Raw genomic sequence first — 53,387 nt, 5'->3', positions numbered from 1 at the left:
AGACGGCCCGCGCCACCGAGGCCGCCATCCTGTTCGTACCCCACGTGATCCGGTCCAACGGATTCACCCCCTTCGCGATCTCGATCGCCCGCTGATCCGCACACGGCGCACCACCCGACGTAGCCCATGGCCCTCGTCCGCGCCCTCCCCGCCGGTCTGGCAGCCGGCGGGGCTCCTCCCCTTGGATTCCCCAGACCCCGCGATTCCGCAAGGCCCCGGGTGCCCTTTCGACCGCCGTCAGCACACCCCCACGGCGACAAGAGCGCTGAGGCCTACAAAGCAGCCGTCGCACTCGCTCCACTCCTGATGTGGGCGTGACAGCGCCACCCTGGAAGGGCGGCTCCAGGGAGTACCCGTCCTCGCGGCGAGGGGCGGATCCGGTCTCGGCTTCCTCGGCCCGGCCGCGATCCCGGAGGGCGCCCGCGTACACGGAGATCCGTGCACGATCATCCACATTCACGGTCGGAAGCGTGGGAGCAGCCACCGACATGCCTCCGAGAGGTGGTCGATTGCTCGGCTCGACTCAAGTCGAGGCAACGACCTCCGTCCCCAGGCCCCGGGCCGACACATGACATGTGACGAGAACTCCCAGTGCCGCGTCGGGCCTCGTACGCCCGTCCCGGGGGAGCCAAATGTCGTGCAGAGGTGCGTAGTTGCCGCGTAACCTGCGTGGCTGTGGACACGGAACGCGCGGATCGACAACTCCGTCTGATCGCTGAGACCGTGCAGGTCGCCGGAGCTCACCAGATCGAAGTGTGGCTTCGCGGCGGATGGGCCATGGACTTCTTCCTCGGCGAGATCACGCGAGACCATGAGGACATCGACTGGTTCGCCTGGACGGACGACGCCGGGGCCCTGGCGGAAGGCTTGCTGCCGCGCGGCTATCAGCCGGTCCCAGGACCGCCCCCCGACCTGCAGCTCGATTTCGCCAAGGACGGGCTGGACAGCAGCTTTACGCTCCTGGACCGGGATACGGGCGGCCGTGTGGTGGTCGCCGGGGGCCCATGGGCCGGTGCCCCCTGGCCCGAGGGAATGCTCGATGCCGGTCCGGGCCGGTTGGGTGGGGTGCGCTGTGCGATCGTCAGCCCGCGGGCCCAGATCGAGATCAAACGGATGATGCCGATCTGGGATCCTTCCAGGCGTCGACGGACCAAGGACGCCGAGGACATCGCCCGGCTGGAGGCCGCCCTCCAGACACGGGGCAACCGGTCCGAGTGAGGGGCGCGGGCGACTGGCCGCGGAAGGGATCGTCGTCTGTCAGGTCGGCGAGGGTTCGCGGCAGGTCACGCCGCCGGATCTCCATAGCAACTCTGTGCTGCTACAAGCCCGGCAAGAAGAGCCGGCTGATCTACCGGCCCCGCTTTCACCTGCCGTTCAAAGGGGCCCGAAAGAGCTTCGCCTGGACCGACTACCGTGATCTGCTGGTCCGGGCCCACATCCAGCTCGGCGGCCCCATCGTGGTCGTCTGGGACAACCTGAACACCCACCGCACTGCCGGCATGAAGCGGTACGCGGCCGAACACGACTGGCTCACCGTGTTCCAGCTGCCGCCGTATCCGCCCGGACCTCAACCCCGTCGAGAGCGTGTGGTCACTCCTGCGGCACGGCCCGACAGCGAACGTCGCCTTCGAGGATCCCGACCACCTCACCAGCGCCCTCCGGCGAAGCCTGCGATACATCCAACTCCGGCCCGACCTCATCGACGGATGTCTCGCTGGCACGGGCCTGACCCTCGACCGGCCGGTCCGCCGCTGAAACTCTCAGCAGCTTCACCCCGGCCGACATATCGTCGAGCCAGGTTGTGACTCTATGAGAGGACGATGTGCAGTTCGAAGAGGCCAACTGGGCGTGGAACCGGAACATTCCGCTCAGGTATCTGCTGGTCAGCGAGGAATGGGACGGCGAGCAGACGCTTTGGGCGCAGTGCTCCAACGCCGACGGGCTGTTCGTGGACCCCGTGACCAGGCGGGAATCGCTGACCCTCGTCGCCTGTGCACCGACCGGTCGGCTGCTGAAGGCCGTCGAGCGGTCGGCGCGTGAGCCGGTCGATCTCGGTGATCTGTTCGTCACGGTCGAGTTCCCGGACAACCACAAGGATTCGTGGGACGGGTACTGGGTGCACTACTGGGACTTGGAGAACGTCCTCGTTGTGGGCAGCCGTCCCTCCTTGAGTGATCCGCTGCTGCTCGATGTGTTCATCGAGGCCGAGGTGGCCGGTCCGAGTCAGCCCTCCTACCGTCCGGGCCCTGTCCGCGAGCCCGAGGACGCAGAGGTACAGATCAACAACGGGACGGGCAGCCGGATCGGCCAGTGCCGCCGAGTCGAGGGCCTGTACGCTGACCGGCCTGCCCCGAAGGTGGCGCCGATGCGACTCATTGGCTGCGAGCCGACCGGGCAACTGCTCGAACGGCTCGTCCGGCCGAGGGCGGACGGCGACCCGGTGGAACTCCGGGCGGTGGACCGTACCGGCCGGGTGATCCGCACCGAGGAACGCCTCACACTCCACATCGCCGACTCCCGCCCGTCTGTGCTCGGGGGCGCCCTCATCGACATGTCCCTGCGCGAAGGACTGAAACACCCGCCAGGACTCGCGGCACGCCCGGTCTGGGATGCGTGGTACGAGGGTGCTCCGGGCGAACGGAACACGTGGGCCCGCTTCTCACCTGGCGGGCGGGAGGAGTGGCTGCGCTTCACCTCGGCCAGTCCCGGCGCGGACGCGGGCAGCACATGTCATCTGGACGGCCGGTTCGTCACGGACGTCGCCGGCCTCAAGTGCGCGCTCGGCGAAGCAGTCGCAGGCCCCGGCTGGCACCTCAACCTGTGCTGGGGGATGCTCAAGGGCTGCCCCTGCGGCGGGGACAACCTGCCGGGGCCATTCACCCTTGTCTGGCACGACTCGGAGATCGCCCGGCAGGCCCTGGCCTCGGTGAGCGTGGACGCCGCAGGCGAGCTCACCTATTTCGAGAGCACCGTGCGATACCTCGAACAACTCGGCACCACCGTCGCCCTCCGCTGACCGGACGGCCCTTTTGAGTCTTCGTATCGGCCTCAAGCTGGATCCGCCCCACGGGCATCTCGGCGTCGGGAACAGTCATACGGTGGCCACCAGATTCAGCCGCATACCGAAAGATCACTACCCTCCGGACACCCGACAACAAGACGAAAAGCTCAGTAGTTAGGGTCGAAGGCATGACGACCCATACCAGCAGTGCCTTCGACTCGCTCCGTCTCGACGCCGTGCCTGACCAGGAGGCGCTGCGCCGGGTCTACGCATCCCCCAGCGGCGCGGCCGTGCGGAAGCAGATGACGGAACTCACGGATCAGACGAGGCGGTTGATCGGCTGCTCACCGCTGGTTCTGGTCGCCAGCGCGGACGCCGAGGGCAACTGTGATGTCTCCCCGCGCGGCGGCCCCGCGGGGTTCGTCGCCGTCCTGGACGCACGGACGGTGGCGATGCCGGACGCGACCGGCAACAAGCGTCTGGACACCCTGCAGAACGTCATTGCCACCGGACGGGCCGGGCTGCTGTTCGTCATCCCGGGACGCACCACGACGCTCAGGGTGAACGGCCGTGCCTGCGTCTCCACCCGCCCGGAGCTGCTGTCGCAGCTGACCGCCGTGGGCAAGCCACCGGCCAGTGCGTTGGTGCTGGGGATCGAGGAGGTCTACCCGCACTGCCCCAAGTCGTTGCTGCGCAGCGGGGCCTGGAAGCCGGAGGAGTGGCTGTCGGCGGACGCCCAACCGGCATCGGCCGAGGTGACGCTGGCCCAGTTGCGGATGCCGGAGTTGACGATCGCCGACATCGAGCAGGCGGAGGCGGATTCGCTGAAGTATCGGTACGAGTAACCGCCCGACCACCACCCGCGGGATCCGCGGCCCGAACGCGTCGGGCCGCTTCACCGTCACGGCCTCGGGCCGCGGCCGGGGCCGGCCCCGCGTGTCCGACAGCCGTCATGCCACGGGGCGGACCGTCGGCATGTCCGTGGGTGCGGTGGCGGTTGTCGTTGTGCCGCTCCCAGACGACGGTCTCGATGCCGGTGTGGTCGGCGACACGGCGCGCCGCGAACGCCGGGGCGATCATCCGTCGCAGCCGCCGGTGGTCGGAGCCGTACGCGGTGAACATGTTGTCGACGGCCACCCACAGGGCGAGCGGCCAGGTTCGTATGACCTCCTGGAAGTCGGGCCAGTGGGTGCGGGCGTCCTTGGAGACGCGCATGAGCGCGGTGCTGGAGGAGCACGCCTTGCCGGTGCCGTCCTCACGTGAGTGGGCCTGGTTCCTCACCGGCAGGGGTGGCCTCGGGGTTCACCGCTGTCCGATTCCGCTGCGGGAGACCGGCCTGCCCGTCGCCGACGCGGTGGGAGGCACCCGGTCAGGGCCCGCCCGTGAACCGGCCCCTTCTCCTCATGAAGGCGTTCATCAGGGCGAGGCCGCCCCGGGCAATGACGGTGTCCGGGTGCCCGGGGCCCAGCACCCGCTCCCGGTCGGCCACCACCCGTGCGAGGAGCACGATGGCCTCGGTGACGCGGCCGGCCCGTTGGTAGGAGGCCGCGAGGTTGGCCCGGGCGGCGAGGGTGTCGGGGTGCTCGGGGCCCAACAGTCGCTCCCGGGCCGCCGCCACCTGCTCCTCGATGGCGATGGCCTCGTTGATCCGGTCCGCCTTGCGGTAGGAGGCGGCGAGGTTGGCCCGGCTGAGGAGGGTGTGGGGGTGTTCGTCGCCGAGCAGCCGTTCACTGTCGGCCGCCACCTGCTCTTCGAGGGCGACCGCCTCGTCGATCCGGCCCGCCCCCCAGTACGATGCCGCGAGATTGCCGCGTGCGATCAGGGTGTGGGGGTGTTCGGGACCCAGCAACCGCTCGTGGTCCGCCACCCCTTGTGTTTCGAGGGCGATGGCGTCGTCGATGCGGTCCGCCTGTCCGTACGAGCCCGCGAGGTTGCCCCGCGCGGTGAGGGTGTCGGGGTGTTCGGGGCCCAGCACCCGCTCGGAGTCTGCTGTCACCTGCTCCAGCAGGGCGATGGCCTCGTCGATCCGGCCTGCCTTGCGCAGGAAGGCGGCGAGGTACCCCTGTGCGGTGAGGGTGTTGGGGTGTTCGGGGCCCAACAGCCTTTTGCTGTCGGCAGCGAGGCGTTGCCCGTCTGTGATGCCGGCCGTGTAGAGGCCGCTGTCGTAGAGGCTGTGCGCGGCCTGGTACAGGACCGGGTACCTGTCCAGAACCCACAGGAGGTCCCCGGCGTGGGTCCGCAGGGCGTCGGTGTTGGCCCGCAGGACGCCGCCGAGGTCGCGGTCGGTGTGGTCGGCCCGGGGCCACAGGGCCAGGAGGGCGTCCGCGGCTGCCCGGACGAGGGCGGGGAGCTGCCCGTCGGGGATGATCTCCATGGCGGCGCGGGCGGTCAGGGCGTGGATGCGTACGGCGTGGTGGCCGCCGCGGGAGTCGTCGGTGATCAGGCCGTACCGGTGCAGCAGTCGCCGTGCGGCTCGGGCACGTTCCCCGCCCGCCTCCGAAGGCCCGGAAGGAGAGGCCAGGGACTGATGGGCGCCGAGGTAGCGCGTGACGGCTGCGTCCGCCCACAGGTCCTGGGGGTGGCCCGCGGGGTCCAGGATCGCCGCCAGGCGCAGTGCCGGGACCGCCAGCCCGACCGGGTCGCTCATCTGGGCCGCGTCCAGGGAGAGCAGCAGAGCCGCGTCCACCTGCCGGCCGTAGCCCTCAGCATCCGCCGCGCGGGGGAGGAGCGCGGCCAGGCGGTTGGCACTGTCGCTGAAGAGACCGAGGTAGCGGGAGCAGGGTTCGTCCTGAGCGATCATGTAGGCCGCGGCGTGGGCCAGGGCCAGGGGCAGCAGACCCAGAGCCGAGGCCAGTGGGGTGGCTTGGCCGTCGAGCAGGTGGGACCTTCCCGCGGCGGTCAGGCGGTCGTGCAGGTAGGTGTGGGCCTCGTCTTGTGTGTAGGTGTCGATGGCGACCTCGGCCCGGCCGCCGCCGGACAGCCACGGCTCGTGGGTGCGGCGGGTGGTGGCCACCACCCGGCCGCTGCCGAAGGGGGAGGCCTGCGGCCACCACTCCTGCGAGCCGTCGAGGTCGGTGAGGTCGTCGAGAACCACCAGCCACGAGCGGGACGTCGTCCTCAGCCAGGAGAGGAACGCCCGCGCGTCGGCCTCGGAGTCCCGGCCCTCGGCGCCGGGCGCCCCGACGCGGTGGGCGGTCCGGGCGTACTGGGTGATGACGTGGTCCGTGTCGGTGGCGTCGACCCACACCACCAGGTCGGTGCCCGCCGCCAGGGCCTCATGGGCGTAGGCGGCGGCCAGTTGGGTCTTGCCCACCCCACCACCGCCGGACAGCACCTGGGTCAGCACCACCCCGGCGCGGCCGGTCCGGGCACCGTCGATGCGCTCGCGCACGCCGGTGCGGGCCTGGAAGGCCGAGGCCAGAGTCGGCACGGTGCCCATCGTCACGGGCCAGGCACCTGCCTCGCTGCCCCCGCCCGGTTCGCGAGCCGTCACCTTCTCCAGTACGGGCAGGCGCCCGTGCCCGCCGTGACGAGCCAGGATGCTCTCGGCCGTCTCGTTTCCGAAGAGGTGCCCGACGGCATGGGCGTGCAGGCGGCTCAGCCCCATCTCGGGGCGCTGACCGACGACGACGCCGACCAGCCTCCCGAGGCTGAAGACCGCCCCTCCCGAGGCGCCCGACCACGGCGTCCCCTGCCCCGGGCCGGGCATCGCGGGGCGGACCCGCGCGTCCAGGACCCATCCGTACGGGGCCGTACTCAGCACGGGCAGCCGGCCGCGCAGGTGCTCGACGTGCGCCTCGTCGTCGGTTTCGGCGAACAGGGGATAGCCCAATCCCTCGTACGGCACGGGGACGGTACCGGCAGGTTCACCCCAGCGCACCGCTTCCCCCGCCGTCTCGACGGGACGGTCCAGCCAGAGCAGGGCGAGGTCGAGCCTCTCCGAGGTGTGCACGCCCAGCGGGTAGGGCCAGCACACCCGGGCCCGCCGCTCCGTCCGGGGCACGCGGGTGAGACTGAAGGCACCGTGCCGGTCGACACGAGGGTGCCCGACGAGGACGGACAGTTCCCCGGCCTGCCGCAGCTCTTCGCTCACCAGCCTTCCCGCGCGGTCCCGTACCTGCCGCGTGACCACGTGCAGAGCGGTGAGGACCAGTTGCGGGCCGATCAGATAGCCCGACCCCTCCGTCCGCCCCGCCACTCGTACGAGAGCCAGACGCCCGGGCTGCACGGATCAACGCTCCCACGGCGGCACGCCGTCCACGTCGTCCAGCTCCACCCCGGCCACCCCGGCCACCCCGTCCTCCTGATCGGCCTCGGCCTCGGCGTCGGAAGCGGCCCCTGCACGTCCGGCTCCGCGGCCCGCCTTCCACGACTGGCCGCCGGTCGCCTCGTCCTGGACCTTCAACGAGAGGGTCAGACGCTGCCGGCTCACCGATCCCCGCGAGTGGCCACCCTCCCCCTCCGCCTTCGCTCCCCACGCGCCGACCGTGACCTTCACCTTCCCTTGGCCCTCACGCCGGAACTCGACCTCGAGCTCCAGCTCGGCCCGCTCCACCTCGAACCGCAACTGCTGGCCGGCCCCGCCGTCCGCCGCCCGGTACAGCTCCTTGCGCAGCTCGTCCAGAGCCTCCGACAACCCAACCGGTTCCATGTGCTCCCACCCCTTGCCCCGAGCCGATGACGCCTGAGAACCATCTACTACACCCGCGGGGATCCGGGAAGCAGAACGGCCGTTCGCGCCGGCGCCGGCCGGCTCCTGTCCGTCGTCGCAGATGGCTTGCCCGACGGCGCGGCGCGCGATGACATCGGCGGACGGGCGGACGGGCGGACGGGCGGACGGGCGGACGGGCGGACGGGCGGACGGGCGGAAAGGCGGAAGGGCAGGGGGGCGGGCGGTCCGCGGCTCCGGCACGGCTGATCGCACAGGCGCGGTACACCGTCCGGGGCCGGATAGGTCGAGGCGACCGGACCGTGGTGCTGTCCCTGCAGGAACCAGGAGCAAACCTGAGGCATCACACCGGCATGAATCCACGCTCACTTCACGCGCGGGCCACCCTGGCGGCCCTGCTCGGCGCTTTCGCGCTCGGCGGCTGCGGGCAGGCCGAGCGAGCCGGAATCCCCGAGTCGGGCCGCTCCTCGACCTCTCAGCCCATCACGAGACCGACCGTCATCAGTGCGGACAGCCGGACCCTCACGACGGATGTCCCCATCGGGGGGTGTCAAGAGGGCCGGCTCTCCGGGACCGAGACCGACACCATGGTTTCCCTGACGCTGACGCTGACCACACACGAGAAGGAGGGGGAAGCCTGCGCGGCGAACATCGGACTGGAACCGGTGAGCTTCACGCTCCGGAAACCGCTGGACGAGCGCGAAGTCGTTGATCAAGCGACAGGGAACCCTCTGACCATCACAGAGCCGTAGGGGTTCGATCCTTCAGGGACCGGTGGGCGTACCACTTCCGGAAGCCGGATCAGCTGTGGGCGCCGCGGCCCGAGTCCGGCGGGGATTCCGGCTGCGGGTGCGGCCCGGGTCCCTCCTGGTGTCCGTAGCCGGACTCGCGTTCGGCGCGCGCCTCTTCCTGGTGGCTGTGGGTGGTGGAGCCGAAGTTGCCGTATCCCTGCATCTCGTGCGGGCGCAGGCCTTCCGAGGGGAACCCCACGTACTCCCGTTCCTCGCGGATCTCGTGGACCGCCCCGCCGTCGGGCAGGTGCGGTTGGCTCTCGGCGGTGGGCGGGGCGGGTTCCTTGTTGCGGATCCTCTTGCCCAGTACGAAACCGCCGAGCAGGAAACCCACCACGGCAAGCCCGACCACCAGGAACCAGGCGATGTCGGAGATCGCCGTGTTCAAGCTCAATGTCGTCTCCATGGCCAGAATTTTCGCGCACTTCGGCCTGTCGTGCGGTGCCACGGCGGGTGGTCCACCGAGGGCGGGGGGAGGGGGCAGGCACCCGCTCCGGCGCTCAAGGCCCGGCTACCAAGTCCCCGCACCCCCTGCCGTCGGCGGCCGTGTTTCGCGGCGCACAGGGGGCCATTCGGGTCAGGGCGCTTCGCCCAGACGTCGCAGCCGCCGGGAAGACAGCTCATCAACCGACTGGTCGGCGTCGTGCCGCGGCCGGACCTCCTCACACGCACAGATCGCGGGGACCGTGACATAGTGGGGCATTCCTGAATGTGATGTTCGTAGTGTCGGTGTCGGTGTCGGTGTCGCCGAGGAGTGCTGTTGTGGCGTCTGACGCGAGGTTTCGGCCGGGCGGCCTCGGCAGGAACAGGGAGACGGCGACTCTCGCGCTGTTGTCGTTCGCCATGTTCACCGTCTCCCTCGACCAGTACATCGTCGTCGTGGCGCTGCCCGACATCGCCCACGACCTCGGATACTCCAGCCGTACCCTCCAGTCCGTGATCAGCGCCTACGCCGTGGCCTCCGCGGGCTTCCTGCTGTTCGGCGGACGCACGGCGGACCTCCTCGGTCGCCGTAGGGTACTGGCCACGGGGCTCGCCCTCTACGCGGGAGCGGCCCTTGTCGGCGGACTGGCGACCGGGCCCCCGATGCTCCTCGCCGCCCGCGCGGTCCAGGGCCTCGGCGGCGCGCTGGTCTTCCCCACCACACTGGCCCTCATCAACGTCACGTTCGCCGAAGGCGGCCCGCGCAACCGCGCGTTGGGAGTCTGGGGCGGAGCGGGCGCGGCCGGACTGGTGATCGGCGTTCTCCTCGGCGGAGTGTTGACCCACGTCTTCGGCTGGGAAGCGGTGTTCCTGGTCAACGTCGCGCTGGCGGTGCCCGCCCTGCTGCTCGCGTTCGTCCTCATCCCGAAGGACGGGCCGCGCGACAGGAAGCGCGGCTTCGATCTGCCCGGCGCGCTCAGCGTCACCTTCGGCGTCACGCTGATCGTGTTCGCGCTGGTCCAGGGACCGGATCTGGGCTGGCGCTCGCCGGGCATCCTGGGAAGCGCCGCGGCGGGACTTCTCCTGCTGGGTGTGTTCGCGTTGGTGGAGGGCCGCAGCGACGATCCGCTCGTTCCGCCCCGGCTGCTCGCCAACAGCAGCCTCGTCACGAGCCTTGTCGTCGCCTTCCTGTTCATGGCGACGTTCGGCTCCGTGCTGTACTTCCTCTCGCTCTACTTTCAGGAGGTCCTCGGCTACGACGCCCTCCGGACCGGAGCGGGATTCATCGTCCCGACGGCGGTCGTCGTCGCCGGGTCGATGACGGCCGGCCGGATGGTGACCCGGTTCGGGCTCCGCGACACGCTGCTCGGCGCCCTCGCCGTCGGCACGCTCGGAGCCGTCCTGCTCGGCCATGCGATCACCCCGAACGGTTCCTACGGTTCCCTCGTCCCGGGGCTCGTCGCGCTCAGCGTCGGTGACGGCGTCGTGTTCACCGGCATGTTCATCGCCGCCGGAACCGGTGTGGCCGACGGCGACCAGGGCACCGCGTCCGGGATCGCCTCCACCGGTTCGGGAATGGGCGCCGCCGTGGGCCTCGCCGTTCTGGTGCTCGTGGCGACGACCGGCCTGCACGGCTCTGGCGGGGAGGAGCTGCGGAACCGGACGGCCCAGGGCATCAGCACCACCCTCTACGTGATCGCGGCGGGGATCGCCCTGACCTTCCTCGTCGTTCTCTTCCGGCGCGAGGGGACGGCGGCGGAGACGGCTCCGTCGCCCGGCCGGGGACGCCGCTGCTGACGGCCGTCAGGCACCGCGGTGCTCCTGACCGGCAGAGGACCGCCGGATGTGGCCGTTCGCCGGCCGGGAGGTGCTCGACCCCGGGAAGCGCCGCGCTATCCTGAACTCTTTTGCTGGGAGGCATGGGGCAGATGGAGTTCCGGTTGCTCGGAGCGGTGTCGGTCGTCACCGAGGCCGGCGGTCTGCCGCTCGGTCCCGTCAAACGGCGCAGCCTGCTCGCCGCGTTGCTGTTGCGCCCCAATTGCCCCGTGCTGGTCGATCACCTGACGACCGCTCTGTGGGAACACGAACCTCCGGCGCGCGCCCGCAGCGTCATCCAGGGCCATGTGTCGCGGTTACGAGCCTCGCTGACGAGCGCCGACGCCGGGGCGCACGGCGTCGAGTTGGTCACCCAGGGCCCGGCGTACGTCCTGCGCATGCCGAAGTCCCTGCTGGACGTGCACCGCTTCGAAGGCCTGGTGGCTCTGGCCCGTGAGCAGCCTGGGCCGGCCGAGGCCGTGGCGACGTACCGAGAGGCGTTGTCGCTGTGGCAAGGCCCGGCGCTGGCCGACGTGTGCCCGAGCCCACCGCTGCAGGCCGCCGCACAGGCGTTGGAGGAGCTGCGGCTGGCCGCGGTGGAGCAACTTGCCTCGGGGTGCGCGCGGTTGGGGGACCATGCCGGGGCCGCCGCTGTCCTGCGCGCCGAGGCAGTGGCCCACCCGCTGCGCGAATCGCTGTCCGTCGCGCTCATGGAGGCGCTCCGGAGAGCGGGGCGCCGTTCGGAGGCGCTGGACTGGTTCCATCGCACCCGGCGGTTGCTCGCCGACGAACTGGGCGTGGACCCGGGGCCGGAACTGGCGAACGCCTACGCCTCGGCCTTGCGCGGCGGTGAATCAGACGTGGCGCAGGCCACCGGAGGAGACGTGACGCCGGCCATCACAGGGGGCACGGCGAAAGCAGACGCCGCGGTTCCGGTTGCTTCCCCGGTCACCCCGACGGCCGTCCCGCTCCCTGCCGCCGTACCGGACGTCGCTCGGCACGGTGCTCCCGAGCTGCTCCCGCGCGCACCGCGCGGATTCCACGGGCGGGCGGCGGAGCTCCTCGCCCTGTCCCGGGCCGCCACGGGAGAGGCGCCCGTCTGTCTGATCACCGGGCCCGCCGGGGTCGGCAAGACGGCCCTGGTGCTGCATTGGGCACACCACGGCCGTGACGGTTTCCCCGACGGGCGGCTCTACGCCGACCTGCGCGGCTTCGGCGACACGGGCGTGCCGGCCCTGAGGGAAGTGCTGCGCGAGTTCCTGGCGGCGCTCGGTGTCGCGCAGCGCCGGATACCGGAGTCGACGAACGGCGCGGCCGCGCTGTTCCGGTCGCTGACGGCCGACCTCCGGCTCCTCGTGGTGCTCGACAACGCGCGTGACTCCGAGCAGGTCAGGCCGCTCCTGCCAGGCGGTCGCCACTGCGTCACCGTCGTCACCAGCAGGCACCGGCTGTCGGGGCTGATCGTCACCGACATGGCCCGGCCCGTGGCCGTGGACGTGCTCGGGCCGGAGGACGGCACGATGCTCCTCGCCGGGGTACTCGGCACGGAACGGGTGCTCGCGGAGCCGGTGGCCGCGCGGCGGCTGGCCGAGCTGTGCGGCGGGCTGCCGCTCGCACTGCGGGTGGCAGCCGCCAGGCTGGCGCAGCGGCCCGGCTGGTCGCTGGGAGAGATGACCGCCGAGCTGTCCGACGAGACGCGCCGGCTGAGCCTGCTGGACGTGGAGGACACCGGCGTACGGGCGGCGCTGCACCTGACGCTGCGGCAGCTCCCCCCGCAGGTTTCCCGCCAGTTCGCCCAGCTCGGCCGTCACCCCGGCACGCACGTCGACCGGTATGCGGCGGCGGCCCTGGCGGACACTGATCCGGCAGCCGCCGAGATGTCCCTGGAGCGGCTGACCGCGGCGCACCTCGTCACGGAGTCGGCGCCCGGTCGCTGGACGCTGCACGATCTCGTACGGCTCTACGCGCGGAGCCTGGACGCCGGGCCGGATGCGCTCAAGCGCGTGCTCGACCACTACGTCGCCACGGCACTCGCGGCCGTGGCGGCGGCCGAGCCCGGCAACGAGGACTGCTTTCCGCTGCCGGCGGACCACCTGCCGCCCGCCGCCGTGAGGGAGTTCGCCGACCGGTCCGCCGCGGTGGCGTGGTACGCGGCCGAGAGGGACGACCTCACCCTGGCGGTGGCCGCGGCACAGACCGCCGGACTGCACGGCAGGACCTGGCGGATCGTTCTGCTGCTGTGGCCGTTGATCGTGTGGCGGGTGCGGGACGGCTGGGTTCCGCTCCTGGAGACCGCGCTGGAGGCGGCGCGGGCCGACGCCGATCAGCACGGCGAGTCGCGCGTGTTGAACGTGCTCGGCTGGGTTCTGATCGAGGAGGGGCGCATCGCGGAGGCGCTGACTCGTCTGGGGGCCGCCTCCGCGCTCGCCGCCCGGTCCGGTGACGCGGTCGCCGAGGCGAACGCGCTGATCGTCCTGGCCGTGGCGCAAGCGGCACTCGGTGGCCCGGACGAGGCCGCGCGGGGATGCGAACGGGCGCTGGAGCTGGCGCGCAAGGCCGGAAACCGGACCATCGAGAGACTGGCCATGCAGCACCTCGCCCGGCATCGGGTCGACGCCGGGAAATGGCGCCAGGCTCTCGACACGGCGACCGAAGCCCTCGCCTTCGACGATCGCTCGGACACGGCCGACGTGCCCCGGGTACTGCTTCTCATGGCGAGGGGAGAGGCGCTGCTGGGGCTCGGGGACGAGGCCGGGGGCATCCGGCAGCTCGACCAGGCCGCCCGGGAGGCGGAGTCTTCCGGCTACGAGGACGGCGCGGTACGGGCACTCGGCGCGCTGCTGCGGGTATCGGCGGATACGGGGCTTCAGGCGCGATACGACGCGGCGGTCGCGCGACTCACGACGCGAACGTGACTCGGGTGACCTTCCCCTCCCACGAGGAGGGGAAGGGGCCCGGGAAGTCGGGGGAGTCGGAGTGAACAGGCCGTCCCTCCGGGAAGGAGGGACGGCCCCCGGGCGTGCCGGGGGATGGCGAGCGTGTCATGGGTGCCGGGGACGGACATGTTCGAGAGCGCGGTGTCGCTCGCGATGCCCCACGTCCACTCGGCCCGGTCCGCCTGCCCGAGGTTGTGGTGGGCGTCGCCGGCGGTCGACCCGGCCGCCCCGGCAGCGGTGGGCGTCAGCCGTTCCGGGGGGTGCCGGACAAGGCGCTCCTGGCCTTCCACTGATCCCACGACAGGTTCCACTCGCCGTAGCCGTTGCCGATGTCCGCGTTGCCCTTGGAGCCCTCGCCGACCACCTCGAAGGCGTCGCCGATCTGGGACTGTCCGAAGAACTCCCCGGCGTCGGCGTCGCTCATCCCCACGCAGCCGGAACTGCTGTTGACGCGGCCGAAGGCGCCCTCGTTCCACGGGGCGGCGTGCGCGTACATGCCGGACCAGGTGAGGCGCATCGAGTAGTCGACCATCTTGTCGTAGGCGTTCTCCAGGCCCACCGTCCGGGAGTCCATCCGGATGGTGCCCTCCTTCGACATGATCACCATCTTCCCGGACCAGGAGGCCTTCTTGCCGCCCGGGGTGCCGGCCGAGATCGGGACCGTTGCGAGCTGTCGGCCGTCCTGGGTCACCGACATCCTCTTGGTGTCGAGGCTGACCCGGATCCGACGATCCTTGCCGATCTTGAACTCGGTGTCGTAGTCCCGGGTGAACATGCCTCCGCCCTTCCCGGAGTCCACGCCGTTCAGGTGCATCTCGACCTTCACGTCCGTGCCGGACCTCCAGTACTCCTTGGGCCGCCAGTCGACGCGGTCGTTGCCGGAATAGTCCTTGATCCAGCCCCAGGTGCCCTCGGTGTTGTTCGAGGTGGTGACCTTGAGTTGTTTCTCGACCTCCGCCTTGTTCGTCACCGGGTTGTCGAAGACGAGCGACACCGGCATCGCCACGCCCACCGAGCTGCCTTTGGAGATGTTGATCGAGACCTTGTTCACCTTGTCGGCGGCGCTGGTCCTGAACCGGGTGGTGGCGCTCTGACTGTCGCCGTTCTGCGCCTCGACCCTGTACTCCGCGCCGGGAGCGGCGTTGCGCTCCGACGTCCAGGTCCTTCCGTCGTCGGATATCTTCCCCGGCAGTTCCGCGCCCTTGGCGTCGGTCACCTTCACTTGGGCCAGTTTGCCGTCGGCGACCGTCACGGTCACCGGACGGCCCGCCGTGACCTGGCCGCCCGTCTGGCCGACCGAGACCGCCATGGGCGCCTTCGGCTTCAGCTCGGTCTTGTCCTTGTCGTCACCGCCACCGTCACTCCCGCCCGAACAGGCGGTCAAAGAGGCGGCCAGAAGTGCGGTGCCCGCCATGGCGGTGCGGCGTATACGGCTCAACGAAGGGCCCTTTCCAGGAGCGGTGGTGGTGAACGTTCGCAAAAGAGGATGCGAGCGGCTCGACTCCAGGTTCCCGGATCGCGGGAAAAGGTCGTCCATTTCCCTGTGACGCCGACCGCAGCCAAACGGTCATCATCCGGTCACAAATGCTGCGCGCTCCGGTCACGGTCGGCTGTGAAAGTCCTGTTGAGTGCCCGTCAGGGAGACCAGGAAGAACAGGGAGGCCGACAGCCGTGTGCGCACTGCTCGTGAACCCCGCTCGGCAGGACCACGACCACGACCAGGACCGGGAGCTCCGCGTGCGCACCCTGTCGGTCGCCGAATATCAGACGTTCCTTTCCCGGCACGGCGGGGCGAGCTTTCTCCAATACCCTTCCTGGGCCCGTGTAAAGGACCTCTGGCGCTCGGAGAGTTTCGGATGGCATTATCCGGACGGCGAGATTCAGGGTGCCGGACTCGTTCTCTATCGACAGTTTCCCGGAACCCGCAAATACTTCGCCTACATACCCGAGGGTCCCGTCGCCGACTGGTCCGATCCGTACATCGACCGCTGGCTCACCCCGCTCCTGCGCCACCTGCGTGCCCAGGGCGCCTTCGCCGTCCGCATGGGCCCCACCCCCGCCTACCGCCGTTGGGACGCGACCGCCGTCAAGTCCGGCGCCGGGCCCGGCCGGCAGATGTCCGATGTCCTCGCCACCGAGGTCGACCCGGTGGGCGCCGCCCTCGCCGACCGGCTGCGCACCCGCGGTTGGAGGCGGTGCGGCGGCGAGGACGACGGCGACGCCCAGCCCCGCCACGTCTTCCGAGTGCCGCTGGCCGGCCGCTCCCTCGACGACGTGTGGGCGGGCCTCAACCAGGAATGGCGGCGCAACGTGCGCAAGGCCGAGAAGGCCGGTGTACAGACGTTCATCGGCACCTTCGCGGACCTGCCCGAGTTCTACCGCCTGCTGCGCGTCACCGAGGAGCGCGACGGGTTCCGGCTCGGCCGCTCACTCGCCTACTACGAGCAGCAGTACCGGGTGCTCAACGAGGAGGCGCCGGGCCGCATGCGCCTCTACCTGGCCGTCCACCAGGGGGAGATCCTCGCGGCCCACACGATGATCGTCGCCGGCGGACGCGTCTGGTACCAGACCGGCGCCTCCGCCGACCACCGGCGCGAGGTACGGCCGAGCAACGCCCTGCAGTGGCGCATGATGTCCGACGCCCACGCCCTCGGCGCACAGGAGTACGACATGCGCGGGGTGTCCTCCACCCTCGACCCGACGGCGCGTTCGTACGGTCTGCTGCGCTGGAAGCTCGGCACCGGAGGACAGGTCGTCGAAACGCTCGGAGAGTGGGAGACACCGATGGACGGAGTCGCCAACGCGGCGCTCCACAAGGCGTTCCAGGCCTACCTGGCCCGCCGGTGACGGCCACCGACACCGGGTCCGGAAGCAGGGCGGCCACCCCTGGTGGCACCCGCGGCGCGGCGCCGGCGAAGACCTCGGTGCTGCGCAGCGGCGTGCTCATGGCAGCAGGCTCGATCGTCTCCCGCGCAACCGGCTTCATCCGCTCCGCCGTGGTCGTCGCGGCGCTGGGCACCGGCCTCCTCGGCGACGGCTACGCCGTCGCCAACACCATCCCCAACATCCTGTACATCCTGCTCATCGGCGGCGCGCTCAACGCCGTCTTCCTGCCCGAGCTGGTCCGGGCCGCCAAGGAGCACGCGGACGGCGGAGCCGCCTACACCGATCGGCTGCTCACCGCCTGCACCGCGGCCCTCGTGGCACTCACCGCCGCCGCGGTCCTCGCCGCCCCGCTGATCGTCTCGGCGTACACCGGCTACAGCGGCGACCAGGCGAGTACCACCGTGGCCCTCGCCCGGTACTGCCTGCCGCAGATCCTCTTCTACGGGCTCTTCACCCTGCTCGGCCAAGTACTCAACGCCCGCGGCCGGTTCGGCGCCATGATGTGGACCCCGGTCCTCAACAACCTCGTGATCATCGGCGTCTTCGGGCTCTTCCTCCACGTGTCCCACGACGCGGCGGGCGGCCTCACCGCCGCCGAGACCCGGCTCCTGGGCCTCGGCACCACCGCCGGCATCGTCCTCCAGGCCCTCGCCCTCGTTCCCTCGTTGCGCGCCGCCCGCTTCCGTTGGCGTCCCCGCTTCGACTGGCGCGGAAGCGGTCTCGCCCGCCCGCTGCGCAACGCCGGCTGGTTGGTGATGCTGGTCCTCACCAACCAGATCGCCTATTGGGTCGTCACCCGGCTCTCCACCACCGCGGGCCGGCACGCCGCCCAGGCGGGTCTCGCCGGCGGCGCCGGCTACACCGCCTACAGCAACGCCTATCAGCTGTGGATCGTCCCGCAGGGCATCATCACCGTCTCCCTCGTCACCGCCCTGATGCCCCGGATGAGCTCGGCCGCCGCAGAGGGGGACCTCGCCGCCCTGCGTCGCGACGTCTCCTACGCCCTGCGCTCCAGCGCCGCCTTCGTGGTGCCGGCCGCCGCGCTGTTCGCCGCCCTCGCCCCCTGGGTGATGGGCAGCGTCTTCGAGTACGGCCGCACCGGCGGAGCCGACATCGAGGTGATGGCGGGCATGCTCATCGCCTTCGCACCCGGCCTGATCGCCTTCTCCGCTCAGTACGTCCTCTCGCGCGGCTTCTACGCCCTCTCCGACACCCGAACGCCCTTCTTCCTGAACCTGGTCATCGCCGGACTCAACGCCGCGCTGTCCGCGGGCGCCTACTTCCTGCTGTCCCCGCGCTGGGCGGTCACCGGCATGGCCGCGGCCTCCTCCGTCGCCTTCCTCGCGGGCGCCGCCGTCACCGCGTACACCCTCGCGCGCAGGCTCGGCCCGCGCGCGGGAACCCGTACCGAACGCCGTGCGAGTGCCGTACGGACCCACCTCCGGCTGCTGGCCGCCTGCGCACCGGCGGCCGTCGCCGGGTACGCGGCCGCCCGCGCCGCCGACACCTTCGGCGACTTCACCGCGGTCGGGGCGGGAACCGCCGCCCTCTCGCTTGTCGTCGTACTCCTCGCCCGGCCACTGCGCCTGACGGAGATCACCGAGCTGTTGGACTCCCTGCGCGGCAAGTTCGGTCGGTAGGGGGAGGCAAGGCCAACGCACAACCCAGGGATACTGACCGGATGCCACGTGTACTGCTGATCGAGGACGACCCTTCCATCCGGGAGGGCGTGGGCCTCGGCCTGCGCCGCCGCGGCCACGAGGTGAGTTCCGCCGAGACGGGTGAGGAGGGGCTCGCCCTGATGGACGGCTTCCGTCCGGAGCTCGTCCTCCTCGACCTGATGCTGCCGGGGATCAACGGCGTCCAGGTCTGCCGCCGCATACGCGAGACCAGCCAGGTGCCGATCATCATGCTCACCGCACGCGGCGACGACTTCGACATCGTCGTCGGCCTCGAGGCCGGGGCCGACGACTACATCGTCAAACCCGCCCGCACCGAGGTCATCGAGGCCCGTGTCAAAGCCGTACTGCGCCGCCTGATCGAGCCGGCGGGCACCCGCCCCGGCATCGAACACCACGGCGAGGTGACCATCGACCGCGCCGGGCTGAGCGTCGCCAAGAACGGCGAACGCGTGCCCCTCGCACCCAGCGAGATCAAGCTCCTGCTGCACCTGTCGGCCTCGCCCGAGCAGGTCTTCTCCCGCCGGCAGCTCCTGGAGTACGTCTGGGACCACAGCTACCACGCCGACGCCCGGCTCGTGGACGCCTGCGTCCGACGCCTGCGCCACAAGATCGAGGACCCGGATGCCGCCCCCCGCTACATACAGACCGTGCGTGGCTTCGGCTACCGCTTCGGTCCCCTGTAGGCCCCGGTGCGACGCATAGCTCCGCTGGGCCTGCGGACCCGGCTGATCGCCGCCTTCCTGCTGGTCGCCGCGATCAGCGCGGTGAGCACCGCCGCCCTCACCTACCAGCAGGCGCGCACCGCGATCCTCAAGCAGACCCAGGACACCGCCGTCAGCACGCTGCGGGACCAGGTCGAACAGTTGGAGATGCGCCTCCCGCTGGACGAGGCCGAGCTCCAACGGGCCGTCATCGAACTCGGCAAGCGCGGCAAACCGCACCCGTGGATCGTCTTCGGTGAGTACGGCGGTCTGCGCGTCTCCACCAACCCCGACACACCGACCTCCGGTGTGATCACGGACGACCTGCGGGAGAGGGTCCGCCGCCACGACTACACCGCCTTCCAGCGAGTCGAGGACGAGCGCGGCAAGCCGTGGCTCACGGTGGGCGTCCCCGCCGTCTTCCAGCACAACGGATTCATGGAATCCACCGGAGCCGTCTTCTTCGCCAGCGTTCCGCTCTCCACCGAGCGGCAGACCGTCGAGGCCATGGTCGACGCCGCCAAACAAGGCGCCGTCCCCGGCCTCGCCATCGCGATCGTGCCGGCCCTGCTGGCCGCGCGCAGCGTACTGCGCCCCGTACGCCGACTGCGCACCGCGGCCCAGCGGATGGGTCGGGGGCAGTTGGACACCCGGATCGAGGTCAGGGGAGCGGACGAGCTCGCCGGACTCGCCCGGACCTTCAACGAGACGGCCGGCGCGCTGGAACGCTCCGTGGAGGAACTGCGGCAGGCCGAGGTCCGCGCCCGCCGGTTCGCCTCCGACGTCTCCCACGAACTGCGCACCCCCCTCGCCGGGATGCTCGCCGTCACCGAGGTCCTGGACGAGGACGCCGAGAGCCTCGACGCCGACACGGCCAAGGCTCTGCGGCTGATCAGCGCCGAGACCGGCAAACTCGCCGTGCTCGTCGAGGACCTCATGGAGATCTCCCGGTTCGACGCCCGGGCCGCCGAACTCAACCTCGACGACGTGGACATCGCCGAAGCCGTTCGCAAGACCCTGGAACGCCGCCACTGGGTCGACGACCGCGTCGTCACCGAACTGCCGGACGAAGTGCGCGCGCGTCTCGACCCGCGCCGCTTCGACGTGATCCTCGCCAACCTCGTCGGCAACGCCCTGCGGCACGGCGGCGCGCCCGTACGCGTCACCGTACGGACCACGCCGGGCCAGGGAGGCAAGGACGGCCAGGACGGCGACCGCCTGGTGATCGATGTCGCCGACAGCGGACCCGGCATCGCACCCGAGGTGCTGCCGCACATCTTCGACCGGTTCTTCAAGGCCGACGCGGCCCGGACCCGGTCCGCCGGCAGCGGCCTCGGACTCGCCATCACCCTGGAGAACGTCCGCCTGCACGGGGGCACGCTCCTCGCGTGCAACGGGCCTTCCGGGGGAGCCGTCTTCACCATCGACATGCCAGTGGAGGCCCGCACATGACACGCCGGAGGACGAGCATTCGAGCCACCACGGCCACGGCGGCGCTGACGGGCTGCGCCCTGCTGCTCACCGGATGCGGGATCAAGCGCACCGGGGTGATCGAGAGCGGCCACGCCGCGACCGTCAAGGTCTCCGGGTCCGGCAAGAGCACTGTCCTCTACTTCGTCTCGAAGGAGGGCGGCCGGCTCGTTCCTGCCCCGTTCACCCTGTTCGACGGCTACACCCTCGCGCCCGCGGCACTCGTCCGCCTGCTGCTGGGCGGCCCCGTGGGCCGGGCCCGGGAGGCCGGACTCACCACGGAGCTGCCCCGGCTGCCCGCCGGGAAGGCGGACGCGGTGACGGTGAGTCCGTACGTGCAGGAGCGGGGGATGACGGTCCGTGTGCCGTTCCCCGTCGGGAACCTGTCGGCCCTGGCCCGCATGCAACTCGTGTGCACCGTCGGCCTCTCCGCCGTCGCGGACACCCGCAGCTCCGTCACCCTCCAGGGCACCGACACCGCCCTCCCCGCCGACGAGTGCGACCTGGAGCGCTGATCGGCGCCCGTCGCCGAGGAGGACCGCAGGCCGTCGGCCACCAGCCAGGACCCCGAGGACGCTCGGCTCCGTTCCCCCGGTCCGGACGGCACACGGCTCGACCCGCGCCGGGGGACGTCTTCGCGTACAGGGCCATCTGCCGGGCCGTCGCCGACCACGGCCGCCGGTGGTCGGGTTGCTGTTGCTCCGATCCCGACGCTTGACTTTCCCACTGGGAAAGTGGGACGCTCACTTTCCTACTGGGAAAGTGAGGAGTCGCCATGACCGACATCACTCCGGAGCAGGCCGGCACGGCCCTGGAAGCAGTCGAGCGCGCCCGCCATCAGGTCGCCGAGGAGGTGGGCCTGCCCCGTGGTTACTGGTGGTCGATGGCCGCCGGTTGGCTTCTGCTGGGGGTGCTCGGCAGCCTGGCGTCGCCCTGGCCGGCCGGGGTCGCGACCGTGGCCTTCGGCATGGGGCACGCGATGCTCGCGTCACGGCTGCTCGACGGTCGCCGGCGCACTGGCCAGGTACGGATCAGCAGGACGGTCGCGGGTCGCCGCGTCCCCTTCGTCGTGATCGGCATGCTGGTCGGGTTCGTCGTGGTCACCGTCGCGGCGGCGCTCGCGCTCGACGCCGACGGCGCCGACCACGCCGGCATCTGGGCGGCCGCGCTGGTCGCGCCCGTGATCGGATTCGGCGGGCCGGAAATGCTGCGGGTGCTGCGCGGGTGGGTGCGGGCGTGACGGACGCGCGTTTCGATGAACTGATCCATCCCAGCACCCGCCTGTCGCTGGTGGCGACACTGGCAGCGGTCGACTGGGCGGAATTCGCCTTCCTCAAGGACCGGGTCCAGTTGTCCGACTCGGCGCTGTCGAAACAGCTCACGACACTCGAAGAAGCCGGCTACGTCGCCACGGAACGCCGCCTCAGCGGCAGCCGCCACAAGCGCTACGCGCGGCTCACCGGCGACGGGCGAGAAGCCTTCAACGGCCATGTCGCGGCACTGCGGGCGATCCTGGCCGGCGCCACGACCCCGGCTGAGGGCCCGAGGTCGTAAGCCTCGTCGGCGTGTCGCTCGGCGGCGGCGCGGGAGGAGGGAGGCGCGAGGACGACGTTCACCGTCCTTCCGGGCTCCGGGCGTCGTACGCGCCGCCCGGCACACCGAGGCACCACGTGGCCCCTGATGTCGGAGCCGCCGACGCCGGCCGCCGGGCGCGGGTTGTCACTCTGGTGGGCCCGGCCGCTTCGGAGCGCGGATGCCCCGTGACCTCGGCGAACCGACGTCACGGGGCATCCGCGGGCCCGTCATGCGGACGGCTGTCGGCCTCTGGCTACCGGCTGAGCGACTTGAGCGCCGCCGCGTCGTACGGCTTCAGCTCGTCGAAGCGGTTGCCGAGGACCTTCGCCGCCCACTGCGGGTCCTGGAGCAGGGCCCGACCGACGGCGACCATGTCGAACTCGTCGCGTTCCATGCGGTCCAGGAGGTTGTCGATGTCACCGAGCGCCGCACCCTCGCCCGCGAAGGCGCGGATGAAGTCGCCGTCGAGGCCGACCGAGCCGACGGTGATGGTCGGCAGGCCGGTGAGCTTCTTGGTCCAGCCCGCCAGGTTCAGGTCCGAGCCCTCGAACTCGGGCAGCCAGTAGCGCCGGGTGGAGGCGTGGAACGCGTCGACGCCCGCCGCCGCCAGCGGGGCCAGGATCGCCTCCAGCTCCTCCGGGGTCTGCGCGAGCCGGGCGTCGTAGGCCTCCTGCTTCCACTGGGAGTAGCGGAAGATCACCGGGAAGTCGGCCGGGACGCGCTCGCGGACCGCGGCCACGATCTCCGCGGCGAACTTCGTACGGGCCACCGCGTCGCCGCCGTAGGCGTCGGTGCGGCGGTTGGTCCGCTCCCACAGGAACTGGTCGAGCAGGTAGCCGTGAGCGCCGTGCAGTTCGACGCCGTCGAATCCGATCCGCTCGGCCTCCTCGGCGGCGTCGGCGAAAGCGCCGATGACGTCGTCGAGGTCGGCGCGGGTCATCGCCTTGCCGGTCCCCTCGGTGCCGTCGACGCGGATGCCGGAGGGGCCGACGGCGGGGGCGTCGGCATACGGCTCCTCGCCCTGCTTGCGCACCATGCCTATGTGCCACAGCTGAGGCACGATCGTGCCGCCCGCCTCGTGCACGGCCGCGGCGACCTTCGCCCACCCCGCCAACTGGTCCTCGCCGTGGAACCGCGGCACCCGGTCGCTCTGTCCGGCGGAATCGTGGCCGACGTAGGTGCCCTCGGTGACGATCAAGCCCACACCCGCGGCGGCCCGGCCGGCGTAGTAGGCCTGGACGTCCTCGCCGGGCACGCCGCCGGGGGAGAACATCCGGGTCATCGGCGCCATCACGATGCGGTTGGGGACGGTCAGGCCGTTCAGCTTGACGGGCCGGGACAGGATCTCGGCCGCGCGGGAGGCGGTGGACGTGGTGACGGTCATGAGGGTCCTCCGGGTTGAGGCTGTGGCTCGTCGGACGACAACGAGAAGTGCATAGTACACATCCTGTGTATCATGCATATTGCGGGCCCGGTCGTCGCGCGGCGCCGCCCACGGATCGAGCCCGGTACAGGGGTCCGCCGGTTTCCGGGATCACGGTCCGCGATAATGGGGCGCCGGAAGGAACGGGAGGCGCAGTGCTGGAGAAACTGGAACGGGAGCTGATGCTGCTCTCGCGGCACCAGGTGCTTGCCCGGCGCGAGCGCGACCCCGAACGCCTGGAGCGTTCGGCGTACCTGCTGCTCAGTCGAATCGACACGGAAGGCCCCATGTCCATCGGGCAGTTGGCGGAGGCCTTCGGACTCGACACCTCGACCGTGAACCGCCAGACGGCCGCGCTGCTGCGCTGTGGTCTGGCCGAGCGCGTCGCGGACCCGGAAGGCGGCATGGCCCGCAAGCTGTGCATCACGGTTGAAGGCGGGCGCCGGCTCGCCGAGGACCGCGAGGTCAACCGGTCCTGCCTGGCCCGGGTGGTCGCCGACTGGTCCCCTGAGGCGGTACGGGAGCTGGAGGACGTCCTGGTCCGGCTCAACCGCAGCGCCGAGGCCCTCGAAGGGCGGTACTGGCCGCGCGCGGAGGAAGACGACACCCGCGTCGCCTGCCACCCGCAGGTCCCGCACGAATCCCGGACAGCCGCTCCGTCGGCATCCGCGACTCCCGCGCCGTAGGGACGCCCGCGGCCCGCCCCGCGGAAACGGCCCCACATCGGGCGGCGCCCACCCCGGGGGAGCGGTCGGGCCGCGGTCGACTGTCGGCCGTGTTCTGTGACGGCACTGTGACCAGGTGTGTGTCCTCGATCACTGTCGGCCCCGTGGGTACCTGATCTGCTGGGCCCATGCGCCCTGTTGCCCCGATCACCCTGTCCGCCGTCCTCGCCGGCACCGTGCTGCTCGCCGGTTGCGGAACACAGCACGGCCTCTCCGGCGGCGCGCGAACGTCAGGTTCGCCGTCGTGCAGACCCTCCCCGCCCGCCGCCGCCACCGGAACCGAGCGGGACGACGTGACCCTCCTCGACCCGGGTTGCGGATCCCCCTCGGCCACCGAGTTCCAGGTCGCCAACAACGGTACGGAGAAGCTCACTTACAGCATCGGCTTCGACGTCCTGAACGACTCCGGCCAGGTGATGGGCAACACCCGACAGACCGTGGCGGCCGTGGGCCCCGGCCAGACCGTCAAGGCCACCGTCGACCCGGGTGCGTCGGCGCCCGGCGGTGGCGCCGTGTCGCGCATTCGGATCAACCAGGTGCGGGCCGTGCCCGCGGCCGAGGCGCCGTCCACCGCAGGGGCGTGCCCGCCCTCCGGCATCCACCTCTCGGCGGACGAGGGCAATGCCGCGATGGGGCTACGGGTGGTGGGGCTGCGCCTGACCAACTGCGGGACCGGACCTTACCGCCTCAGCGGCCATCCCGGGCTACAGCTCCTCGACGAGAAGAGGGCGCCGGTGACCGGCGTCCGCATTCTCCAGGGCACCGAGGAGATCTCCACCGGGCTCGAACCGGGCTCGGCACCCCAGGCCGTGACCCTGCAGCCGGGCGAATCCGCACACAGTTCACTGGCGTGGCGCAACACCACGGGTTCGGGCGATGCGGTGAACGTGCCCTACGTCAGGGTGACCGCCAAGCCCGGAGCGCCGGCCGTGACCGTGACACCCGAACTCGACCTCGGGACCACGGGCCGACTCGGCGTCGGCGCGTGGCGCAAGACGACGTCCTGAGGGCTCACGTACCCGAAGCGGCACCCGCGCGGCCCCGGCAGGCCCACGAGCCACCGGCGCGTGTACTCGACCGCCGCGTCCCTTGCCACCCCGGCGTCAAAGGCACGTGAAGGCCGCAGTGGCGGCCATATGGATCTCGCCAAGAGCACTGGAGATCCGGCCATGACATTCCGACGCTGTCCTCACCTTGTCCAACGGAGGAACAGCGAAGATGGCCGTACACATGGGAAAGCCGAGCACGGCAGGGCAGGAACCGAGCGTGGAGGAGCCTCCTGATCCCGGCGCGCGGACCGCCTCGGCAGGGGACCGGCATCGACTGACCGCCTTGCAGGGCCTTGCCGCGTTGTCGCTCGACGCGATGGCCTCCGTGGCGTACGGGCCCGAGTCGATCGTTCTCGTCCTGGCCGCGGCCGGTGCGTACGGCATGGGCTTCACACTCCCGGTCACGCTCGCGATCACCGCGCTGCTCGCGGTACTCGTCGCCTCGTACCGGCAGGTGATCGCCGAGTTCCCCGACGGCGGCGGCTCCTACGCCGTCGCGAGGAAGCACCTCGGCCGGCGTACGAGTCTGGTCGCCGCGGCCTCGCTGATCCTCGACTACGTGTTGAACGTCGCGGTGTCCGTCACCGCCGGCGTGGCCGCCCTGACCTCAGCCTTCCCGGAACTGTACGGGCAGCGGGTCTGGATCTGCGTGGGCATCCTGGGCCTGGTGACCGCGGTGAATCTGCGCGGGGTCGTGGACTCCGCCAAGGCGTTCCTCGTCCCGACCGCCGTCTTCGTCTGCTCGATCATGGCGATGGTCGTCGTAGGGCTCTTCCGTGACGGCCCGGTCAGTACCGCCTCGGCCGCCGGGCATGCCTCGGTGCTCGGCGAAGGTGCCACCACCGTCGGCGCGCTCCTGCTGCTCAAGGCCTTCGCCGCCGGCTGTTCGGCACTGACCGGTGTGGAGGCCGTGGCGAACGCCGTGCCGTCCTTCCGGGCCCCGGCGGCCCGCCGCGCCCAGCGCACCGAGGTCGCACTCGGCGTGCTCCTGGGCGTGATGTTGACAGGTCTGTCGATCCTCATCGGCCGCTTCCACCTCCAGCCGGCCGAGGGCGTGACGGTCCTCGCCCAGCTCGCGGACGCCTCCTTCGGTCACAACGCGGCCTTCTACGTGGTCCAGTTCGCCACCATGGTGTTGCTGGCGCTCGCCGCGAACACCTCCTTCGGCGGGTTGCCCGTCCTGATGAGCCTGCTGGCTCGTGACAACCACCTGCCGCACTTCTTCGCGCTGAAGGCGGACCGCCAAGTGCACCGTCACGGCGTCCTCGCGCTGGCAGCGCTGTCCGCCGTCCTGCTGGTCTTCTCCGGCGGTGACACCCGTACCCTCGTCCCGCTCTTCGCCATCGGCGTCTTCGTCGGCTTCACCATCTGCCAGGTCGGTATGGTCCGGCACTGGCACCGCGAACGCCCGCGCGGCCGGCGGAGGAAAGCCGCGCTCAACGGCTTCGGCGCCCTGCTGACCGGCGTCTCGGCCGTCGTCGTCACCGCCACGAAGTTCACCGATGGCGCCTGGCTGATCGTCGTCGCGCTGCCACTGACCGTCCTCGGCTTCGAGAGGATCAACCGGGCGTACGCCGAGATCGGCGAACGCCTGGAGCTCGGCCGCATCCCGCAGGCTCCCCGGCGCCCCCGCTCCCTGGTCGTCGTTCCCGTATCCGGTCTCTCGCGCCTGACCTGCCAGGCCCTCACCACCGCCCGCTCCCTCGGCGACGAGGTCCTCGCCGTGACCGTCACCCACCCGGTCCCCGAGGACCAACGGGCAGCCGAAGCCCTCAGGCGGGACTGGGAGTTGTGGAATCCGGGAGTCGAGCTGATCGAGCTCCCCTCGGCCACCCGTTCGCTCGGCCGGCCGCTTTCCGGTTACGTCCGCGAGCTGACGCGGACCCACCCGGACGCCCAGGTGACCGTTCTGATCCCGGAGACCGAACCCGCCCACCTGTGGCAACGGATTCTTCACAACCAGCGCGGATCCGTCGTGGCCCACGCCGTCCGCCGCGACACGGACGCGGTGATCTGCCGACTGCGGTTCCGCGTCATGGCCGACAGGCGTTGATCCACACTTCGCCGGTTCCCCGCGGGGGCGGCCTCCGTCCGGGCCGCACCCGCCCCTGCGTCTTCCCGTGGTCGGGATGACTCGTACCACGACACAGGCACCTCCATCTGCGTTAAGGACACGTCAGGATTGGTCCCATCGCGGGCATAAGTGATCAGACTGCGTACTCTTGCTCAGCCGTCGACGTCGATGGCTGAATCTTTGCCGTACGACAGGAGCCCCCCACGATGGCCACCCCTGCCCGCACGTCGCGCCTGCGCGCGTGGCTGCTGGAAGGCTTGACCGCGCAGGACAGTTCACCCGCCGCCAAGGAGGCGGCGGCCCAGCCCCACGGCCGGCCGTGGTGGCGGGTCATGTGCCTGACGGGTCTCGACTACTTCTCCACCCTCGGCTACCAGCCCGGCATCGCCGCCCTGGCCGCCGGGCTGCTGTCGCCCCTGGCGACCATCGTGCTGGTCCTGCTCACCCTCTTCGGCGCGCTGCCCGTCTACCGGCGGGTGGCCGAGGAGAGCCCCCACGGCGAAGGCTCCATCGCCATGCTGGAGCGGCTCCTGACGTTCTGGAAGGGCAAGCTCTTCGTCCTGACCCTGCTGGGGTTCGCGGCGACCGACTTCCTCATCACCATCACCCTTTCGGCCGCGGACGCCACCGCGCACCTGGTGGAGAACCCGCACCTCACCAGCACCCTTCACGGGCACGAGGTGCTGATCACCCTGATCATGATCGCGCTACTCGGCGCGGTCTTCCTCAAGGGGTTCAGCGAGGCCATCGGCGTCGCCGTCGTCCTGGTCGCCACCTACCTCGGCTTGAACGTCGTCGTGGTGGCCGTCGGTCTGTGGAACGTGATCACCCAACCGCAGGTCATCACCGACTGGACGACCGCGCTGACCACCGAACACGGCAACCCCTTCATGATGATCGCCATCGCGCTCATCGTGTTCCCGAAGCTCGCGCTCGGCCTCTCCGGCTTCGAAACGGGTGTCGCGGTCATGCCCCACGTCAAGGGCGATCCCCAGGACACGGAGCAAAAGCCGGCCGGGCGGATCCGAGGCGCCAAAAAGCTCCTGACGACCGCCGCGATCATCATGAGCGTCTTCCTGATCTGCTCCAGCTTCATCACCACCCTGCTCATCCCACCCGCCCAGTTCCAGCCAGGCGGCGAGGCCAACGGCCGCGCCCTGGCCTACCTGGCCCACGAGTACCTGGGCTCGGCCTTCGGCACGGTCTACGACATCTCCACGATCCTGATCCTGTGGTTCGCCGGCTCCTCCGCCATGGCGGGCCTGCTCAACCTGATGCCGCGCTACCTGCCCCGCTACGGCATGGCCCCGCAGTGGGCCCGCGCACTGCGTCCCATGGTCATCGTGTTCACGCTGGTCGCGTTCCTGGTGACCTGGATCTTCGACGCCGACGTGGACGCCCAGGGAGGCGCGTACGCCACAGGCGTGCTCGTCCTGATCACCTCGGCGGCGGTCGCCGTGACCATCGCCGCCCGGCGCGCGGGGGAGCGCGGCTGGACGATCGGCTTCGGGATCATCTCGGCCGTCTTCATCTACACGACCGCCGTGAACGTCGTCGAACGCCCCGACGGTGTGAAGATCGGCGCCTGCTTCATCGGCGGCATCATGGCGCTCTCCCTGCTGTCGCGGCTCGCCCGCGTCTTCGAGCTGCGCGTCACGCACGTGGAACTCGACGACATGGCGGAGCGGTTCGTCCGAGACACCGCCAACCGCACCATCCGCTTCATCGCCAACGAGCCGGACAACCGGGACAGGACCGAGTACCGCGAGAAGGTCGAGCAGATCCGCGCGGACAACGACATCCCGTCAGGTGACGACGTGATGTTCGTCGAGGTCACCGTCCTGGACGCGTCCGAGTTCGAGTCCGGCATGCGGGTGCGCGGAGAGGTGCTCCACGACCGCTACCGCGTCCTGACCCTGGAGAGCTCCAGCATCCCCAACGCTCTGGCCGCGCTGCTCCTGTGGGTGCGGGACGAGACCGGGCAGCGCCCGCACATCTACTTCGAGTGGACCGAGGGCAACCCGATGGCCAACTTCTTCCGCTTCTTCCTCTTCGGCCAGGGCGAGGTCGCCCCCGTCACCCGCGAGGTCATCCGGGAAGCCGAACCGGACCGGGCCCGCCGCCCCCACGTCCACGCCGGCTGACCTCCGAGGCCCGACGTCAAGATGCCGAGGGGAATCCCGCCAGGCCCTCGCGATGGCGAGGTGTCGGCGCCGTTGCCGCCCTGACCCTGGAAGCCACTCGGTGGTCGATCCGACACCGGTGCCATCAGGCAACCAGCTCGTAGACGCTCCGCGCCATCAGCCACAGGCCGACGGTCAAGGAGAGCGTGACGATCAGCTGCTCCTGGTGCCGCTCGGTCCAGGTCCGCACGCCGTTCAACCTGGCGTTCGCCGCCGCCGGTGCCCAGACCATGTACATCTCCATGGCGACGAGGCTGAGCGTGGCCAGCAGGCAGTAGCCGGTCAGCGCGAGCCAGTCCGTGACGGAGGAGAGGTCCGCGGCGACGACCGTCGCGGCACCCGCCCCGACCAACGCCCAAGGCTGTAGCAGCCAGGCCAGCCCCGCGGCCGTGGCCGCCGAGGCGCCGTCAACCTTGGCCATCCAGCGCGGCGGGCCGTGCGGGCGGGGCGGCCGACGCCGTCGGTGCGCACCATAGAGCACCAGCCCCGAACCGATGGCGAGCTTCGCACACACAACCGCGGTCGACGGCGCGGTGTGACGGGACGGGGGCTCCCCACCGGTCAGCAGCAACACACATGCGATCACCACGACCAGGTTGGCGAGCCACGACAAAAGGAACGCCAGGCCCTTGCGAACTCCACGCCGCGAGGAGAGCAGCAGGATGAACGCGCTGTTGTGCAAAGGCCCCAAAGTGATGGCCGTACCGATCACGACCAGATCGAGAACCATCAGTGCGGTCACTCCCGGAATGTCAGGGCATCCGCCGCCTTTGGACGGGCGGACCGGTGCTCGGGGTCGGGCAGCGTCCTCACGGCGCCGCATCCCGACTCTGCTGGCCACGGCCCGACCGGTCAAGCGGCCACGCGCACGTCCCCGAACGCCGCACACCCGGTGGCACGACCCACACGCCCCACCGGTGTGCCCGATGAGCACGGGGCGCCCGTACGCCGCGCCCGCCGAGGTCGGCTCACGCCCTCCTCGGTGCGGGCGCGTCGAGCGTCGAGGCCGCGGCGCGGAAGACGTACGCCGTCATCGGGCCGGCAACCGGCCCAGCGCCCAGACGGGCCGTCATCTCCTCGATGACGGTGGCCCGGACGGCCGCCCCGTCTCCGCGCTCCGCCACGGCCGCGCGCACCGGCGTCCCGGTGAGGAACCCGATGGCCACGTCGGCGGCCGACGCGGCCCTGCCCTCCAACGTCAGCTCCCGCTCCTCCTCGACGGTGAACCCGGCGGCCGCCAGGTCGGCGGCCACGACAGCGGGGTCGGAGTAGCCGTGCGGGACCGTCGGGAGGAACCGTGGCGGGTCGACCGGAAAGGCCCGCTCCAGCCCGGCCTGCACCGCGGCTCCGAAGGCGTGTTTGTCGAGCGGTCCCCAGGCGTTGAACAGGAACCGGCCGCCCGGAGCCAGCACCCTACGGGCCTCGGTGAAGGCCGCGACCCTGTCGGGGAAGAACATCGCGCCGAACTGGCAGACCACCAGGTCGAAGCCTCCGCCCGGGAACGGCAGCCGCTGTGCGTCGGCCTGCCGCCACACCGCGCCCGGGGCCCGGGTCGACCCGAAGGCGACCATGGTCTCGTTCAGGTCCGTGGCCGTCACCTCGCCCGACGGCGCCGCCGCGAGCAGGAGCGACGTCAAGGCACCTGTACCAGAGGCCAGTTCGAGGATCCGCCGAGGGTGGAGCGCCGCCGCTCGGGCGGCCAGGTCCTCGGCGAAGGGCCGGAAGAGCACCGGCACCAGGTACTGCTCATAGGCCGCCGGCATGGACTCGGACCACTGCCGGTCGGCGTCGTTTCCCGTCACCTTCGCAAGGTAACCCGGCCTGGAGCCACCCCCGCCCTGCCGCGCCGTGCCGCCGCGCATCTCGGAGCCGACCAGTCCGACTACATGGCAGGGCGACGGTCCTCTGACGCGACAACCAGGAACGGCAAGGCGGAGCGGGGAGCGCGGACGCACTCCCCGCTCGGGCCGTGAACGCCGGCCCCCACCCGTCACATGGCGTGGGTCAGGCGCTCGGTGAGCAACCGGGTGAAGCGGGCCGGGTCAGGCAAGTCGCCGCCCTCGGCGAGCAGAGCGCTGCCGTATACGAGCTCGGCGATCTCCGACAGGGCCGGATCGTCGACGTTCGCCTCGTGGGCCGTGCGCAGCGCGACGATCAGCGGATGCGTCGGGTTGAGTTCCAGGATCCGCTTGACCTGCGGCATCTGCTGCCCCATGGCCCGATACATCTTCTCCAGGGTCGGAGTCATGTCCTGGGCGTCACCGACGATGCACGCCGCCGATGTCGTCAGCCGGGACGACAGCCGGACCTGCTTGACGTGGTCGGACAACGTGGTGGTCAGCCAAGGCAACAGGGTGGCGAACGTCTCGTCGCGCTTGGTCTTCTCGGCCTCGGCTCCTTCATCACCTTCGGAGGCCTGATCGCCGAGGTCGACCTGCCCCTTGGCGATCGACTGGAGCCGGTGGCCGTCGTACGCCGGAACCTGGTCGGTCCAGACCTCGTCCACGGGGTCGGTGAGGATCAGGACCTCGTACCCGTTGGCGGCGAACGCCTCCATGTGGGGAGAGTTCTCCACGGCGGCGCGGGTCTCGCCGGTCAGGTAGTAGATCGCCTCCTGGCCGTCCTTCATGCGCTCGACGTACTCGCGCAGGGTGGTGGTCTTCTCCTTGTCGTGCGTGGAGTCGACCGAGACCAGCGGCAGGAGCGCCTCGATGTTGTCGGTGTCCTCGAGGAGGCCCTCCTTGAGGACACGGCCGTACTGGCCCCACAACTGGGCGTAACGCTCGGAGTCGGCTCCCTGCACGTCCTTGAGCGCGCCCAGAACCTTCTTCACCAGACGCCGCCGCACGTTGCGGATCTGGCGGTCGTGCTGGAGGATCTCGCGGGACACGTTCAGGGACAGGTCGTGCGCGTCCACCACACCCTTGACGAAGCGCAGGTAGTTCGGCATCAGCGCTTCGCAGTCGTCCATGATGAACACGCGCTTGACGTACAACTGCACGCCGCGCTTGCTGTCCCGGGAGAACAGATCGAACGGGGCCTGCGAGGGAATGAACAGCAGCGCCTCGTACTCGAAGGTGCCCTCGGCGCGCATGTGGATGGTCTCGGCCGGGTCGAGCCAGTCGTGACTGATCTGCTTGTAGAACTCGCTGTACTCGGCCTCGGTCACCTCGCTTCGGGGACGGGCCCACAGGGCCTTCATCGAATTGAGCGTCTCGACCTCGCCCGTGGCGGCGTCACCGCTGTCCGTGGATTCGACGGCCATCCGGATCGGCCAGCGGATGAAGTCCGAGTACTGCTTGACGATCTGGCGGATCTTCCATCCGGCCAGGTAGTCGGCCAGCCCGTCCTCGCTGTCGGCCGCCTTGAGGTGCAGGGTCACCGAGGTTCCCACGGGCAGGCCGTCCACGGCCTGGATCCGGTAACTTCCCTCGCCGTCGGACTCCCACTGGGACCCCGACTCGGAGCCGGCTCGACGGGTTCGCAGGGTCACCTGGTCGGCGACCATGAAGGCGGAGTAGAAGCCGACGCCGAACTGGCCGATCAGGCCCTGCGCCGCGGCCTCGTCCTTGGCATCCTTGATCTTCTGCAGCAGACTGGCCGTGCCGGACTTGGCGATCGTGCCGATCAGCTCCACGACGTCGTCGCGGCTCATGCCGATCCCGTTGTCACGGACGGTCAACGTCCGGGCATCCTGGTCGACTTCCAGCGCGATGTGCAGGTCGGTGGTGTCGACCTCGAGTTCCGCGGTGGTGAGCGACTCCATCCGGAGCTTGTCCAGGGCGTCGGAGGCGTTCGAGATCAACTCGCGCAGGAAAATGTCTTTGTTCGAGTAGATCGAGTGGATCACCAGCCGCAACAACTGGCGGGTCTCGGCCTGGAATTCCAGCGTCTCGACACTGCTACCCATGTGGGGTTCCTTCCTTATACGGATGAAACGCATGATAGGCGGGATGCCGTGCCGTTCCGGCGAGTATCCGTCGGACCGAGCATCCGTCGGACCGAGACCATCGCGGGCTGTACATGTCGCTTCTGGAACTCCCTGCCTTGCCGGGTGCCGTAGCGCTGGTGGTGGCGCCTCAGACCGGGCCACGCGATGCCACATCAACCCCGGGTCGCCCTCGCATGCCGCGTGAATGTCCGCTGTGTGAGGAGGGATGGCGAGGGCATGCGGCCGCTGCGTGCAGGCGAGCGGGGTCATGGATGAAGTCGTCGCCAGGCAGCGCCTGTTGGAGCTGGGCGACGGTCGGTGACGCTGTCCGGGTCGGGCCCGGATCAGGCCCCGTGGCCCGGTCCCGGGCCTGTTCTGGCGTGATCGCCTGATTCGATGACCGGGACGGGAGGGCGACGGCCGTGACCGACAAGCCGTCGTTGCGTGACCACCTCGACCGCTACGCGGCGGGCGGGATCCCCCGCGACGCGGAACGTCGGTGTCGAGGGGGAAGGCATCGCGCCCGCTGTAGGCACGGGTCACGCGGCGGGCGTCCCGCGGGCTTCGACCGCCATGGGACACGGACATGGGAATCGCGGACTGAAGGGCCCGCCGGTCAGGCGGCTTCCTGGCGTTGGTGCGCCTTCCGGGTCTTCATCCCGCCGACGATGAGCGCCAGTCCCACGGCGACGACGCCGAGGTAGGCGGTGGACGGAAGGTCGACGACCTTGTGCATCCAGCCCCACTCCGTGTCGAAGAGGGTCTGTGAAGCGAAGCTGACAAGCCCCTGGGCTCCTATGACGTAGCCGATGCTTTCGAGGATGTATCCGATGGTTGTTCGCACAGGTCAACCCTCTCGCGGTGGTGCCGCGATGTCGTCCTCCACAGGGCCGAGAACGCAGTAGGTCGAAGGATGCAGTCCGTTTGTGGGGAGCACGGGCACGGCACCCGCCGCGGCAGGGGAGTGGTCGACACCAGAAGGCTCGAAGATCACGCCCGCGCCCGGCCCACGGGCCGTCGACCTTCAGGCCGACCTGCCCGCGTTGGGGCGCACCGCGTCGGCAACGTCCGTACCCCCACAGCATCCAGAACCGTGACCCGGTGACCTTGTGAGTCCGACAGCCGAATCACGTCGCATAGCCTGTTCGACATTGCATCGACGGGACGGGGCCGGTATGCGGCATCAGCAGGTGTTGGACAAACTGGCCGCGCGGGGGCACGTGCGTGCGTTGGACGAGGAACTGGCTCGCTGGGTGAGCCACCAGATGGGCTATCCGGGCTGCTCGCACGAGGAAGTCGCCCGAGCGGTGATTCCCCCGGTCCTCGCCCGCTGGCGCTGCCTGCTCGGATCCGAGGAGGTGCGCCCCGCGACGAAGGATGTGGTCAGGGTGGCGCTCGCCACGTTGCTGCACAAGTACGGATTCCAGGACGCAGCCGTCACCACGGAAGCGATCAAGGCGGTCGACGCGCTCAACGACGGGGTGGTGCTCTCCGACGCCTTCGAGCGGCGGTCCACGGACATCAAGAAGCTACTGCGCTCGGCCCCCACCCCGTTGTCCCGCCGACCGGGCTCACCCCGGTCCCTCACGTTCCTACGCGTCGGCGACGTGCTTGCGATCGAACTGGGAGGCCGCTTCCACGCCGCGTACGTGCGGCAGGTGACGGGCTTGAACGAAACCCCGGTGATCGAGTTCTACGCCGGCTCCTTCGCCCGTCCGCCCCACCTCGCAGACCTGGCGGGGAGCGAGGCAGCGCGGCCGGGCGGACGTGCGCGCTTCTCGGTCGACGGGCTCACGTACCTGCCCGACCCCGCACAGCAGGTGCGGGTCGTCGCCGCGGCGCACGAGGAAGGGCCGCATGGTGGAGAGCCCGGCCCCGCTCAGGGCCTGCACACGATCACGGACATCTACAGCCTGCAGCGGCACATGGGCGAGTTGTTCGCCTAGTGCGGTGACCGGAAAGGTTCACCGTGTCACGGCGCCCGGCACGGCACCTCGCCGCCTTGCGATGCACCGCACCGGACACCACGGCACTGGAGGCCCCAAGGGTTCAGCTACGTGGCTCGGTGGCAGGCAGGCAGGCGCCGCCACGCAAGCGGCAGTTCCGCGGCTGGGGCGCCCGCATGCGCTGCCGCTGATGAACGGTGACAGCCATGGTCGCGACTCCGTCAGCCCTGATCGGTTCAAGGCGTCGTCCTGCCGTGCCTGGAATTGCCGGGAGTCGCCCTGGTGTGGTGCGGGGCCTCGGCGCCGGCGAGTTTTCGCCGCGATACGCCGTCAGACGGGTTCGGTGGCGAAGAGTTCCAGGTGTGCGCAGCGGGGGCAGCGGTACGCCTCGATGCGGCGGCGGGGCCTGCCCAGGCGTTTGGCGCCGCCGAACAGGCCGCGCTCCAACGGCCCGGCGATCCAGCGGGCGTAGCCGCGGGCCCCCTCGCCCGCGTCCTCGACGAAGCCGGGTTCGAGGCCGACGCCGCCGCAGTACGTGCACTTCATCCCATCCATCGGACGAGTGTACGAAGCGGACGGTGGGACCCGCGCGTCGGGCGCCGGCCACCGCATGCCGTCAGTTCGGGAGGGCGTCATACCCGGGGAGCGGGGTGTGGAACGGGCGGTACCGGCGACTAGGCTGATCATCCGTTCGAACGGTGAGGGGGAGCATGATCGACGTCGACGGGTACTTGGCCGTGCTGGGCGTGGAGCGGCCGGCGGGCCCGAGTGCCGAAGCGCTGTGGGCGCTGCACCGGGCGCAGGTGGAGCGGGTCGCCTACGAGACCATCGACAACCAACTCGGACGGCCGTCGGGCATCGGCGCCGCTGAATCCGTGGCCCGGATCCTGCGCGGGCGCGGCGGCTACTGTTTCCACCTCAACGGAGCCTTCGCCGCCCTGCTGACGGCCCTCGGTTACGACGTGACCCTGCACCGGGCCGGAGTACAGGACGAGGTCGAGGACCCCGAAGGGCCGGGCGGCGACCATCTCGCGCTCACCGTGGGGCTCGACGGCGAGCGGTGGCTGGTCGACACCGGACTCGCCGGCGGAATGTACGAGCCTCTGCCGCTGCGCGAAGGCACCTATGCCCAGGGGCCGTTCACCTACGCGATGGCGCCATCGGTGGTGGTGCCCGGCGGCTGGCGGTTCGCCCATGACCCCCGCGGCGCGTTCACGGCGATGGTCTTCGCGCCGGAGCCCGTGGAGCTGTCCGCCTTCGCCGCGGAGCACGAGCGGCTGTCCACTTCCCCCGAGTCCGGATTCGTCCGGGTCCTCCAGGCCCAGCTTCGCGACGCCAAGGGCGTGGACATGCTGCGCGGCTGCGTGCTGCGCCGGATCGAGGCCAAAGGCACGTACGAGCGGACCATCGAATCGGCCGACGACTGGTACGACGTACTGGCCGACGTGTTCCACCTGAACCTGACCGACGTCGCCGCCCCCGCGCGGGCGGCGCTGTGGCACCGCGTCCACACCGCGCACCGGGAACGGGAGGCCGCGGGGCAGCGTGCGACAACGCTCTGACGGGACGGCCGAGCCCATCCGGGGCTCCGGGGAGCGAATCGCGCACGTCCTGGTCCACCTCGTCGCGCGTCCGATCAGCAACAACGGCTCTGCCCGCGCCCACAGCACCAGGCCGTCTCTTTCGGATCTTGCCTGACCCGCGCCGCCCGGCACCGCACCTCGCCGCGTTGTCGAGGCACCCGAGGACGTCCAGTACTCGGGAGCCTCTCCGCCTTGCGATGCACGGCACCGGACGACGCGGGCTTGACCGGCAAGATCCGAAAGAGACGGCCTAGTTCAGGTCCGTGTGAAGCAAATGGTGGTCCGAGTACGGGCTGGGGCGGACGCGGTGCGTGCGCGCGGTGATGCCGCGCAGGAACACGTAGTCGAACTTGCTGTTCCAATCGGTGGTCGCCGCGCAGGCTTCGGTGTCGGCGGTCGAGGGGCGGCAGCCCGGGTCCGTGTCCGAGGCCAGGGCCCACATCGGGCCGAGTTCGGGCGCGTGCGGCACGGCGTTGAAGTCGCCGAGGACGATCGCGCGGTCGTGACGGGCGACTTCCGCGGCGAGCACCCCCACCTGGCCCGCCCGCACCCCTGCCTGCCGGCGCTCCGCGAGGTGGGTGTTGAAGACGCGGACGGGCCGACCGCCCACCAGCGTGGTGACGGCCAGGTAACCGCGGTCCTCGGAGCCGCCGTCGGGGTATTCGACGCTCACCCGGTCCGTCATCGGCGCCGCCGAGAGGATCGCCTGGCCGAAGCCGCCCGGCCGCCACGGCAGCCCCCCGCAGCGGTTCCAGTTCCGCAGGACCATCCCGTACTCGACCCGGTAGACCAGCCCGTAGACCTCTTCCAGGTACGTGCGGATCTGCTCGACGTCACGTACGCACGCCTCCTGAAGGCCGATGACCTGCGGCGCGTACGTGGCGATCTCCGTCGCCCGACCGAAGTCCTGCCCGCTCCCGCCGCACGGATTGCAGATGTTCCACGTGCCGACCCGGTCCGGTACGACTTCCTCGGCGGCGTCGAACGGCAACAGTCCGGCGCGCGGGGCGCCACCGCTCGGTGCGCTGGGGCCCAGGAGCAGCACCATGCAGACCGCGGCCATCGCGCCCGCGGCCCACCGCACGCCCCTTCTCAGCACCATTGCCTCCCCTGGGTGGACGCACATCATCACACGGTGTCCTCGACGCACAATCGAAGTGCTTCCCGGCCGGTCCGTGCGGCATCATCACGGCATGATCGGCAATCGGATCACCCATCGCACGGCGGACGGCGTCCGCGTACCCGGCACCTGGCGGCACGCGTTCATTTGCAACGGCGGCTCCTACTTCCTCACCGACCTCTTCATCTACGCCGACGGCCTCGTCGACTGCTGGGAGCTGGTCACCCTCGACGAGTTCGAGCAGAAGCTCCGCTGCGGATGGGTGGTCACCAGCCTTCCGGACGGCGGACGCGCCTCCGCGCACCACCTGGCCTCGTGGACGTTCGGTGAACCGCGCACCTGGCTGACTCCGGACCTGCTGCTCGCCGAAGTCCGCGACACCATCGACGAGCTGAACCGCCGCCCCGACTCGACCGCCCGCTGCCTCGCCGCGGTGGACGTCTTCATGGCGGACCGTACGGAGGACAACCGGGCCGCCGCCCGGGCCGCCTACCTGGCCGTCCCGGAGACCGTGCGGCACTACGCGCTCGGCGACATGGACCGCAAGGACCGCCCCCTCAAGGTGCTGGTGGCCGGGCCCGGCGGCCTGACCCCGGAGGAGCCCGCGGAAACGGTCACGCCGGCGGAGTACGACGAGGCCGTCGCATACTTCGAGGAACGCGAGCGGTGGCTCGCGAAGGCCCCTTCACGGGTGCCGGCCGACGGGCCCGCCGAGTCCTTCGCCCCCGCGGTCAAGATCTACCACTCATATCCGCAGCGCGCGCTCGAAGACCCGGGCAAGCGGGCCCTGCGCAATGACTACCCCGCTCCCATCACCGTCGGCGACGTCACCTACCCGTCGGTGGCCCACGCCTACTGGGCCCGGTCCGTCGCCGAACCGGAGGCCAGGACCGCGGTCGTGGCGGCCGAGTCGGGCGCGAAGGCCCGTACGGTCGCGGCCGCGGCGCCGCGGCGCGAAGGCTGGGAGCAGGTCCGGACGGCGGTCATGGCCAGTCTGCTGCGCGCCAAGTACGAGCAGCACCCCGACCTCGCGGCGATCCTGTTCGCCACGGGTGACGCGACCCTGCTCTACGATGACGCCGACTCGGGCTTCTGGGGCGAGAACGGAGGCCGGGGCCGGAACTGGACGGGCCGCCTCCTGGAACTCGTCCGTTCCCAACTGCTGCTCAGCCAGACCCTCGTCGACTGACGCGGGGCTTACCCGTCGGGGGTGTGCGAAGCCCCCGGTCGCACGTGGTGACCCGGCCGATCGACCCGTGGTCCGCGCCGTCACACACGGCCGCGAGGCAACTCGCCGGTCCGCATTTCGGCAGGTCACCGGTCGGTGGTGGCGGGGGTGTGGCGGGGCGGGGGCCCGGGCACAACAAGGGACGCTCACGTTCGTACGCGCAAGACCCGTACCGTCCCGAACGTGTTCGAACGTCGGGCTGCCACGGCCGGAGAAATTCTGCCGCTCGGGCAGAGGAAACGTTCGGCCCCGCCCCACGGAGCCCTACCGTGGAGTGGATGAAGCGTCTGTTGGCGGGCTTATCGGTGGCCGCGGCCCTGCTCCCGTCCGCCCCGCCTCCGGCGGCGGCTCTCGTTGCCGCGCCGTGCGTCAGGGGGGAGTCCGAGTCGAGGTCACACAGCTCGGTGGACGATGGCGAGATCAGATGGACGGCCAACACGGCCTACTCCGACGCGTACAAGCACGCGCTCACGGCGTGGCAGTACGCCTCCCACAAGATCAGGCTGGCCCCGGACTCGGCGACCACGGTCAACGACCTGGAGTTCGTGGACTACGACAACCCGAAGGACCACGCCGCCGCGAAGTGGAACTACCGGGGCGGCCCCGGTCAGACGGACTACATCCGGTTCAACACGGCGGCGATGAAGAACGCGAGCCAGACCAAACGCCGGGAGATCGCGGCGCACGAGCTGGGCCACGCCCTGGGGCTGTGCCACAAGTCGGACGCGGGCGGCCCGGGCTACGCGCGGTCCCTGATGTGGCCCACCGCCCACGAATACTTCGACCTCCCCCAGGACGTCGACAAGGCCAACTACTCGAAGCTGTGGGGCTGATCATGAGCGTGAAGACCTGGGCGGTTGCCGGGACGGCGGCCGCCGTGCTCCTCGGGGGCGGCGGTTGGTACGTCTTGGCGGGCGGCGGGGAGTCGCACACGGAGAGCCTGTGCGGGACGCCGTTGGGCGGCACTGACACCGAGGTGGCGACCAACGCGCAGGGCATCGCCGTGGTGGAGGCCACCGGCGTGACCGCGCACGACCCGAAGGCCGTGGGCGCGGAGAACCCCGAGCTCGTCACGACGCCCGTACGGATCGTGGAGACGATGAAGGGGAAGTTCGCCCCGAGCATCGGGGTGTCGCAACGGGTGGAGCCCGGCGGGGTGCCCGGCTCGTTCAAGGTCGACACCTCGAACCGCGAGGTGATCATGGAGCAGGGGCAGCGGTACGTGGTCGCGATCGGTCCCGGCGACCTGGAGGCACGTCCGGGGACGACGACGTTCTCCACCCTGATCCGCCCCGCACACCGGGGCGCGGCCCAAGAAGCCGACTACTGGCGGGGCGTGATCGCGAAGGCGCCACCGAAGCCGGTGTGCGACGACACCGTCTCCCAGTAGGGCGTTGCGGCAGGCAGGCAGGCAGGCAGGCAGGCAGGCAGGCAGTGGTCACGCTCCCCGGCTTCCGGCCGGCTGCCGCTGCGTCCGCTGCCGCTGCCTGATGTACGTGACCGAATCGCTCACGGCGCCGGCACGCCGGGTGTCATCCCCGCACACGGTGTGGCCACCCGACACGTTTCCCCCTGTCAGTCCACATCCCGGCCGTCGATCAGGTCACGGACGGACATCCGATGCGGTTGACGGGTCAAGGAGAGGCGGTTGGCTGTGGTGTCAGTGGGTTGTGACAGCGTCCGCCGCATGACGAGTGCACACGCAGGACGCGGCCTGGAGATGTTCCGGGTAGGCGACTTCCCCATCTACACGTTGACCTTCGTACGGGGTCTGAGCCCTGCCGAGTTGCTCACCCGCATGGGGGTCGACCAAGGGACCCTCGCACTTCGCGACGGCATGGATCTGTCGGACGACTTCGGCGACGACCTACTCGACGATGAGGAACCGGTCGTCACCACGGGCATCGACGGCTCGTGGACGTGGGCGTGGGAGCAGGGCGGCGTGCACGGGATCGAGGAGCAGATCCTGAGCGCCGTGTCGGTCGGCACCGAAGCCGTTGCCCTGCACTACAACGAGAAGCCGATGTACTGGTTCAAGTACGCGGTCGACGGCGACGTCATCGTCGACTTTCACACGCTTGGGGAGATGGAGCCGACGGGGCAGGATCCGACACGGCTCGATGAACACATGCGGCCATTGGGGCTCGTCCCTGGCGAGTGGCCCCCTCTCCATGGCGTCCTGTCGCTTGTGGAGAACGCGTTCGGCATCGGCCTGACGCACCCGGGAGAGGTGGACGACCCACGAATGAGCGGCCGGTTGAGTCCTCTGCCGCGCTGACCCCTGATCTGGCCGGACCGCCCGACGATCGTTCCCCGTTCCCGTTCCCGTTTCCGCTCCCCGCTGGACCTGGACGAGCCCGCGAGACCCGCGAGTTCGTCGAACCCGGCAGCGGGCGTTGCGCCAAGACCGAGGGGCGATGTGTTGTTCGGGAGCGCCCGTGGTGCGGCTACCGAGCGGCCATGGGCGCGAGTCCGAGGTCGGCCAGTGCGGACGCGCCGGTCGCGGCGTGCGCGCCGCCGGCGAGCAGGAGCGTGCGCGCCCACTGGTAGCGGCAGCCGGCCGCCTCGAACGCCGACGCGGTGGCGAGCAACTGCGGTAGATCGCCGCCGAGCAGTGACTCCGCCCGGTCCACCAGGGCGGTGGCGACCGGGTTCCCGGCGACCACGGCCCGGGCGGCGGCGATCCGGCCCCGGGCGTCCGGGTGCCCGGCGAGGACCGCTGCCTCGGCCCGGAGCGCCGTGTACCAGTGCAGCCAGACCCAGCAGACCCACTTCCACACCTCCTCCGGCTCGGGCGCGATGCGCTCCAGGGCCGCATGGGTGTCCCCGTGGTGGAGCAGGACCATGGTGTCGAAGACGGCACCGTGGCCGTGGCGGTGATCCTCCTTGCCGCCTGTCCGGTCGGTGATCGTGAGCCAGGTCGCTCGGGCCTCGTGGTCGCCTCGCAAGCCGTGGATCATCGCGACGGACGCGGCGGCCGGACCGAGCGAGAACGACCGTTGCCGGCCGGCCTGCTCCCACGCGTCGAGGAAGCGCACGCTGCTGGTGAGCACCGCGTCGGCGTGGCCCGCGAGCGCGTCCGCGACCAGCAGCCAGGACGTGGCGTGGTCGCCCACCTCGGCCAACTGCGGCCGGCCGGCGAGTTGGCCGCCCCACCGGCGGGCCGCCGACAGCTCGCCCGTGCCGACGGCGGTCGCGGCGGCCATGGCGAGGGCGTCGATCAGCTCGTGGGTCCGGGCAGGGGCGCTCGGTGCCGAGGACAGGATGTCGATCCGGGCGCGGGCGGCGGCCGCGGCGGCGAAGCTCTCACCGGCCCAACTCTGAGCACCGGACAGCGCGTCGAGGGCGGCGGACCGCGCCACCGGGTCGCCGGCGCGCCGGGCGAGTTCGACGGCCCGTTCCGCGCACGCGACGGTGTCCGGAGCGGTGTTGTCCGGGGCGCCCTGGACCGCGCCGAACGCGTCCGCGACCACCGCGGCCTCGGCCAGCGCGAGAGCCGCCTCGGTGGCGGGATCGCCGTCACCGGTCAACTCGCGGGCCGCCACGAGCAGGCCGGCCACCTCGTCCGCCGGCGGAACCCGGCCGGTGAACGTGCTGGAGAAGCGGTAGGCGGCGGTGGCGGCAGCCGCCAGGTCGCGGGCGGCCCCGGCGGCGTCCCCGGCCCGGCGGCCGGCTTCGGCGGCGGCCCGGTACAGGCGGTACATGTCGTCGCCGAGCCTGCGGCACCCGGCCACCCCGGCGGCCTGCCGCAATACGGCGGCAGCGTCGGCGCCGGCAGCGAACGAGGCCGCCTGCTCGTACCGCTGTTGGGCCTCGCCCAGCAGGTTCCGGGTGAAGGCCAGCCCGGCCAGGGACAGGGCGAGACGGCACGCGTCCGCGCGCTGCTCCGGCCGGCCGGCGGCCCAGGTCAAGGCGGCCCGCAGATCCTCCGCGACCGCGTCGAACCGGGCTCGCCAGTCCGGGCCGCCGCCTTCCTGGAGGCCTGCCGCACCGGCCAGGCACCATGCCAGGTGGCGCGATCGGACATCGTCGAGCTCACCGGCGCCGGCGAGCCGCTCCGTGCCGTACTGACGGAGGGTCTCCAGTGCCTGGTAGCGGGTGACGGTGTCGGACGGTGTCACGGCGAGCAGGCTCTGCTCGGCGAGCCTGCCGAGCCCGTCGGCGACCGCGGCCGTCTCCAGAGGGGCGAACCCGGCCACCTCGGCGGCAGCCTCGGCGGTGAACGGAGCGACGAACGCCGACACCCGGCGCAGCAGTGCCCGGTCCCGCGGCTCGAGCAGGTCGTGGCTCCAGTCGAGGACGGCCCGCACCGACCGGTGCCTGCCGTCGGCACGGGGTCCGCCGGCGAGGATCCGGAGCTGGTCGCCGAGGCCGGCCGCCAGGCCGTCCAAACCGAGCGTGGACCACCGCGCCGCCGCCAGTTCGATGGCCAGCGCCATGCCGTCGAGCCGTTCGCACAGCGCCGCGATCCGGTCGCGTTCCGCCGGAGCCGGGGCCCTGCCGACCGCCGCCGCCCGCTCAAGGAACAGGGCCGCCGCCTCCGACTCGCCACCGCCGACGCGCGACAGCGGCGGAACCGGGAAGACCCACTCGAACGGCACCATCAGCCGGGCCCGGCTGGTCGCGAGCACCCGTATCCCCGGGCAAGCCACGAGCAGTTGTTCCAGGAACGGCGCCACCCCGTCGCGCACCTGCTCGCAGTTGTCCAGTACCAGCAGCGCCTGACGGTCCGCCAACGCGGCCACCAGAGCGTCGTCGATGCCGCGCCCGGGCTGCTCGCCCACGCCCATGGCCGCAGCGACCGCCGCGCCCACCCGCCCGCGATCGGTGACCGGGACCAGGTCCACGAACCACACACCGTCGGCGAAGTCGCCGGCCACGTCGGCCGCCACCGCCAACGCGAGCCGCGTCTTTCCCACCCCGCCCAGACCGACGGCGGTCACCAGCCGACGCGCCGTCACCGCTGCCGCCAGCTCCCCGCGTTCCCGTGTCCGGCCGACGAACGCCGTCAGCGGGGCCGGAAGCGCGGGTGCCGGGCGCGCCTGCTCGGCGCGCGTCGGTCCGCTCGCGTGCCGGGACAGTGCCCGCCGGTCCGGCACCTCCAACTTCCTGAGCAGCGAGGAGACGTGCGACTCGACCGTCCGTACGGAGATGAACAGCCGCGCGGCCATTTCCGCGTTGCTCAGGTGCTCCCCGAGCAGCGCGAGCACGTCGGCTTCCCGAGCCGAGATCACTGGAGTGGACACCGGGCCATTATCCGTGGTGCTTTCCGTGGTCAGCACGGAGGCACCCCGTACCCCGCCCGGGGGAAGCTGTGAGCACAGGGAACGAGCCCGGCGGACCACACCGGGCCGACCGGTTTCCGCGACGACAGGAGTGACCATGACCAGCTCTTCCACCCAGGGGATGAAGACCGTGCTGCATCCCGTGTCCGACCTCGCCCAGGGCAAGCGGGTGTACGCCGCGCTGCTCGGTGTCGCCCCGCAGACCGACGGGCCCTACTACGTCGGCTTCGAGGTCGGCGGCCAGCACATCGGTCTCCTCCCGGGCGGTGGACCGCAGGGCCTGACCTCCTCGCTGGCCTACTGGCACGTGGAGGACATCGAGGCGAAGCTCGCCGAACTGACCGCCGCGGGCGCCACCGTCAAGGAGTCCGCGCACGACGTCGGCGGCGGTCGCCTGGTGGCCACCGCCATCGACCCGGACGGCAACCTCATCGGACTGCTGCAGGACTGATGAGCACCCCACCCCGCTCCCGCGCACAGTGCCGTCACCACACGGGACCGCTCGGCTCGCCCTCGGCCACACCCGCCACGTCGCCATGATCGAGGGCGACGTCGAGGTCCTCGCCGTCGACGCACTGCCGCCGCACGTCGGTGACCGGTTCGCCGCACGGCCGGGTGGTCCAAGCCCCTCCCGGGCCGATGACAGGGCCCGAGCACGGACCCGTAGGGCCCCTTCTCAGGATCCATGCATTCAGAGCTCAAGAAGGAGATCCACCATGAGCAACACCGACAACCGCGCGCACGAGGGATTCACCGCGGAGGAGCGTGCCGCGATGAAGGACCACGCGCAGGAACTCAAGAAGGCGGCGCGCCGCGGCGGCTCGAAGGCGGACAAGGCGGCCGAGGCGGAACAGGACGTGCTCGCGAAGATCGCCGAGATGCAGGACGCGGACCGGACCATGGCCGAGCGCGTCCACGCCGTCATCACCGCCACCGCCCCGGTCCTCGCGCCGAAGCTCTGGTACGGGATGCCCTCCTACGCACTGGACGGCAAGGTCGTCTGCTACTTCCAGAGCGCGGAGAAGTTCAAGGCGCGCTACGCGACGCTCGGCTTCAGCGACCAGGCGCGGTTGGACGACGACCCGATGTGGGCGGCCGCCTTCGCCCTGACCGAGGTGACGGCCGAGGTGGAGGCGCGGATCGGCGCACTCGTGAAGCAGGCAGTGAGCTGAGGCGCGACCGGTGGGTGGCCCTCATCGCCTGCTCCGCGGCTCCCTTTGAGTTGTGACACGGGCGGAGGAGCCTCCGGCGGTCCGATGACCAAGAACGTCACCGGGAACGCGCGGATCGTCGGGGTGGACAGCCACCGGTACACCGACAGCAGTCGGGAACAGGCCCGGACAAGCACGGGTCCTCCCCGGAACACGGGCCCGGGCCGTCGCGGTCGACAACGCCGTACGCCGAACCGGTCGCTTCCGTGGCCGGCGCGGGCCGGCCACGATCGTTCTGCTCGTGCACGCCTTGGCGCAGTCGCACGCCGAGGTTTCACATCGCGCCGCAAGCTCCGCAATCGCTGCTTCATATCGTGCACGGATTCCCGCATGGCTCCCTGGACCGCACGGACCGCACGGACCGTACCTCGCGTCTGCGGAAGCTGAAGGCTGGATACGTGCACGGGGATGAGGAGTTGGCGCGCGGTCGGGGCTACGGCATGGCCGACTTCCCCGCACGCGCCGAGGAGGTCGAACGGCGCGCTGCCACGATGAGCCAGGCCGATGCCGAGGTCGCGCACCGTGAGCGCACCGCGCAGATGATCAGGCCGGCCGAACTCGGCCGGTCGGGCCGAAGTGCCCGAGGAGATTCCCGACGGCGTACGCCTGCCCCTCCCCGCCGACGCCGGATCAGCCGACACCAGCGGCCGACATCAGCGGCCGGCCGCCGTCCCGGCGCAGGGCGGCTGAGTCGCTCAAGGCGAAGACGCGGTCCGGCGCGGTGGCTCGTCCACGGGGTGCACAGCGACGGCGATCTTGCCGCGTGGGCGTCCGCGGCCCTCGCCGACGGGCCCACCTTCCAACAGTGTGTGCGCCTGTGCGATGTCGGCCAGCGGTAGCACGGCGCCGATCACCGGCCGGAGTTTGCCCTGGTCGATCAGCCGGCCGAGGGCCGTGAGCTTCGCCCGGCCGGGGCTGACGAAGAGGAAATGGTAGGTCGCGTTCACGCCCCACGCGGCGAGCAGGTTCTGAGGTTCGGGGATGTCCACGATGGACACCACTCGGCCTCGGTCGGCGAGGACCTCCGGGCTGCGGGCGAGGGTGTCCCCACCCACCGTGTCCAGCACGACGTCCACCCCACCCAGTGCGCGGACCTGCGGCACGTAGTCACCGGCCGAGAAGTCGATCGCGATGTCGGCTCCCAGTCCGGTGACGAACTCGTGGTCCCTTGCCCGCGCGGTGGTCACCACCTTGGCTCCCAGCGCGCAGGCCACCTGGACGGCGACCGAGCCGACCCCGCCCGCCCCGCCGTGCACCAAGACCTTTTCCCCGGCCCGCACCCCGGCGCGTTCGACCAGCGCCTCCCACGCCGTGACGCCCACGAGCGCGAGAGCGGCGGCCTCGACGTGCGACAGCCGTGCGGGCTTGCGGGCGACCAGGGCCTGGTCGACGACGTGGAACTCGGCGTAGGTTCCCTGCCCGGCGAACACCGGTGTCAGGTACCAGACCTCGTCGCCCGGCTGGAAGTCGCCCGCCCCAGGGCCGGTCTCGACCACCACGCCGGACACGTCGTTGCCGATCACCGCGGGCAGCGCCACCTGGTCGCGGTAGTCGCCGCGCCGGGTCTGCAGGTCGAGAGGGTTCACGGACGTGGCCAGCACGCGCACCAGCACCTGGCCGGGTCCGGGGGTGGGTCTTGGTAGCTCTCGGGTGGCGAACGCGGTGTCCGCGTCACCGAAGCGGACGAGTTCCACCACACGCATCGAAGTCGACATGCGATGACCTTAGATCTAGATATCGCGAATCGTCAATATGTACATGCGTTACGATCGCCACGTGTTCTCAGAGGCGGAGTTGCTGACTGTGTTCCGGGCCCTGTCCAACCCGGCCCGCCGCCAGATGCTGGTGTGGCTCAAGGAGCCGATGAGTTTCCCCGGCCAGGAGCCCGAGGACGTCGAGCTCGGCGTCTGCGTGACCGACATCCAGCAGCGCGCAGGCCTGGGGCAGTCAACCACCTCGCAGTACCTCGCGATGCTGCGGCAGGCAGGGCTGGTGGTCGCCACCCGGCGGGGCAAGTGGACCTACTACCGCCGCGACGAGGCGAACATCGCCCGCCTCCTGGAGACCCTGCGCGACGTGTTCTAGATCCCCTGTCGTTGGGTTCAGTCCTGCCGCGCAAAACTCAGCCCATCCCTGACCTCGGCAAGGTGAAGACCCTGCCAGGGCCAGTTCGCCTCCAACTGCCCGAGCATGCCCGCGCGGTAGCCTCCGACGTCCGGCGCCGCGCGGACCAGCTCCCCGAGAGCCGGCGGTTCATCCGGTGCGGACTCGACTACCCGCGCCCGCGCCGAACAGCATGCCGCCGGCTGACAACGGGCCGAACCCCGACGGCAACGGGCCGAACCCCGGCGACAGCGGGACGGTCAGCCGGTAAACGCTCGCCGCCGCACCTTCGCGAGACGTGCCCGCTGGTCATCGATCCAGCCGGTCGCCGGGAAGAGGGGCAAACTGACCGTCACCTGCGACGATGGGCCGTCATGGACCGACACCCCGATCACACCCGGACTCAGTGGCTTGATCTTGAACCGGACCGTTCGACCCGAGTTGAGCCATGATACGAACCGACCCGCGGCGAGCTCCTCAAGAGCCTCCTCCCAGTCATCGAGGTCATCGGACGTGACATAGACGAGGAAGCTGCCCTTGACGGTCTCGGTCTCCACGACGAACTCGCAGTCCAGATAGTCTCTGCCAGGAGCCGGCAGCTCCAACACGCGCAGAGAGACAACGTGACCGCTCGTCCCCGGCGGATCCGCCAGATGGATCAGCTCGCCCAGCTCGTCTTCCATGACAGCCTCTCTCCATCGATCTCGAACAGAGCCATCATTCCTGAGCTTCCCGGCCTGCACGGCGCGCCGAGGTGGGCTGACTCTCACCAAGGTTCCGCGGTCTGCTGATCACCTGCCGCTGCGGAAACCCCTCGATGATCGTTCCTCGCTGTCAGGTTCCGGCTCAACGTCTGTGAAGCCGCGCCTCCCGCGCTCGCGAATGCGTTGGACCAATGGCTTCGACCCGCTGCTTCTGATCGTGCAGCGTCCGGATGAAGCGAGCATCTCGCCCTCACCACAGAAGTTGAGCGAGAACCCGAGAACCGACCGCAGATGTTGACCACTTCGTGAGTCGCTTGAGTGACTTCCGAAGCGAACAGCTTGCGGTTCACGGCATCGCCGAGCGGCTGCCTGGGGCCTCTCCTCGGCTCAACGCCGCTGAGGGCGAGCCCTTCCTGATGCCACCGAGGAATCACGAACGGCTCTCGCCTTGGACGGCGTCGAGTGCGGCCGCGATGCCCTCGAGTGCGGCCGCGATGCCCTCGAGTGCGGCCGCGATGCCCTCGAGGATCCCGAGGAACTCCTCGGTCGGAACCCCGGCCACGAAGACGGCACCGGTGTCTTCTGGGTGGCTGAGCAGGTGTTCCTCACGCAAGAACTCCAGCGTGATCACCAGGTGGTCTTCTTCGCGAAACAGGCAGGCCGTGACGTTGTCGGTGGTGGGCCCCCAGAGCAGGGCCCGAAACCGGCCGCGCAGTTGGTAGTCGGACTCGGGCTCGTCGTCGTCCCCGGCGCGCTGCATGAGACGCCGGTGTGTGGCCTCGGCGGACAAGCCGTCGAACGGCAGGGGAGAACCTTCGCCGGACCGCAGCCAGGCGACGGCGTCCAGCACGTCGCGGCGGAACTGGGGGACGTACACCGTATTGTCCTCGCAGGTCAGCCACCTTCCAGCTACCCAGAGGTCGACCTGGCACAGTGGGCCTGGCTCTCCGATCTCTGCGGCGAACCTGAGCTTGTCTCCCAGAACCACGTTCATGCCGCTGACCGTCGCAGGTGAGCCCTTCATGAACAACCGAATACTTCGCTCCGCCAGTTGCCGGCGTGCCACGGCAGAGAACGCCCGCTGACTCCGGTGACGCTCCCTGACCGCGGTCCATCCACTGTTCAGCCGCGAGGTGCCCTACGCCTTGATCCGCAAGATCGAAGTCAATTCTTCCGGAAGTCTGATCGTGTTCGTCCGAAGGGATTGCAGCCGCCCAGACACCTGCGGGCGGCTGCAAGCGCGACCAGCCCTGGGCTTCGTCACTCTCGGCTTCTGAGCAGGCACCCAGCCGTTCCCGTGTCCTACTGGTGTCGGCCAGGCAGCCGCAGCGGGTGGGCACGGGTCGCTGGTCCGGTAGCCGCAAAGACTGTGCCCGTTGCCGAACCACCTGGATCGGATGACAACGGACACGCAGGGGCAGAGTCACACATCAAGGACATGGGTCGGGCACTCACGTAATTCCCCACCCGAAGACCCACCTTCCCCGCCCGTGCGTTCGACGAAGCGTGTGGTTCGGAGCTGCCGACGGTGGGCTCCGTCGAAGTGGTGACTACACGGCACCCGACTTGGACCGCCAAATGGCATGCTCCAGTCCGCCTCTGTCGTGCCCGAGAAGCGCGGCGGCTTCCTCGTAGAGCGCGCGCAGTTGCTCATAGGGGAGAACCGGAACGCCGGCATCTGCAGCGAAGGTGCGCAAATGTACGTCGACGGCGATCTGCGAACGGCCCACGAGGTTGCCGATGTAGTCGATGCTCTTCGGGCCTACGCCCTTCACCGTGCGCAGGGCGGCGCGATTGGCCTGCCGGCCGAGCCAGTCATGGAGATCGTCGTGAGTGTCAACCCCGTTCGCAGCCAGGAGGTCGGTGATGGCGCAAGCCGTCGCGACCTTCCGGGCGTGATGGAACTTCATGGCGACGGCGAGGTCCTCCGTGACGAGTCGGCTCTGGAACCCGCGAACTGATATCGCATCCGGCCAGTTCGCTTGCAGTCGGAGAAGCCTCGGCCGGAGGGTCGCCTCATAGTTGCACCGCGGCTGGAAGCTGACATCGCAGATGACAGCACCCATGTGTGTCCATCCGCCGGGCTGTGGAAACGGGCCATCGCCCAGGAGGTGCTGAATGCGATCGGCGAGCCGCTGGGCAAGGCTGGTTGCGGTCATGGTTCACATGATGAAGCCCCGGCCTGACGATCTGGGCGCAAAGCGCGAAGTTCCCAAACGGCTGGGCGGGGACGGCGGCGCTGCTGATGGGGTCCAGGTGATCTTTACATCGCCACACGCTTGACCTCAACCACGCTTGAGGTGTGACGATGATCCACATGACCACGGAATCCACATCCCGCGCGGCGGACATCGAAGCGATCAGCCGGCTCGTCGCCACCGTCGAGCACTCCCAGCAGAACAAGGACCCCGAAGAGTTCCTCGGCCTCTTCCACCCGGATGCGGTCTGGACGACGGCCCACGGCAAGGTGCTCATCGGCCTCGACGCGATCTCGGAGTTCACCCGCAAGGTCCTCCCCGCGGCGAGCTGGGACGGCGAGGTCACCTACGAGGTGGTCCACGTGTTCTTCATCCGCCCCGACGTCGCGGCGGTCAAGGTCCGTCAGCGTTACCTGGCTCCGGGCGAGGAGAGCGAGGGCGCCCCGCTGTACGTGATCTCGAAGCAAGCCGACGGCCGGTGGCTGCTGACCGCCTGCCAGAACACGGGGGTCGTCGCCGGCTAGGTTGCCCGTCAATCATGCTCGGAGCCAGATCGTGAGGGCTGCCACGGTGGCAGTGTCAAGGTGGACGCGACGGCGCTTGTCGTAGCGGGTGGTCGGCGCCCGGTGCTCCCCTCAGCGGCTTCGGCGGCGACGGGTTGTCGGCGAAGGCCATCAACGACGACGGGATCATCGGCGGCAACGACCACACGCCCACACGCCAGACGGCGAGCGGCACGCCGTGACGTGGGACGCCTCCGGCACGGCGAAGCGCTCCAGGAACCCGGGGGCTACCCGCAGAGCGACGTCGAGGACATCAACCATCAGCACGTGGCGATCGGTACGGGGCACGGTATCCCTCAACAGCACTACCTGGGCCGTCTGCTGGGACCGCGACGGCAAGCCGACCTTCCCGGGAAAGCCGCACAACTCCGTCGGCAGCCTCGCGGCCGGGGTCAATGACAGCGGGGAGATCATCGGTCACGCCCGCTTCGCCGGCACGAGCAACACATCCTTTCCGGCCACAGCACTAGACTCCGGCGCCATGACGATCGCCCCTTTCGTTTCGCCGATCCCTGTCGCGCCTGCCGGATTGAGCGACAGGGCCAAGAGGTTCGTCGAGGTAGACGGCATCAGCGTTCCCCGGCAGGAGATTCGAAGTCACCGCGACACGTGGGTCGGGCAAGGGATTCCGGTCGCGGAGATCGATCGTGCCGCGGCCTTTCAGGACCGCTGGGGCGGCCTTGCCCTACCACCTGCGCCCTTCTACGAGGGCGGACCACGGATCCTGGGCGCCGACTGTCCGGAGGGCTCGGCCGATGAAGGCTGGTCGATTCCCGCAGGGAGTTGCCGGGTGTCCATGGCCTATGGATTCATGATCGGCCCCGACGGCGCGTTCGGGATCGACGCATACCGCTGGACGCCCCTGCATGCCGGCACGCACGGATGGGTGGAGTCCCTGGCGCTCGCCGCTCATGCCGGTCGCTGGGCCAAGACCGTCACAAAGATCAAGGGCAGGGCCGTCGAATCAGTGGACCTCGGCGGCTACGAGCCTGTGCCCGAGGTGCAGGGTCGGATCGACACCTGGTGGCGGGGCAAAGACTCGCTCATTGCCCTGTACCGAGGCGAGGCCGTGGGCCTTGACGCCCCGCAATGCCTGGAGGCTCACATCTACGGTGGCCTCGACGAGTGGGGTCTTCACGGCGGCTGACTCGCGAGCGCGGGATCTGAGCAATCACTTGGCCAGAAGGGCCGCCTGTCGTGCTCAGCCACAGGGTCTTGACCCCGGATCCTGAACACTTCCATGCGGCTCGGGCCGGGGCGGTTCCGGCTGGTTGGGAGGCGTTCTCGATGGCGATCGCAGACCTTCGCGGCTCCCCGGACCTGCGGCGGACGCACGTCGGGTGCTACCGGGTCCGGTCCTGTACTCGGCTCACGCCCCCGCAGCAGCACACAGCGAAGGGTCGGACCGACGGTGATGTGATGCCGAGTGGGAACGGCTGCGGCCCTTCCTGCCGGTCGGTAACAGGAGTTGTGGTCGGTGGCGTGATCACCGACAGGTGATCGACGCGATCGCGTTCAAGTACCGCATCGGGACACCACGGATGGACCTGTCCGAGCACCTTGGCTCGTGGAAGGGCGCCCACAACCGCTTGCGCGTGAAGCCGCGGACGGGATCTGCGCGAAGGTCTTCATGATCGGGCCCGCAGCGGGGAAGCGGCTGCTCGGCCGGCCGGGTCTGCCGCCGATAGGCGGGGCCGTCGGCCCGCACGCTCCCGGAGCCGCCGGTCCGTGTGCAGCCGGCCGCGTAAGGTCGGCACGGGCCGAGGGCGCCATGGTCCTGGTGGTGACCTGATGGAGGAACACGTGGAAAAGGCTGAGAGCCTGCGGCGGCCGCATGCCGACGAGGGAGGCCTGGGTGCGGGTGTGGATGGTCTGCGCGAGCGCGGATTCGCCCGCTACGGCGCCGAGCAACTCGGTGTCACCCCGGCCGGCTCCGCCGCGAGGGACCTGGCCAGGATCCGGGAGGTCTTCGCGGATCTGCCGCCCGATCCGTACGCTCCGGGAACGAATCGGTTCCGCCGTTACTCCCATGCCGTGTACCTGCCGTGGAAGGCCGAACTGTCGTGGATTCCCGGTACCCCCGACCCCGTGCACGGTCTGGTCACCGACTTC

Annotated in this window: 45 protein-coding genes and 4 pseudogenes (1 of these 49 only partly in view); 32 read left to right on the top strand and 17 right to left on the bottom strand. The window is 70.5% G+C overall.

Annotated features, from left to right (window positions below; genetic code table 11):
- The 5 genes and pseudogenes from ACFYW3_RS27765 to ACFYW3_RS27745 form a co-directional block, all read left to right on the top strand.
- Window positions 1-95, top strand: a pseudogene (locus ACFYW3_RS27765) (NADP oxidoreductase); the annotation flags it as partial.
- 580 nt (window positions 96-675) lie between these two features.
- On the top strand, window positions 676-1,218 hold the full coding sequence (locus ACFYW3_RS27760; RefSeq protein ID WP_389387669.1) for a nucleotidyltransferase domain-containing protein: 543 nt from the start codon (window positions 676-678) through the stop codon (window positions 1,216-1,218).
- Window positions 1,215-1,755: pseudogene (locus ACFYW3_RS27755) on the top strand (transposase). The gene ACFYW3_RS27760 and the pseudogene ACFYW3_RS27755 overlap by 4 nt, the downstream one beginning before the upstream one ends.
- 67 nt (window positions 1,756-1,822) lie before the next feature.
- Window positions 1,823-3,016, top strand: coding sequence for a hypothetical protein (locus ACFYW3_RS27750; protein ID WP_351759552.1), 1,194 nt, complete (start codon window positions 1,823-1,825; stop codon window positions 3,014-3,016).
- A 173-nt stretch (window positions 3,017-3,189) separates the two neighbouring features.
- Window positions 3,190-3,846, top strand: a complete 657-nt coding sequence (locus ACFYW3_RS27745) for an MSMEG_1061 family FMN-dependent PPOX-type flavoprotein (protein WP_389387668.1) — start codon at window positions 3,190-3,192, stop codon at window positions 3,844-3,846.
- Window positions 3,847-4,041: 195 nt separating this feature from the next.
- Here the strand turns inward: ACFYW3_RS27745 and ACFYW3_RS27740 are convergent.
- From ACFYW3_RS27740 to ACFYW3_RS27730, 3 genes and pseudogenes are all read right to left on the bottom strand, one after another.
- Window positions 4,042-4,210: pseudogene (locus tag ACFYW3_RS27740) on the bottom strand (cytochrome P450); the annotation flags it as partial.
- Window positions 4,211-4,370: 160 nt separating this feature from the next.
- Entirely contained in the window at window positions 4,371-7,229 is a 2,859-nt protein-coding gene (locus ACFYW3_RS27735) for a tetratricopeptide repeat protein (protein ID WP_389387667.1), read from the bottom strand.
- A 3-nt stretch (window positions 7,230-7,232) separates the two neighbouring features.
- Window positions 7,233-7,637 carry a trypco2 family protein gene (locus ACFYW3_RS27730; protein ID WP_389387666.1) on the bottom strand — a complete coding sequence of 135 codons (405 nt, stop codon included), beginning with the start codon at window positions 7,635-7,637 and terminating at the stop codon, window positions 7,233-7,235.
- Window positions 7,638-7,972: 335 nt separating this feature from the next.
- On the opposite strand from ACFYW3_RS27730, the gene ACFYW3_RS27725 reads away from it, so the two are divergent.
- The gene (locus tag ACFYW3_RS27725) at window positions 7,973-8,422 is read left to right on the top strand and encodes a hypothetical protein (RefSeq protein ID WP_389387665.1); all 450 of its coding nucleotides are present in this window, start codon (window positions 7,973-7,975) and stop codon (window positions 8,420-8,422) included.
- Between the two features lie 49 nt (window positions 8,423-8,471).
- Here the strand turns inward: ACFYW3_RS27725 and ACFYW3_RS27720 are convergent, their stop codons facing one another.
- Window positions 8,472-8,867: a DUF6479 family protein gene (locus tag ACFYW3_RS27720; protein ID WP_351759539.1), complete on the bottom strand. Its 396-nt coding sequence runs from the start codon at window positions 8,865-8,867 to the stop codon at window positions 8,472-8,474.
- Window positions 8,868-9,223: 356 nt separating this feature from the next.
- On the opposite strand from ACFYW3_RS27720, the gene ACFYW3_RS27715 reads away from it, so the two are divergent.
- Both ACFYW3_RS27715 and ACFYW3_RS27710 read left to right on the top strand, forming a co-directional pair.
- Complete coding sequence (locus ACFYW3_RS27715) at window positions 9,224-10,681, top strand: MFS transporter (RefSeq protein WP_351759536.1); 1,458 nt, start codon at window positions 9,224-9,226, stop codon at window positions 10,679-10,681.
- A gap of 131 nt (window positions 10,682-10,812) precedes the next feature.
- Window positions 10,813-13,614, top strand: a complete 2,802-nt coding sequence (locus ACFYW3_RS27710; protein ID WP_389387683.1) for a BTAD domain-containing putative transcriptional regulator — start codon at window positions 10,813-10,815, stop codon at window positions 13,612-13,614.
- Window positions 13,615-13,879: 265 nt separating this feature from the next.
- On the opposite strand, the gene ACFYW3_RS27705 is transcribed toward ACFYW3_RS27710, so the two are convergent.
- Entirely contained in the window at window positions 13,880-15,049 is a 1,170-nt protein-coding gene (locus tag ACFYW3_RS27705; RefSeq protein WP_389387682.1) for an Ig-like domain-containing protein, read from the bottom strand.
- 323 nt (window positions 15,050-15,372) lie between these two features.
- Between ACFYW3_RS27705 and ACFYW3_RS27700 the strand changes: the two genes are divergently transcribed.
- The 7 genes from ACFYW3_RS27700 to ACFYW3_RS27670 all read left to right on the top strand — a co-directional run bounded on the left by ACFYW3_RS27700 (window position 15,373) and on the right by ACFYW3_RS27670 (window position 21,928).
- On the top strand, window positions 15,373-16,482 hold the full coding sequence (locus ACFYW3_RS27700) for a lipid II:glycine glycyltransferase FemX (protein WP_389387681.1): 1,110 nt from the start codon (window positions 15,373-15,375) through the stop codon (window positions 16,480-16,482).
- Window positions 16,479-18,161, top strand: a complete 1,683-nt coding sequence (murJ, locus tag ACFYW3_RS27695; protein WP_389387664.1) for a murein biosynthesis integral membrane protein MurJ — start codon at window positions 16,479-16,481, stop codon at window positions 18,159-18,161. Before ACFYW3_RS27700 ends, murJ begins: the two co-directional genes overlap by 4 nt.
- Window positions 18,162-18,202: 41 nt before the next feature.
- A complete protein-coding gene (locus ACFYW3_RS27690; RefSeq protein ID WP_351759529.1) occupies window positions 18,203-18,886 on the top strand; it encodes a response regulator transcription factor in 684 nt (227 codons plus the stop codon).
- A gap of 6 nt (window positions 18,887-18,892) precedes the next feature.
- Window positions 18,893-20,356 (top strand): ATP-binding protein, encoded by a 1,464-nt coding sequence (locus tag ACFYW3_RS27685; protein WP_389387663.1) that lies wholly within the window; start codon window positions 18,893-18,895, stop codon window positions 20,354-20,356.
- The gene (locus ACFYW3_RS27680) at window positions 20,353-20,889 is read left to right on the top strand and encodes a hypothetical protein (RefSeq protein WP_351759523.1); all 537 of its coding nucleotides are present in this window, start codon (window positions 20,353-20,355) and stop codon (window positions 20,887-20,889) included. The genes ACFYW3_RS27685 and ACFYW3_RS27680 overlap by 4 nt, the downstream gene beginning before the upstream one ends.
- A 260-nt stretch (window positions 20,890-21,149) precedes the next feature.
- Entirely contained in the window at window positions 21,150-21,614 is a 465-nt protein-coding gene (locus tag ACFYW3_RS27675) for a hypothetical protein (RefSeq protein ID WP_351759520.1), read from the top strand.
- On the top strand, window positions 21,611-21,928 hold the full coding sequence (locus ACFYW3_RS27670) for a transcriptional regulator (protein WP_351759518.1): 318 nt from the start codon (window positions 21,611-21,613) through the stop codon (window positions 21,926-21,928). Before ACFYW3_RS27675 ends, ACFYW3_RS27670 begins: the two co-directional genes overlap by 4 nt.
- Window positions 21,929-22,202: 274 nt before the next feature.
- Here ACFYW3_RS27670 and ACFYW3_RS27665 read toward each other — a convergent pair whose 3' ends face one another.
- A complete protein-coding gene (locus ACFYW3_RS27665; RefSeq protein ID WP_351759516.1) occupies window positions 22,203-23,333 on the bottom strand; it encodes an NADH:flavin oxidoreductase in 1,131 nt (376 codons plus the stop codon).
- Window positions 23,334-23,554: 221 nt separating this feature from the next.
- Between ACFYW3_RS27665 and ACFYW3_RS27660 the strand changes: the two genes are divergently transcribed.
- The 4 genes from ACFYW3_RS27660 (at window position 23,555) to ACFYW3_RS27645 (ending at window position 29,364) form a co-directional block, all read left to right on the top strand.
- The gene (locus tag ACFYW3_RS27660) at window positions 23,555-24,058 is read left to right on the top strand and encodes a MarR family transcriptional regulator (RefSeq protein ID WP_351759606.1); all 504 of its coding nucleotides are present in this window, start codon (window positions 23,555-23,557) and stop codon (window positions 24,056-24,058) included.
- Window positions 24,059-24,225: 167 nt separating this feature from the next.
- Window positions 24,226-25,104 (top strand): DUF4232 domain-containing protein, encoded by an 879-nt coding sequence (locus ACFYW3_RS27655; protein WP_389387662.1) that lies wholly within the window; start codon window positions 24,226-24,228, stop codon window positions 25,102-25,104.
- Between the two features lie 211 nt (window positions 25,105-25,315).
- A complete protein-coding gene (locus ACFYW3_RS27650; protein ID WP_389387661.1) occupies window positions 25,316-27,199 on the top strand; it encodes an APC family permease in 1,884 nt (627 codons plus the stop codon).
- Between the two features lie 227 nt (window positions 27,200-27,426).
- Window positions 27,427-29,364, top strand: coding sequence for an APC family permease (locus ACFYW3_RS27645; protein WP_389387660.1), 1,938 nt, complete (start codon window positions 27,427-27,429; stop codon window positions 29,362-29,364).
- Between the two features lie 124 nt (window positions 29,365-29,488).
- Here ACFYW3_RS27645 and ACFYW3_RS27640 read toward each other — a convergent pair whose 3' ends face one another.
- The 4 genes from ACFYW3_RS27640 to ACFYW3_RS27625 form a co-directional block, all read right to left on the bottom strand.
- Window positions 29,489-30,133 carry a GAP family protein gene (locus tag ACFYW3_RS27640; RefSeq protein WP_389387680.1) on the bottom strand — a complete coding sequence of 215 codons (645 nt, stop codon included), beginning with the start codon at window positions 30,131-30,133 and terminating at the stop codon, window positions 29,489-29,491.
- A gap of 238 nt (window positions 30,134-30,371) precedes the next feature.
- Complete coding sequence (locus tag ACFYW3_RS27635; RefSeq protein WP_389387679.1) at window positions 30,372-31,166, bottom strand: class I SAM-dependent methyltransferase; 795 nt, start codon at window positions 31,164-31,166, stop codon at window positions 30,372-30,374.
- Window positions 31,167-31,393: 227 nt separating this feature from the next.
- Window positions 31,394-33,313: a molecular chaperone HtpG gene (gene htpG / locus ACFYW3_RS27630; RefSeq protein WP_351759505.1), complete on the bottom strand. Its 1,920-nt coding sequence runs from the start codon at window positions 33,311-33,313 to the stop codon at window positions 31,394-31,396.
- A gap of 637 nt (window positions 33,314-33,950) precedes the next feature.
- Window positions 33,951-34,178, bottom strand: a complete 228-nt coding sequence (locus ACFYW3_RS27625) for a hypothetical protein (protein ID WP_351759502.1) — start codon at window positions 34,176-34,178, stop codon at window positions 33,951-33,953.
- Window positions 34,179-34,509: 331 nt separating this feature from the next.
- Between ACFYW3_RS27625 and ACFYW3_RS27620 the strand changes: the two genes are divergently transcribed.
- The gene (locus ACFYW3_RS27620; protein ID WP_351759499.1) at window positions 34,510-35,280 is read left to right on the top strand and encodes a hypothetical protein; all 771 of its coding nucleotides are present in this window, start codon (window positions 34,510-34,512) and stop codon (window positions 35,278-35,280) included.
- 330 nt (window positions 35,281-35,610) lie between these two features.
- On the opposite strand, the gene ACFYW3_RS27615 is transcribed toward ACFYW3_RS27620, so the two are convergent.
- Entirely contained in the window at window positions 35,611-35,835 is a 225-nt protein-coding gene (locus ACFYW3_RS27615; protein ID WP_351759496.1) for a hypothetical protein, read from the bottom strand.
- A 155-nt stretch (window positions 35,836-35,990) separates the two neighbouring features.
- On the opposite strand from ACFYW3_RS27615, the gene ACFYW3_RS27610 reads away from it, so the two are divergent.
- Complete coding sequence (locus tag ACFYW3_RS27610; protein WP_389387659.1) at window positions 35,991-36,842, top strand: arylamine N-acetyltransferase; 852 nt, start codon at window positions 35,991-35,993, stop codon at window positions 36,840-36,842.
- A gap of 271 nt (window positions 36,843-37,113) precedes the next feature.
- Here ACFYW3_RS27610 and ACFYW3_RS27605 read toward each other — a convergent pair whose 3' ends face one another.
- Complete coding sequence (locus tag ACFYW3_RS27605; protein ID WP_351762238.1) at window positions 37,114-37,965, bottom strand: endonuclease/exonuclease/phosphatase family protein; 852 nt, start codon at window positions 37,963-37,965, stop codon at window positions 37,114-37,116.
- A gap of 91 nt (window positions 37,966-38,056) precedes the next feature.
- Here ACFYW3_RS27605 and ACFYW3_RS27600 point away from each other — a divergent pair, with 91 nt between their 5' ends.
- The 4 genes from ACFYW3_RS27600 (at window position 38,057) to ACFYW3_RS27585 (ending at window position 41,489) form a co-directional block, all read left to right on the top strand.
- Window positions 38,057-39,172, top strand: coding sequence for an NADAR family protein (locus tag ACFYW3_RS27600; protein ID WP_389387658.1), 1,116 nt, complete (start codon window positions 38,057-38,059; stop codon window positions 39,170-39,172).
- A 443-nt stretch (window positions 39,173-39,615) separates the two neighbouring features.
- The gene (locus ACFYW3_RS27595) at window positions 39,616-40,044 is read left to right on the top strand and encodes a matrixin family metalloprotease (RefSeq protein WP_389387657.1); all 429 of its coding nucleotides are present in this window, start codon (window positions 39,616-39,618) and stop codon (window positions 40,042-40,044) included.
- Between the two features lie 2 nt (window positions 40,045-40,046).
- On the top strand, window positions 40,047-40,601 hold the full coding sequence (locus tag ACFYW3_RS27590) for a hypothetical protein (RefSeq protein ID WP_389387656.1): 555 nt from the start codon (window positions 40,047-40,049) through the stop codon (window positions 40,599-40,601).
- Between the two features lie 297 nt (window positions 40,602-40,898).
- Window positions 40,899-41,489 (top strand): DUF6461 domain-containing protein, encoded by a 591-nt coding sequence (locus tag ACFYW3_RS27585; RefSeq protein WP_389387655.1) that lies wholly within the window; start codon window positions 40,899-40,901, stop codon window positions 41,487-41,489.
- Window positions 41,490-41,658: 169 nt separating this feature from the next.
- Here ACFYW3_RS27585 and ACFYW3_RS27580 read toward each other — a convergent pair whose 3' ends face one another.
- Window positions 41,659-44,457: an ATP-binding protein gene (locus ACFYW3_RS27580; protein ID WP_389387654.1), complete on the bottom strand. Its 2,799-nt coding sequence runs from the start codon at window positions 44,455-44,457 to the stop codon at window positions 41,659-41,661.
- Between the two features lie 136 nt (window positions 44,458-44,593).
- Between ACFYW3_RS27580 and ACFYW3_RS27575 the strand changes: the two genes are divergently transcribed.
- On the top strand, window positions 44,594-44,947 hold the full coding sequence (locus tag ACFYW3_RS27575; protein ID WP_389387653.1) for a VOC family protein: 354 nt from the start codon (window positions 44,594-44,596) through the stop codon (window positions 44,945-44,947).
- Between the two features lie 265 nt (window positions 44,948-45,212).
- Window positions 45,213-45,668, top strand: a complete 456-nt coding sequence (locus ACFYW3_RS27570) for an iron chaperone (RefSeq protein ID WP_389387652.1) — start codon at window positions 45,213-45,215, stop codon at window positions 45,666-45,668.
- A gap of 734 nt (window positions 45,669-46,402) precedes the next feature.
- On the opposite strand, the gene ACFYW3_RS27565 is transcribed toward ACFYW3_RS27570, so the two are convergent.
- A complete protein-coding gene (locus tag ACFYW3_RS27565; RefSeq protein ID WP_389387651.1) occupies window positions 46,403-47,422 on the bottom strand; it encodes a zinc-binding dehydrogenase in 1,020 nt (339 codons plus the stop codon).
- 61 nt (window positions 47,423-47,483) lie between these two features.
- On the opposite strand from ACFYW3_RS27565, the gene ACFYW3_RS27560 reads away from it, so the two are divergent.
- Complete coding sequence (locus ACFYW3_RS27560; protein ID WP_351762262.1) at window positions 47,484-47,792, top strand: metalloregulator ArsR/SmtB family transcription factor; 309 nt, start codon at window positions 47,484-47,486, stop codon at window positions 47,790-47,792.
- Window positions 47,793-48,070: 278 nt separating this feature from the next.
- Here ACFYW3_RS27560 and ACFYW3_RS27555 read toward each other — a convergent pair whose 3' ends face one another.
- The 3 genes from ACFYW3_RS27555 to ACFYW3_RS27545 all read right to left on the bottom strand — a co-directional run bounded on the left by ACFYW3_RS27555 (window position 48,071) and on the right by ACFYW3_RS27545 (window position 50,673).
- The gene (locus ACFYW3_RS27555) at window positions 48,071-48,493 is read right to left on the bottom strand and encodes a DUF5959 family protein (protein ID WP_389387650.1); all 423 of its coding nucleotides are present in this window, start codon (window positions 48,491-48,493) and stop codon (window positions 48,071-48,073) included.
- A 451-nt stretch (window positions 48,494-48,944) separates the two neighbouring features.
- Complete coding sequence (locus tag ACFYW3_RS27550) at window positions 48,945-49,508, bottom strand: hypothetical protein (RefSeq protein WP_389387649.1); 564 nt, start codon at window positions 49,506-49,508, stop codon at window positions 48,945-48,947.
- Window positions 49,509-50,064: 556 nt separating this feature from the next.
- Window positions 50,065-50,673, bottom strand: coding sequence for a hypothetical protein (locus tag ACFYW3_RS27545; RefSeq protein ID WP_351762271.1), 609 nt, complete (start codon window positions 50,671-50,673; stop codon window positions 50,065-50,067).
- A gap of 149 nt (window positions 50,674-50,822) precedes the next feature.
- Here ACFYW3_RS27545 and ACFYW3_RS27540 point away from each other — a divergent pair, with 149 nt between their 5' ends.
- From ACFYW3_RS27540 to ACFYW3_RS27525, 4 genes and pseudogenes are all read left to right on the top strand, one after another.
- A complete protein-coding gene (locus ACFYW3_RS27540; protein WP_389387678.1) occupies window positions 50,823-51,236 on the top strand; it encodes an SgcJ/EcaC family oxidoreductase in 414 nt (137 codons plus the stop codon).
- 520 nt (window positions 51,237-51,756) lie between these two features.
- A complete protein-coding gene (locus ACFYW3_RS27535; protein WP_351762277.1) occupies window positions 51,757-52,422 on the top strand; it encodes a hypothetical protein in 666 nt (221 codons plus the stop codon).
- A 283-nt stretch (window positions 52,423-52,705) separates the two neighbouring features.
- Window positions 52,706-52,909, top strand: a pseudogene (locus ACFYW3_RS27530) (transposase); the annotation flags it as partial.
- 169 nt (window positions 52,910-53,078) lie between these two features.
- On the top strand, window positions 53,079-53,387 hold the 5' end (the start) of the coding sequence (locus ACFYW3_RS27525; RefSeq protein WP_389387648.1) for a 2OG-Fe dioxygenase family protein. 522 nt of this gene lie beyond the right edge of the window; only the first 309 of its 831 coding nucleotides appear in the window; it begins with the start codon at window positions 53,079-53,081; its stop codon lies beyond the right edge, outside the window.

This window comes from Streptomyces sp. NPDC002602, from assembly GCF_042889445.1.
GTDB lineage: Bacteria > Actinomycetota > Actinomycetes > Streptomycetales > Streptomycetaceae > Streptomyces.
Note: the sequence above shows the minus strand (reverse complement) of the source record. Positions and strands in the feature narration are given on the sequence as shown.

What these genes read in the sequence shown, in the direction of transcription:
- ACFYW3_RS27745 (WP_389387668.1), top strand. Translation starts at nt 3,190, where the DNA reads ATGACGACCCATACCAGCAGTGCCTTCGACTCGCTCCGTCTCGACGCC.
- ACFYW3_RS27720 (WP_351759539.1), bottom strand. Translation starts at nt 8,867, where the DNA reads ATGGAGACGACATTGAGCTTGAACACGGCGATCTCCGACATCGCCTGG.
- ACFYW3_RS27710 (WP_389387683.1), top strand. Translation starts at nt 10,813, where the DNA reads ATGGAGTTCCGGTTGCTCGGAGCGGTGTCGGTCGTCACCGAGGCCGGC.
- ACFYW3_RS27705 (WP_389387682.1), bottom strand. Translation starts at nt 15,049, where the DNA reads ATGGCGGGCACCGCACTTCTGGCCGCCTCTTTGACCGCCTGTTCGGGC.
- ACFYW3_RS27690 (WP_351759529.1), top strand. Translation starts at nt 18,203, where the DNA reads ATGCCACGTGTACTGCTGATCGAGGACGACCCTTCCATCCGGGAGGGC.
- ACFYW3_RS27680 (WP_351759523.1), top strand. Translation starts at nt 20,353, where the DNA reads ATGACACGCCGGAGGACGAGCATTCGAGCCACCACGGCCACGGCGGCG.
- ACFYW3_RS27675 (WP_351759520.1), top strand. Translation starts at nt 21,150, where the DNA reads ATGACCGACATCACTCCGGAGCAGGCCGGCACGGCCCTGGAAGCAGTC.
- ACFYW3_RS27665 (WP_351759516.1), bottom strand. Translation starts at nt 23,333, where the DNA reads ATGACCGTCACCACGTCCACCGCCTCCCGCGCGGCCGAGATCCTGTCC.
- ACFYW3_RS27660 (WP_351759606.1), top strand. Translation starts at nt 23,555, where the DNA reads ATGCTGCTCTCGCGGCACCAGGTGCTTGCCCGGCGCGAGCGCGACCCC.
- ACFYW3_RS27655 (WP_389387662.1), top strand. Translation starts at nt 24,226, where the DNA reads ATGCGCCCTGTTGCCCCGATCACCCTGTCCGCCGTCCTCGCCGGCACC.
- ACFYW3_RS27650 (WP_389387661.1), top strand. Translation starts at nt 25,316, where the DNA reads ATGGCCGTACACATGGGAAAGCCGAGCACGGCAGGGCAGGAACCGAGC.
- ACFYW3_RS27645 (WP_389387660.1), top strand. Translation starts at nt 27,427, where the DNA reads ATGGCCACCCCTGCCCGCACGTCGCGCCTGCGCGCGTGGCTGCTGGAA.
- ACFYW3_RS27640 (WP_389387680.1), bottom strand. Translation starts at nt 30,133, where the DNA reads ATGGTTCTCGATCTGGTCGTGATCGGTACGGCCATCACTTTGGGGCCT.
- ACFYW3_RS27635 (WP_389387679.1), bottom strand. Translation starts at nt 31,166, where the DNA reads ATGCCGGCGGCCTATGAGCAGTACCTGGTGCCGGTGCTCTTCCGGCCC.
- htpG (WP_351759505.1), bottom strand. Translation starts at nt 33,313, where the DNA reads ATGGGTAGCAGTGTCGAGACGCTGGAATTCCAGGCCGAGACCCGCCAG.
- ACFYW3_RS27620 (WP_351759499.1), top strand. Translation starts at nt 34,510, where the DNA reads ATGCGGCATCAGCAGGTGTTGGACAAACTGGCCGCGCGGGGGCACGTG.
- ACFYW3_RS27615 (WP_351759496.1), bottom strand. Translation starts at nt 35,835, where the DNA reads ATGGATGGGATGAAGTGCACGTACTGCGGCGGCGTCGGCCTCGAACCC.
- ACFYW3_RS27610 (WP_389387659.1), top strand. Translation starts at nt 35,991, where the DNA reads ATGATCGACGTCGACGGGTACTTGGCCGTGCTGGGCGTGGAGCGGCCG.
- ACFYW3_RS27605 (WP_351762238.1), bottom strand. Translation starts at nt 37,965, where the DNA reads ATGGTGCTGAGAAGGGGCGTGCGGTGGGCCGCGGGCGCGATGGCCGCG.
- ACFYW3_RS27600 (WP_389387658.1), top strand. Translation starts at nt 38,057, where the DNA reads ATGATCGGCAATCGGATCACCCATCGCACGGCGGACGGCGTCCGCGTA.
- ACFYW3_RS27590 (WP_389387656.1), top strand. Translation starts at nt 40,047, where the DNA reads ATGAGCGTGAAGACCTGGGCGGTTGCCGGGACGGCGGCCGCCGTGCTC.
- ACFYW3_RS27585 (WP_389387655.1), top strand. Translation starts at nt 40,899, where the DNA reads ATGACGAGTGCACACGCAGGACGCGGCCTGGAGATGTTCCGGGTAGGC.
- ACFYW3_RS27575 (WP_389387653.1), top strand. Translation starts at nt 44,594, where the DNA reads ATGACCAGCTCTTCCACCCAGGGGATGAAGACCGTGCTGCATCCCGTG.
- ACFYW3_RS27570 (WP_389387652.1), top strand. Translation starts at nt 45,213, where the DNA reads ATGAGCAACACCGACAACCGCGCGCACGAGGGATTCACCGCGGAGGAG.
- ACFYW3_RS27565 (WP_389387651.1), bottom strand. Translation starts at nt 47,422, where the DNA reads ATGTCGACTTCGATGCGTGTGGTGGAACTCGTCCGCTTCGGTGACGCG.
- ACFYW3_RS27555 (WP_389387650.1), bottom strand. Translation starts at nt 48,493, where the DNA reads ATGGAAGACGAGCTGGGCGAGCTGATCCATCTGGCGGATCCGCCGGGG.
- ACFYW3_RS27550 (WP_389387649.1), bottom strand. Translation starts at nt 49,508, where the DNA reads ATGAACGTGGTTCTGGGAGACAAGCTCAGGTTCGCCGCAGAGATCGGA.
- ACFYW3_RS27545 (WP_351762271.1), bottom strand. Translation starts at nt 50,673, where the DNA reads ATGACCGCAACCAGCCTTGCCCAGCGGCTCGCCGATCGCATTCAGCAC.
- ACFYW3_RS27540 (WP_389387678.1), top strand. Translation starts at nt 50,823, where the DNA reads ATGATCCACATGACCACGGAATCCACATCCCGCGCGGCGGACATCGAA.
- ACFYW3_RS27535 (WP_351762277.1), top strand. Translation starts at nt 51,757, where the DNA reads ATGACGATCGCCCCTTTCGTTTCGCCGATCCCTGTCGCGCCTGCCGGA.